Source organism: Nonomuraea cypriaca (assembly GCF_015645445.1).
GTDB classification, from domain to species: Bacteria; Actinomycetota; Actinomycetes; order Streptosporangiales; family Streptosporangiaceae; genus Nonomuraea; species Nonomuraea cypriaca.
Map to the genome: position 1 here is coordinate 1 of NZ_JADOGI010000008.1, position 57,162 is coordinate 57,162.

The 57,162-nt window shown below is 70.9% G+C and carries 49 protein-coding genes and 1 pseudogene (1 of these 50 only partly in view); 19 read left to right on the forward strand and 31 right to left on the reverse strand.

Annotation, left to right across the window (positions count from 1 at the left end):
* Positions 1-605 (forward strand): lysozyme family protein (locus ITP53_RS04325; protein ID WP_207755519.1); only part of this gene is annotated, 605 nt, incomplete at its 5' end.
* 13 nt (positions 606-618) lie between these two features.
* Here the strand turns inward: ITP53_RS04325 and ITP53_RS04330 are convergent.
* Entirely contained in the window at positions 619-2,049 is a 1,431-nt protein-coding gene (locus ITP53_RS04330) for an FAD-dependent oxidoreductase (protein WP_195893964.1), read from the reverse strand.
* Positions 2,050-2,176: 127 nt separating this feature from the next.
* The gene (locus tag ITP53_RS04335; protein WP_195893965.1) at positions 2,177-3,088 is read right to left on the reverse strand and encodes a LysR family transcriptional regulator; all 912 of its coding nucleotides are present in this window, start codon (positions 3,086-3,088) and stop codon (positions 2,177-2,179) included.
* A gap of 130 nt (positions 3,089-3,218) precedes the next feature.
* Between ITP53_RS04335 and ITP53_RS04340 the strand changes: the two genes are divergently transcribed.
* Entirely contained in the window at positions 3,219-4,832 is a 1,614-nt protein-coding gene (locus ITP53_RS04340; protein ID WP_195893966.1) for an FAD-dependent oxidoreductase, read from the forward strand.
* Positions 4,833-4,907: 75 nt separating this feature from the next.
* On the opposite strand, the gene ITP53_RS04345 is transcribed toward ITP53_RS04340, so the two are convergent.
* The 4 genes from ITP53_RS04345 to ITP53_RS04360 are packed head-to-tail and all read right to left on the reverse strand — an operon-like array spanning position 4,908 to position 9,096.
* On the reverse strand, positions 4,908-6,479 hold the full coding sequence (locus ITP53_RS04345) for a tripartite tricarboxylate transporter permease (protein ID WP_195893967.1): 1,572 nt from the start codon (positions 6,477-6,479) through the stop codon (positions 4,908-4,910).
* On the reverse strand, positions 6,479-7,063 hold the full coding sequence (locus tag ITP53_RS04350; protein ID WP_195893968.1) for a tripartite tricarboxylate transporter TctB family protein: 585 nt from the start codon (positions 7,061-7,063) through the stop codon (positions 6,479-6,481). The genes ITP53_RS04345 and ITP53_RS04350 overlap by 1 nt, the downstream gene beginning before the upstream one ends.
* Entirely contained in the window at positions 7,060-8,043 is a 984-nt protein-coding gene (locus ITP53_RS04355; protein ID WP_195893969.1) for a Bug family tripartite tricarboxylate transporter substrate binding protein, read from the reverse strand. Before ITP53_RS04355 ends, ITP53_RS04350 begins: the two co-directional genes overlap by 4 nt.
* Positions 8,044-8,061: 18 nt before the next feature.
* On the reverse strand, positions 8,062-9,096 hold the full coding sequence (locus ITP53_RS04360) for an Ldh family oxidoreductase (protein WP_195893970.1): 1,035 nt from the start codon (positions 9,094-9,096) through the stop codon (positions 8,062-8,064).
* Positions 9,097-9,325: 229 nt separating this feature from the next.
* On the opposite strand from ITP53_RS04360, the gene ITP53_RS04365 reads away from it, so the two are divergent.
* Entirely contained in the window at positions 9,326-10,537 is a 1,212-nt protein-coding gene (locus ITP53_RS04365; RefSeq protein WP_195893971.1) for a citrate synthase, read from the forward strand.
* A 109-nt stretch (positions 10,538-10,646) separates the two neighbouring features.
* Here ITP53_RS04365 and ITP53_RS04370 read toward each other — a convergent pair whose 3' ends face one another.
* Positions 10,647-11,255: a dihydrofolate reductase family protein gene (locus ITP53_RS04370; protein ID WP_195893972.1), complete on the reverse strand. Its 609-nt coding sequence runs from the start codon at positions 11,253-11,255 to the stop codon at positions 10,647-10,649.
* A 504-nt stretch (positions 11,256-11,759) separates the two neighbouring features.
* Here ITP53_RS04370 and ITP53_RS04375 point away from each other — a divergent pair.
* Together ITP53_RS04375 and ITP53_RS04380 are read left to right on the forward strand one after the other, a co-directional pair.
* The gene (locus ITP53_RS04375; protein ID WP_195893973.1) at positions 11,760-12,596 is read left to right on the forward strand and encodes an SAM-dependent methyltransferase; all 837 of its coding nucleotides are present in this window, start codon (positions 11,760-11,762) and stop codon (positions 12,594-12,596) included.
* Between the two features lie 145 nt (positions 12,597-12,741).
* A complete protein-coding gene (locus ITP53_RS04380; RefSeq protein ID WP_195893974.1) occupies positions 12,742-13,125 on the forward strand; it encodes an ATP-binding protein in 384 nt (127 codons plus the stop codon).
* 45 nt (positions 13,126-13,170) lie between these two features.
* Here the strand turns inward: ITP53_RS04380 and ITP53_RS04385 are convergent, their stop codons facing one another.
* Positions 13,171-14,556 (reverse strand): sensor histidine kinase, encoded by a 1,386-nt coding sequence (locus ITP53_RS04385; RefSeq protein WP_328813928.1) that lies wholly within the window; start codon positions 14,554-14,556, stop codon positions 13,171-13,173.
* 224 nt (positions 14,557-14,780) lie between these two features.
* On the opposite strand from ITP53_RS04385, the gene ITP53_RS04390 reads away from it, so the two are divergent.
* Entirely contained in the window at positions 14,781-15,167 is a 387-nt protein-coding gene (locus tag ITP53_RS04390; RefSeq protein WP_195893976.1) for a VOC family protein, read from the forward strand.
* Positions 15,168-15,204: 37 nt separating this feature from the next.
* The gene (locus tag ITP53_RS04395; protein WP_195893977.1) at positions 15,205-15,618 is read left to right on the forward strand and encodes a YciI family protein; all 414 of its coding nucleotides are present in this window, start codon (positions 15,205-15,207) and stop codon (positions 15,616-15,618) included.
* Between the two features lie 9 nt (positions 15,619-15,627).
* Here ITP53_RS04395 and ITP53_RS04400 read toward each other — a convergent pair whose 3' ends face one another.
* Entirely contained in the window at positions 15,628-16,761 is a 1,134-nt protein-coding gene (locus ITP53_RS04400) for a HupE/UreJ family protein (protein ID WP_195893978.1), read from the reverse strand.
* Positions 16,762-16,828: 67 nt separating this feature from the next.
* A complete protein-coding gene (locus ITP53_RS04405) occupies positions 16,829-20,704 on the reverse strand; it encodes a metallophosphoesterase (protein ID WP_195893979.1) in 3,876 nt (1,291 codons plus the stop codon).
* Between the two features lie 256 nt (positions 20,705-20,960).
* On the opposite strand from ITP53_RS04405, the gene ITP53_RS04410 reads away from it, so the two are divergent.
* The 8 genes from ITP53_RS04410 to ITP53_RS04445 all read left to right on the forward strand — a co-directional run bounded on the left by ITP53_RS04410 (position 20,961) and on the right by ITP53_RS04445 (position 28,300).
* Entirely contained in the window at positions 20,961-21,746 is a 786-nt protein-coding gene (locus tag ITP53_RS04410) for a FadR/GntR family transcriptional regulator (protein ID WP_195893980.1), read from the forward strand.
* A 108-nt stretch (positions 21,747-21,854) separates the two neighbouring features.
* Complete coding sequence (locus ITP53_RS04415) at positions 21,855-23,168, forward strand: extracellular solute-binding protein (RefSeq protein ID WP_207755520.1); 1,314 nt, start codon at positions 21,855-21,857, stop codon at positions 23,166-23,168.
* Positions 23,168-24,106, forward strand: coding sequence for a carbohydrate ABC transporter permease (locus ITP53_RS04420; RefSeq protein WP_195893981.1), 939 nt, complete (start codon positions 23,168-23,170; stop codon positions 24,104-24,106). The genes ITP53_RS04415 and ITP53_RS04420 overlap by 1 nt, the downstream gene beginning before the upstream one ends.
* Entirely contained in the window at positions 24,103-24,933 is an 831-nt protein-coding gene (locus tag ITP53_RS04425) for a carbohydrate ABC transporter permease (protein ID WP_195893982.1), read from the forward strand. The genes ITP53_RS04420 and ITP53_RS04425 overlap by 4 nt, the downstream gene beginning before the upstream one ends.
* 26 nt (positions 24,934-24,959) lie before the next feature.
* Positions 24,960-26,150: a D-mannonate dehydratase ManD gene (gene manD, locus ITP53_RS04430; protein WP_195893983.1), complete on the forward strand. Its 1,191-nt coding sequence runs from the start codon at positions 24,960-24,962 to the stop codon at positions 26,148-26,150.
* A gap of 74 nt (positions 26,151-26,224) precedes the next feature.
* Positions 26,225-27,433, forward strand: coding sequence for a cytochrome P450 (locus tag ITP53_RS04435; RefSeq protein WP_207755521.1), 1,209 nt, complete (start codon positions 26,225-26,227; stop codon positions 27,431-27,433).
* Positions 27,434-27,435: 2 nt separating this feature from the next.
* Positions 27,436-28,071 (forward strand): TetR/AcrR family transcriptional regulator, encoded by a 636-nt coding sequence (locus ITP53_RS04440; protein WP_328813934.1) that lies wholly within the window; start codon positions 27,436-27,438, stop codon positions 28,069-28,071.
* Positions 28,072-28,105: 34 nt separating this feature from the next.
* Complete coding sequence (locus ITP53_RS04445; RefSeq protein ID WP_195893985.1) at positions 28,106-28,300, forward strand: ferredoxin; 195 nt, start codon at positions 28,106-28,108, stop codon at positions 28,298-28,300.
* Between the two features lie 9 nt (positions 28,301-28,309).
* Here ITP53_RS04445 and ITP53_RS04450 read toward each other — a convergent pair whose 3' ends face one another.
* The 3 genes from ITP53_RS04450 to ITP53_RS04460 all read right to left on the reverse strand — a co-directional run bounded on the left by ITP53_RS04450 (position 28,310) and on the right by ITP53_RS04460 (position 30,483).
* The gene (locus tag ITP53_RS04450) at positions 28,310-29,764 is read right to left on the reverse strand and encodes a PucR family transcriptional regulator (protein WP_328813937.1); all 1,455 of its coding nucleotides are present in this window, start codon (positions 29,762-29,764) and stop codon (positions 28,310-28,312) included.
* A 72-nt stretch (positions 29,765-29,836) separates the two neighbouring features.
* Positions 29,837-30,025: a hypothetical protein gene (locus ITP53_RS04455; protein ID WP_195893986.1), complete on the reverse strand. Its 189-nt coding sequence runs from the start codon at positions 30,023-30,025 to the stop codon at positions 29,837-29,839.
* Between the two features lie 110 nt (positions 30,026-30,135).
* Entirely contained in the window at positions 30,136-30,483 is a 348-nt protein-coding gene (locus tag ITP53_RS04460) for a histone-like nucleoid-structuring protein Lsr2 (protein ID WP_195893987.1), read from the reverse strand.
* 452 nt (positions 30,484-30,935) lie between these two features.
* On the opposite strand from ITP53_RS04460, the gene ITP53_RS04465 reads away from it, so the two are divergent.
* Positions 30,936-31,175, forward strand: a complete 240-nt coding sequence (locus tag ITP53_RS04465) for a GMC oxidoreductase (RefSeq protein WP_195893988.1) — start codon at positions 30,936-30,938, stop codon at positions 31,173-31,175.
* Positions 31,176-31,249: 74 nt separating this feature from the next.
* Here the strand turns inward: ITP53_RS04465 and ITP53_RS04470 are convergent, their stop codons facing one another.
* Complete coding sequence (locus tag ITP53_RS04470; RefSeq protein ID WP_195893989.1) at positions 31,250-31,609, reverse strand: SPW repeat protein; 360 nt, start codon at positions 31,607-31,609, stop codon at positions 31,250-31,252.
* A gap of 341 nt (positions 31,610-31,950) precedes the next feature.
* Between ITP53_RS04470 and ITP53_RS04475 the strand changes: the two genes are divergently transcribed.
* The gene (locus tag ITP53_RS04475; RefSeq protein ID WP_195893990.1) at positions 31,951-32,751 is read left to right on the forward strand and encodes an IclR family transcriptional regulator domain-containing protein; all 801 of its coding nucleotides are present in this window, start codon (positions 31,951-31,953) and stop codon (positions 32,749-32,751) included.
* 1 nt (position 32,752) lies between these two features.
* Here ITP53_RS04475 and ITP53_RS04480 read toward each other — a convergent pair whose 3' ends face one another.
* Genes ITP53_RS04480 through ITP53_RS04530 form a run of 11 tightly spaced genes read right to left on the reverse strand, consistent with a single transcriptional unit; the run spans position 32,753 to position 44,357 of the window.
* Positions 32,753-33,757 (reverse strand): TIGR03617 family F420-dependent LLM class oxidoreductase, encoded by a 1,005-nt coding sequence (locus ITP53_RS04480; RefSeq protein WP_195893991.1) that lies wholly within the window; start codon positions 33,755-33,757, stop codon positions 32,753-32,755.
* Complete coding sequence (locus ITP53_RS04485) at positions 33,754-34,986, reverse strand: acyl-CoA dehydrogenase family protein (protein ID WP_195893992.1); 1,233 nt, start codon at positions 34,984-34,986, stop codon at positions 33,754-33,756. The genes ITP53_RS04480 and ITP53_RS04485 overlap by 4 nt, the downstream gene beginning before the upstream one ends.
* A gap of 24 nt (positions 34,987-35,010) precedes the next feature.
* Positions 35,011-36,354 carry an MmgE/PrpD family protein gene (locus ITP53_RS04490; protein ID WP_195893993.1) on the reverse strand — a complete coding sequence of 448 codons (1,344 nt, stop codon included), beginning with the start codon at positions 36,352-36,354 and terminating at the stop codon, positions 35,011-35,013.
* The gene (locus ITP53_RS04495) at positions 36,351-37,763 is read right to left on the reverse strand and encodes a CoA transferase (RefSeq protein WP_195893994.1); all 1,413 of its coding nucleotides are present in this window, start codon (positions 37,761-37,763) and stop codon (positions 36,351-36,353) included. The genes ITP53_RS04490 and ITP53_RS04495 overlap by 4 nt, the downstream gene beginning before the upstream one ends.
* Entirely contained in the window at positions 37,760-38,956 is a 1,197-nt protein-coding gene (locus tag ITP53_RS04500) for a CaiB/BaiF CoA transferase family protein (RefSeq protein ID WP_207755523.1), read from the reverse strand. Before ITP53_RS04500 ends, ITP53_RS04495 begins: the two co-directional genes overlap by 4 nt.
* Positions 38,953-39,369 carry a Zn-ribbon domain-containing OB-fold protein gene (locus tag ITP53_RS04505; protein ID WP_195893995.1) on the reverse strand — a complete coding sequence of 139 codons (417 nt, stop codon included), beginning with the start codon at positions 39,367-39,369 and terminating at the stop codon, positions 38,953-38,955. The genes ITP53_RS04500 and ITP53_RS04505 overlap by 4 nt, the downstream gene beginning before the upstream one ends.
* Positions 39,366-40,532 carry a thiolase C-terminal domain-containing protein gene (locus ITP53_RS04510; protein WP_207755524.1) on the reverse strand — a complete coding sequence of 389 codons (1,167 nt, stop codon included), beginning with the start codon at positions 40,530-40,532 and terminating at the stop codon, positions 39,366-39,368. The genes ITP53_RS04505 and ITP53_RS04510 overlap by 4 nt, the downstream gene beginning before the upstream one ends.
* Positions 40,533-40,553: 21 nt before the next feature.
* Complete coding sequence (locus ITP53_RS04515; RefSeq protein WP_195893997.1) at positions 40,554-41,327, reverse strand: enoyl-CoA hydratase/isomerase family protein; 774 nt, start codon at positions 41,325-41,327, stop codon at positions 40,554-40,556.
* A 25-nt stretch (positions 41,328-41,352) separates the two neighbouring features.
* Positions 41,353-42,858 (reverse strand): tripartite tricarboxylate transporter permease, encoded by a 1,506-nt coding sequence (locus ITP53_RS04520; protein WP_195893998.1) that lies wholly within the window; start codon positions 42,856-42,858, stop codon positions 41,353-41,355.
* Between the two features lie 3 nt (positions 42,859-42,861).
* A complete protein-coding gene (locus ITP53_RS04525) occupies positions 42,862-43,371 on the reverse strand; it encodes a tripartite tricarboxylate transporter TctB family protein (protein ID WP_195893999.1) in 510 nt (169 codons plus the stop codon).
* Complete coding sequence (locus ITP53_RS04530) at positions 43,368-44,357, reverse strand: Bug family tripartite tricarboxylate transporter substrate binding protein (protein WP_195894000.1); 990 nt, start codon at positions 44,355-44,357, stop codon at positions 43,368-43,370. Before ITP53_RS04530 ends, ITP53_RS04525 begins: the two co-directional genes overlap by 4 nt.
* A gap of 268 nt (positions 44,358-44,625) precedes the next feature.
* On the opposite strand from ITP53_RS04530, the gene ITP53_RS04535 reads away from it, so the two are divergent.
* A complete protein-coding gene (locus ITP53_RS04535; RefSeq protein WP_195894001.1) occupies positions 44,626-46,098 on the forward strand; it encodes a CoA transferase in 1,473 nt (490 codons plus the stop codon).
* Positions 46,099-46,195: 97 nt separating this feature from the next.
* Here the strand turns inward: ITP53_RS04535 and polX are convergent, their stop codons facing one another.
* Positions 46,196-47,932, reverse strand: a complete 1,737-nt coding sequence (gene polX, locus ITP53_RS04540; protein WP_195894002.1) for a DNA polymerase/3'-5' exonuclease PolX — start codon at positions 47,930-47,932, stop codon at positions 46,196-46,198.
* Positions 47,933-47,983: 51 nt separating this feature from the next.
* Positions 47,984-49,399, reverse strand: coding sequence for an amidase (locus ITP53_RS04545; RefSeq protein WP_195894003.1), 1,416 nt, complete (start codon positions 49,397-49,399; stop codon positions 47,984-47,986).
* A 351-nt stretch (positions 49,400-49,750) separates the two neighbouring features.
* Between ITP53_RS04545 and ITP53_RS04550 the strand changes: the two genes are divergently transcribed.
* A complete protein-coding gene (locus tag ITP53_RS04550; protein WP_195894004.1) occupies positions 49,751-50,278 on the forward strand; it encodes a DUF7134 domain-containing protein in 528 nt (175 codons plus the stop codon).
* A gap of 150 nt (positions 50,279-50,428) precedes the next feature.
* Here the strand turns inward: ITP53_RS04550 and ITP53_RS04555 are convergent, their stop codons facing one another.
* The 4 genes and pseudogenes from ITP53_RS04555 to ITP53_RS04570 all read right to left on the reverse strand — a co-directional run.
* Positions 50,429-53,254 carry an ATP-binding protein gene (locus ITP53_RS04555; protein WP_328813950.1) on the reverse strand — a complete coding sequence of 942 codons (2,826 nt, stop codon included), beginning with the start codon at positions 53,252-53,254 and terminating at the stop codon, positions 50,429-50,431.
* A 4-nt stretch (positions 53,255-53,258) separates the two neighbouring features.
* Positions 53,259-54,131 (reverse strand): annotated as a pseudogene (locus tag ITP53_RS04560) (cytochrome P450); the annotation flags it as partial.
* A 279-nt stretch (positions 54,132-54,410) separates the two neighbouring features.
* Positions 54,411-56,051 carry a sulfatase family protein gene (locus tag ITP53_RS55805; protein WP_207755525.1) on the reverse strand — a complete coding sequence of 547 codons (1,641 nt, stop codon included), beginning with the start codon at positions 56,049-56,051 and terminating at the stop codon, positions 54,411-54,413.
* A gap of 52 nt (positions 56,052-56,103) precedes the next feature.
* A protein-coding gene (locus tag ITP53_RS04570) for an alpha/beta hydrolase (protein ID WP_195894005.1) crosses the window boundary here: on the reverse strand, positions 56,104-57,162 show its 3' portion. The gene runs 42 nt beyond the window's last position; 1,059 of the gene's 1,101 nt are visible here — the last part of the coding sequence; its start codon lies off the right edge, out of view; its stop codon occupies positions 56,104-56,106.

Here is a 57,162-nt window from a genome sequence, read left to right on the forward strand (position 1 = left end):
GGCGGGGGGTGATCGCCGGTGGGACGGCGGCCGTTGTGGCCGCCGCTGCCGTCACCGCCGTGGTCGTCAGCACGTCCCAGCCCCCCGACCCGCCGGGCGGCACCGGCACGACGACGAACCCGGCGCCCACGGACGGCGACACGAGCCGCTGGCTGCGCGAGGACTCCGACATCCCAGAGGAGTACCGCGGGCTGATCGTGCAGGCGGGCACGTACTGCGAGCAGCCCGGCCTGAGCCCCGCGCTGATCGCCGCGATGCTCAAGGCGGAGTCGGGCTACAACCCGCGCCTCTCCGATCCGCAACAGGACGAGTACGGCATCGCCAGGTGGACTCCGGACGTGCTGTGGCACTGGCAGCCGGGCGGTCTGAAGCGCCCGGAACCCACGCCGCCGTTCAGCGCCGAGTTGTCGATCCTGTCCATGGGCCGGTTCATGTGCGGGCTCGGCCCGCGGGTGAACGACCTGCCCGGCCAGCCCGCGCTGAAGCTCGCCGCCCTCTACCGCAGCGGCGTCGACCCGCTGAAGCGGGCAGGCGGCATCCCCGCACGATGGCGTGACTACACCACCAAGGTCTCCCGCTACATCCGCGACTACCAGCCTGCCTGAGGCACAACCCGGCCTAGCGGCCCGCCCGGGGGGCGGCCGGTTCGGCGATGCGTGTGGGCTCGTCGGATCGCACGATCGTGCCGAGGATGTCGTTCAGCGCCTCGGTCGAGCTTGGATGGGTGTAGACGGCCTCGCGGAGTTCGGCCGCCGTGACGCCGTGCCGCATGGCCAGCGCCACCACGTTGATGATCTCCTGCGCGTCGACGCTCAGCAGCGCGGCGCCGAGGATCTCGTCGGTCTCCACGTCGATCACGAACTTCATCACCCCGCGCGTCTCCTCCACGACGTACGCGCGCGGCATCGCCGCGATGTCCGCCACCCGCTGCCACGCGATCTTGATCCGGCATCCGGCCGCGCGGGCCTCCCTCTCGGTGAGGCCGACGGTGGCCAGCGGCGGGGTCATGAACAGGGTGGCCGGGATCGCGACCCGGTCCGTGATCGACCGGCCGTCGTCGCCCAGGAGCTGGTCGAGCACGATCCTGCTGTCGTCCAGCGACATGTAGGTGAACTGCGGCCCGCCGTTGACGTCGCCGAGCGCGAAGATGTGCGGCCGGCTGGTCCGCAGGTGCTCGTCGACCTCGACCGCCCCGTACCGGGTCGTCCTGACGCCCGCCGCCTCCAGCCCGAGGTCGTGGGTGACGGCCGCCCGGCCGGTGGCGACGAGGACCGCGTCCGCGTCCACGGTGTGCCGCGCGCCGTCCTTGCCGTAGACGACGGTGGCGTGGTCGCCGCCGTCGCGGAGCTCGGTGACCTCGGCACTCGTGACGAAGTCCGTGCCCTCGCCGGTGAGGATGTCCAGGGCCGCGCCGGCGACGTCGCCGTCCAGCCGGCCGAGGATCTCCGGAGCCTCTTCGAGCACGGTGACCTCGGAGCCGAAGCGGTTGTAGATGGAGGCGAACTCGATGCCGAGGTAGCCGGCGCCGATGATGGTGAGTCGTCGGGGCAGGACGGTGGCGTGGATGAGGTCGGTGCTGGTGACGACGCGCTTGTTGCCGCGCAGGCCGGGAATGTCCGGGATGATCGGCTCGGAGCCGGTGTTGATCAGGATGTGGCCGGCGGTCACGGTGACGCGATCGTCGCCGGTCACGACCTCGGCGGTGTGCGGATCGGTGAACGTGGCCCGGCCGGTGAGGACCGTGACCGTGTCGGCGCCGTTGAGCGAGTCGTAGTTGGCGCCGCGCATGAAGCCGGTGATCGCCTGCACCTGCCTGATGGAGCGTTCGTACCATTCCTGTGGCGGGTCGTCCGGCCGGCGTTGGCCGGAGTGGTGGACGAGCGCCTTCGACGGCACGCATCCGACGTTGGGACACGTGCCGCCGTACATCTGGTCGGACTGCTCCACCATCACGACGCGCTTGCCGCGCCGGCCCATCGCGGCGGCCACCGTCTTGCCGCCCTTCCCGAAGCCGATGACGAGCAGATCGGCGTGGATCTCGTTACTCATGGCTCTCCCCCGTATCGGTACGATCGACGCCCCCCTGGTCATCGACCCCCTCGTACTGCATTCCACCCGTACGGGGTTATAAAGCCGTCACCGCTAAAGCCGCTTCCAGCCGGTTCATAGCGATGCCTTATGACCCCGATAAGGCGTCGTCCGGATCCCTGAAGCCGCCGACGAACCTGGCCAGATCGCGGCGGCGCGAACCGGCCGGCCACACCACCCACGTACGGCGGACCAACGGGTGCCCCACCAGCGGCGACCAGGTGATGCTCTCGGGAAGGGGCTGCGACCAGTTCGGCGGCGCCAGCGCGAAGGCCCGCCCGGAGCCCACGGCGGCCAGTTTCACCTCCGCGATCAGCTCCTGGCCCTCGGGGGCGGCCGGGCCGAGATCGAGGCCGTGGCCGCGCAGGATGGCGGTGAGCTCGTCGTACCAGGCCGGGCTGCCGGAGCGGGGGAAGGAGACCCACTCGAGCCCGCCGAGCGCGTCCAGCCGTACGCCCTCAGGGCCGGCCAGCTCGGCGGCCTGCTCGGCGGCGAGCAGCACGCCGAGGTGCTCCCTGACCACCAGCATCGCGTCGAACTCCGGCCCGGCGGGACGCTCACGCAACAGGCCGGCGTCGAGCTCACCGGCCCGCAACGCGGCCAGCTGGGCGGCCGTCGAGAGGTGACGTACCTGCACCCGGGTCGCGGGAGAGGTCAGGGAGAGCTGCTCCAGCGGTGGCCCGAGCAGGCCGGACGGCAGTTCCAGGGGGATCCCCAGCCGCAGCACCCCGCCCCCGTCGCCGGTGTGGGCGGCCATCGTCCGCAGCGCCTGGTCGTAGCGGGCCAGCACGGCACGCGCCTCGGCCAGCAGCGTCCTGCCCTCCTCCGTGGGCGTCACTCCGGTGCTGCTGCGGACCAGCAGCCTGACCCCGAGCTCGCGCTCCAGCGCGTTGATCGTCTGTGACAGCGCGGGCTGGCTGATGTGCAGCACGCGCGCGGCCGCCGACATACCGCCTTTCTCGGCCACCGTGACGAACATCCGCAGCTCACGCAGCTCCATGCGCCCATGTCACCACATGGCGGGTGCAGCTACCTCCACCCAGGCGTGCATCTGGCTGCATTCTCCGGCGATGACCGCGCTCCTAGTGTCAAAGTCAGCCGTTCCGGGCGGGCGGCAGAAGGAGTAGATCATGGACAAGGTCACACGCCGTGGATTGCTCGGCGGTACGGCGGCGCTCGGCTGCGCGGCGATGACGGCGGGAGTCGCCCCGAGCGCGGCGGCCTCCGCCGAGCCGCGGTTCGGCCCCATCGTCGTACGCCCCGCCGACCCCCGCTACGAGGACCTGGCGGAACATCGGGCGAACCACCGCTTCCGTCCGCGACCCGACTACTTCCACGTGGTCGGCTCCACCGAGCAGGTGGTCGCGGCGGTCAACGCGGCGGTCCGGGAGAACCGCCGCGTCACCGTACGCAGCGGCGGCCACTGCTACGAGAACTTCGTCGGCGACGGCGCGCAGGTCGTGATCGACATGTGTGGGATGTCGGAGGTCTCCTTCGACCGGCGGCGCGGTGCGTTCTGCGTCGAGGCCGGCGCCACGCTGCTGCAGGCGTACCGCAGGCTCTACCTGGGCTGGGGCGTCACCATTCCCGGCGGCCAATGCGGGGGCGTGGCCGCCGGGGGTCACATCGCCGGCGGCGGGTACGGCCCGCTGTCGCGCCGCCACGGCCTCACGGTGGACTACCTGCACGCCGTGGAGGTCGTGGTGGCCGACCGCTCCGGCCGGGCCCGCGCGGTGGTGGCGACCAGGGACCCGGACGACCCGAACCACGACCTGTGGTGGGCGCACACGGGCGGCGGTGGCGGCAACTTCGGCATCGTCACGCGCTACTGGATGCGCGACCCGGACGTCAGGGGAGGCGACCCGGCCGAGCTGCTGCCCAGACCGCCCGCCACCATGCTGTCCGGCGTGGGTCTCTGGTCGTGGGACGGCATGACGAAGGAGTCGTTCCGCAGACTGCTGCGCAACTACGCGGAATGGCACCAGCGCCACAACTCCCCGGGAGGTCCCGAGGCGTCGCTGTTCGGCTCCCTGCTCGTCGGCGGCCGCCAGCCTGCCGCCGACCCCGGCGGCATCGTCCTGCCCGCCGAGATCGACGCCGCCGTCCCCGGCGCCGAGACGCTTCTGCGCGACCACTTCGCCGCCGTGGGCGAGGGTGTCACCCCCGACGTGTTCGTCACTCCGTTCCAGCGCGCTCCCTGGTACCAGCACATGCATACGGCCTCGACCGGCGGGGTGTCGGAGGCGGGCCGTTACAAGGGCAAGTCCGCCTACCTGCGCGAGCCGTTCACCGACGCGCAGGCGGACGTGGCCTTCGACCACCTCGGCACCGCCGGGGACGTCTCGAAGAGCGGCCTGCTCTGGCTCCTGGGGTACGGCGGCCAGGTCAACACGGTCCCGCCGGCGGCCACCGCCACGGTGGAACGCGAGTCGATCATGAAGATGATCCACCTGGTCACCTGGGAGGAGGGCCAGGACGGCGCGGCACATCTGGAGTGGGTGCGCCGGCTCCACCAGGGGACGTTCGAGGCGACCGGAGGCGTGCCCGTGCCAGGGGGCAACTGCGGCGGCGCCTACATCAACTACCCGGACACCGACCACGCCGACCCCGCGTGGAACACCTCCGGCGTGCCGTGGTCCACGATCTACTACGGCGCCAACTACGCCCGCCTGCAGCGGGTCAAGGCCCGCTGGGACCCGCGCGACGTCTTCCACCACGCCCTGTCGGTGCGCCTGCCGACGTGACGGGCGCCGCCGCCTCCCGCCCTGCCGCGTGCCGTCTCCCGCGGCACGCGGCACGCGGCGGGGCGTCCGGGCGGGTCAGGAGCCGTTACGGGCGTTGACGGGGGACTCCCGCGTCGCCGCCGCGGAAGGCGGCGAGCCGTCGCCGCCCGGCGGCTCCGACGTGCGCCTGATCAGCCGGAGGCCGAGGCGGATGAGCGGCCAGAGCACGACGATCGCCACGACGGCGTAGATCAGCACCGCCAGGGCGCTGGACGTGAGCACACTGAGACTGCCGTCGCTGATCTGCAGCGCCCTGCGCAGTTGCGTCTCCGCGCGCGGTCCGAGCACCACGCCCACGATGAGCGGGAGCACCGGCAGGTCGTAGCGGCGCATGGCGAGCCCGAGGCCGCCGAGGACCAGCAGCGTGACCAGGTCGAACGGCTGGGCGTTCAGCGAGTACGCCCCCAGCACGGCGAAGAAGAGAATCCCGCTGTACAGGTACGGACGCGGAATGCGCAGCAACTTCGCCCAGGCCGGCGCCAGCGGCAGGTTGATGACCAGCAGGAGCGCGTTGCCGATGAAGAGGCTGGCGATCAGGGCCCACACGAGTTCGGGCTCGTTGGACATGAGCTGGGGGCCTGGCTGGATGCCGTACGTGGTGAAGGCGGCCAGCATGACCGCGGTCGTCGCGCTCGCCGGCAGGCCGAGCGTGAGCAGGGAGGTCATCGACCCCGCGGCGGAGGCGTTGTTGGCCGCCTCAGGCCCGGCGACCCCTTCGATCGCCCCGCGCCCGAACTCCTCCGGCCTCTTCGTCAGCCGCTTCTCGACCGTGTAGGACAGGATCGTCGGGATCTCCGCACCGCCGGCGGGCAGGGCGCCGAAGGGGTAACCCAGGGCGGTGCCGCGCAGCCAGGGCTTCCATGACCGCCGCCAGTCGGACCGGCTCATCCAGGGCCGGCCGGGCGCCATGGGCCGGTCCGCGCCGCCGTCCCGGTGGATGGCGATCCACAGCGCCTCCCCCACCGCGAACACCGCCACGGCGACGAGCACGATGTCGATCCCGTCGATGAGCTGCGGGACGCCGAAGGTGAGGCGTTGCTGGCCGGTCTGCGGATCGAGGCCGACCAGTCCGATCGTGAGTCCGAGCGCCAGGGAGGCGAACCCGCGTACGCGCGACGCGCCGAGGGTCGCGGTCACGGCCACGAACGCCAGCACCATGATGGCGAAGTACTCCGGCGCGCCGAGTTCGACCGCGAGGCGGGCGATCGGCGTGGCCAGGAACACCAGCAGCGCGGAGCCGATGGTGCCCGCGATGAAGGAGCCGATGGCGGCCGTGGCCAGCGCCTGCGCGGCCCTGCCCGTCCTGGCCATCAGGTGGCCTTCGATGGCGGTCACCACCGTGGAGCTCTCCCCCGGGGTGTTGAGCAGGATCGAGGTGGTCGACCCGCCGTACGCGCCGCCGTAGAAGATGCCGGCGAACATGATGAACGCGCTCGTCGGCTCCAGCGCGTACGTCAGCGGCAGCAGCAACGCGATGCTCATCGACGTGCCGAGCCCAGGCAGGACGCCCACGGCGGTGCCGAGGATGACGCCGATCGCCGCGTAGAGCAGGTTCATCGGGGTGAGCGCGGTGCCGAACCCCGCGGCGAGTTGTGCCAGCGTGTCCATCACAGGATCCCCTGCAGGACTCCCGCGGGCAGGTGGATGCCGAGTCCCGCGTCGAACAGGTAGAACGAGCCGAGCGCCAGTCCGGCTGCCACGGCGAGGTCACGCAGTTGGTGGCGGCTGCCCAGCGCGTAGCAGGACAACCAGAACAGCAGCCCGCCGGCGATCACCCAGCCGGCCGGCTCGATCAGCGCGATCGTGAGGACCAGTGCGCCGGCCAGCACGACCGCGGTCTTCCAGCCGCCGCTCCTGTCGCGCTCCTCGTCGTCGCTCTCGTGGGTCCCGCTACCGTCACCGTCGTGGGTCCCACCGTCCTGCGTCCCGCTCTCGCCACCGTCCTGCGTCCCGCTCTCGCCGCCTTCCCCGGCCCGGCTCTGGGCTCGTCCGCGGATGATCTCCACGGTGAGCAGCGCCGCGCAGAGGACCAGGAGGCCGACCACGACGCTGGGGATGGCGGCCGGGCCGACGGGTCCCCGTTGCGCGTAGGCGCCGGACAGGTGGGTGAGGTCCCAGGCGACGAGGGCGGCCACGCCGAGCAGCAGGGCCACCACGCCGATGTCGGTCAGCGGCTTGCCCGGCCCGCTCACAGGGCACCCGCCTCCTTGAGTATCTGGCCGATGCGGTCCTGCTCGGTCGCCATGAACGTGCCGAACTCGGGTCCGGCCAGGAACGCGTCGTACTGCCCGTTCTTCTGCAGCGTCTGCTTCCACTCCGGCTTGTCGCGCAGCCGGCGGAACACGTCGATCAGCTTGTTCTTGTCGTCCTCGCTGATCCCCGGCGGCGCGATGAAGCCGCGCCAGTTGGAGAAGACCAGGTCGACGCCCTGCTCCTTCAGCGTCGGCGCGTTCACCTCGGCCAGGCGCTCGGCGCTGGAGACCGCGAGCACCCGCAGCTCTCCGGACTCGATCTGGTCGGCCCACTCGGCGTATCCGGAGGCCGCGAACGCCACCTTGTTCCCCAGGACCGCGGGCAGCAGTTCGCCGCCGCCGTCGTACTGGACGAAGTTGACCTCCTTGGGATCGATCCCGGCGGCCTTGGCGAGAAGCATGATGTACGTGTAGTCGGGCCCGCCGACCGCGCCCCCGCCGCCGGGCACCTTGCCCGGGTTCTCCTTCCACGCCTCGAGCAGCTGGTCCAGCGTCTTGTACGGCGATGAGGCGGACACCGCGATGATGCTCGGCTCCTCCAGCACCCGGGCGATCGGCGTGACGTCCTTCAGTGTCACGGGCGCCTTGTTGGCCAGCACGGCTCCGGTGACGGCCAGGCCGGTGGTCATCAGCGTGTCCGCCTGGCCCTTCTGGTTCACCAGTTGCTGGAGCGCCACAGTGCCGTCCGCGCCCGGTTTGTTGATGACGTCCGTACGGTTCACGATCTTGGTGTCGGACAGGGTCTTGGCGATCTGGCGGGCCATCGTGTCGTAGCCGCCGCCGGGCGAGTTCCCGACCACGACGTGCATGTTGCGGGCGGGGGATGCCGTGTCCTCGCCCGCGGTCGTACCGCACGCGGTGATCGACAGCAGCAGGGCGAAGGCGCCGGCGAGGGCTCGGGAACGGGTTGTGTGCTTCATGTGAGGGGTGCTCCTTGGCTAGGAGTGTTCGCTGAGTGAGGCCAGGGTCCGCAGGGCGTGCAGGTCCTCGTCGGGGACCTCGACGCCGTCGCGTACCTGGCGGTGGTAGGCGGCCATCTCGCTCTCGCCGGGGACGCGTACCGGGACGGCTGGGTCGGTGGCGGGGGTGTCGTGCAGGATGCGGACGAAGTCGGTCATCCGCTCGGTGAGCTCGGACCCGCCCATGAGAGGGGCGGTGTCGACCAGGATGAACAGGTGGCCGAGGTCCTGCGCCCGCTCGGGATCGGTGCTCCAGGAGCTCACCCGGTCCAGGTAGGCGGCTCCCGACAGAAGGCCCGCGAACAGGTCGATCATGAGGGAGAGGCCGTAGCCCTTGTGGCCGCCGATCGGCTGGAGGAAGCCCTCCAGGGCCTCGGCGGGGTCCGTGGTCGGGCGCCCGTCCCGGTCGGTCGCCCAGGTGCCGGGGATCTCCGTACCGGCTTTGGCGGCGCCGCGGATCTTGGCGCGGGCCACCACGCTCATCGCGATGTCCAGCAGCAGCGGATCGCCGCCGGGGCGGGGCACGCCCAGGCCGATGGGGTTGTTCCCGAGCCTGGCCTCCTGGCCGCCCCAGGGCGCGATGGTGGTCGTGGCGTTGCTGGCGATGATCGTCGCGAACCCCTCCTGGGCGGCCAGGAACAGGTACGGCATGATCGGGCCGAAGTGGTTGCTGTGGCGGGCGAAGGCCGCGCCGATCCCGGTGGCCCGCGCTCCCGCCATGGCGGCCCGCAGGGCCCGGGCTCCGATGAGCGGGCCGATCCCGTTCGCGCCGTCGACCCTGGCCATTGCCGGGGCCACCATGTCCGTGGTGATCTCGGCGGTCAGGTCGATGCCGCCGAGATGGGCCCGTTCCAGGTACTGGGGGATGCGCTGGACGCCGTGGGTCCTGATCCCGAACAGCTCGGCGAGCACCAGCACGTCGGCCACCTGGCCGGCGTCGTCCGCCGGTAGCCCGGCCGTGCACAGCGCGGCGGCCGCGAGGTCGTGCAGCTGCTGCCGGGTGATCGTGGTCATGCGGTTCCTCTCGGTGGGGTGAGGGGTTGGCGGGTACGCCGGCACCGTCGTCCCTCGTCTCTCCGACCCCGAAATATTGATTAACCTGCCATCAATATTGACGACATATTGATAGTGTGTTGACACTAGGCGGGTCCGATCGCGGGTGTCAACACTCGATTTGCGGCGCGCCGCAGGGGGAATGCACTACAGTTGACGAATCAACATAGAAATCAACATAGAAACCAATATGGAGGGTGACGGACTGGTGCCAGGTGAGAGCGCACAAGCCGACACCCTGTCGGTGGCGGAGGCCGCACGGATCCTCCAGGTGAAGCCCAGCACCGTGTACGCCTACATCAGCCGCGGCCTGCTCCAGAGCGAGCGGTCCCGGGGCCGCAGCTGGTTGTCCCGCGCCGCCGTGGAGCGGTTCAGCCTGCGCAAGGGCACCCCGCCTGAGCCGTCGCCCGGCGGCTCGGGGCCTGGCGACGTCACCACCCGCGTCGCGCACATCGTCGACGACCAGCTCTTCTACCGGGGACGACCGGCCACGGAGCTGGCGCGCACGCATTCGTTCGAGTCGGTGGCCGAGCTGTTGTGGGGCGGGCGCGCGAACGCGACCGCATGGGTGATCGACGCCAAGACCGTCGAGGCCGTACGCCGGCTGCAGGCGGCGATGCCCGCCTCTAGCCTGCCGCTGGACCGGATCAAGGCCACGACCATGGTGCTCGGCGCGCTCGACCCGTTCCGCTACGACCTGTCCACGCCGTCGGTCACCTCGGTGGCGCGCACGCTGGCCCCCGCGTTCATCGAGTCGCTCCCCCCGGCCGCCGCGCCCGCGCCGTCCGGACGGTCGACGGCCGAACGGCTCTGGTCGGCCCTGTCGCCCGGCCCGCCGCTGCCCGCCGACCTCGAACTCATGTCGGCCGCGCTGGTCCTGTGCGCCGACCACGGCCTCGGGCCGTCGACGCGGGCGGCGCGCGACGCCGCGGCCACCGCCGCCGACCCTTACTCCGTGGTGCTGGCGGGCACGAGCATGGCCAGCGGGCTGCTGCACGGGGGCGGCTCCTCGCTGGCGGTGCAGGCCTGGCTGGCGGAGATCGACTCCCCGGACCAGGTCGCCAGGGTGCTGGGACAACGGCTGCAACGCGGTGACGGCCTGTCGGGATTCGGGCAGCCCCGTTACCGAGGCCCCGATCCGCGCGGCGCGATGCTGCTGGCCATGCTCCCCGCGTCGTCGGCCAGGCCGGAGCGGCTGGAGATCGTCAGGGCCGCCGTGGACCTCGTGATCGAGCGACGGCAGTTGCAGCCGAACGTGGAGTTCGCGCTCGGGGCGCTGTGCTTCGCCCACGGCATGGCCAACGGCGCAGGCGAGGCCGTCTTCGTGCTGGCCCGCAGCGCCGGCTGGATCGCCCACGCCCTTGAGGAGTACACGCTCTCGCAGGTGAGGGGCGTGCGTTAGAACCACGACGGCTCCGCGGCCCGTACGGGCGGCGGAGCCGATCGCGTGCCTTATTGGTCAGACGCAGTCGCGTGCCTGGACGGTCAGACGCAGTCGCGTGCCTGGTTGGTCAGACGACGGAGCCGTAGGACGGCTTGCCCGCCCACTCGTAGGTGACGTACACGACGCCGGCGTCGGTCGTGGTGGTGCTGGTGAGCTTCAGGCCGGCCGGCGTGGTGCCCTCCGCGAAGAGCCGCTTACCCTTGCCGAGGACGACGGGGAAGACCAGCAGGCGATACTCGTCGACCAGTTCGGCCAACTGCAGCGTACGGATGAGGTCGCTGCTGCCCTGGACCAGGATCTCGCCGTCGGTACGCCGCTTGACATCGGCGACCGTCTGGGCGGCCTCGCCCACCAGGACCTCGGTGTTGCGCCACTCGGCCTTCATCGGCGACCTCGTGGCCACGTACTTCGCCATGCTGTTGATCTTGGCGCCGCCGTCCTCGTCGGACACGTTGGGCCAGTGTGACGCGAGGATGTCGTACGACCTGCGGCCCAGCAGCATGCCGTCCGCGCGCTCGAACTGCGGGCCCATGATGCGGTTGAACCCCTCGTCCACGTGCGGCGGCAGCCAGCCGCCGTGCTCGAAGCCGTTGGACTCGTCCTCGCCTGGCCCGCCGGGAGCCTGCATGACGCCGTCCAACGACACGAAGGTCGAAACCACCAGCTTGCTCGCCATCCGACGCTCCTTCTCTCACTGGCGGGGTCCGTACGGTCCCGCTCCTGCCGATGTGCCTTCAGCCTGGCGGATCCCGTTTACGGATCTCTTAAGGCCTCCCTACGGTCAGACCGGCGGCGCACTCAAAAGTGAGCGGCCGACGCGCCGGCATCATTCTGTACCGGCACTCCCGAATCGGACACCCGCCGAGCACAACCGCAGTGCCGCCGTGTTGATACCGAGGGTCAGGCCAAGATTCATCGGCCCGCCGGTGGAGGGCCTTCACACAGTCGGTTTCCGACGTTGAGAACGCGGCCTCCGCACTGCGGAGACCCATCCGGACCCGCACGGATGCGATCATGGGCGCCGGATCACCGCATTCTGGTAACAAACATTTCCCGAAATAACCGGTCTATCGTATTGCCATTGACTGGAATTGTTGGAACATATGGTCTGAGTCATCGAGTGAGGTCCATAGATCGCTTACCGCAAGAAGGTAGCGGCGAGGGGAAAGGGGCAACGCTCATGCACCAACGAGCTGTCCGAAACCTGGCCAAGCTCGATACGACGCAAGCCAGGATCACGCGAATATTCGACGCCGCGGCCGGCGGGAAGAACAACTTCCTCGCAGACCAGGACACGGTTCGCCATTTCGATCAAGTGACCCCCGCCATGACGACCGCGGCCCGCGCCGTGCTCCAGTTCCTGTCCCGGGTGGTACGCCACCTGGCCGCCGTCGAAGGCGTCAACCAGTTCATGATCGTGGGAAGCGGCGTCTCCAGCGGCCTTTCCGCCGGGCACCGGTTGCATGACATCGCCGGCCGCGCCTCCACCGACCCGGACCTGCGCGTCGTGTACGTGGAGAGCGACCCGATGACCGTGACCATGGCGCAGGCCACCATCGAGCCGTTCAACGACCTCATCCGCGTGGTCGACGGTGACGTGCGGGAGATCGACGAGCTGCTCAGGGATCAGGTCGTCCAGACGTTCCTCGACTGGGACCGGCCCCTCGCCATCCTGCTGCTGTCGACGCACAGCCTCGACGACGACGAGTACGCCCACTACGTCATCAAGCGACTCCGGCACACCGCGCCGCCGGGCAGCTTCCTCACCCTGTTGCACACGACGTTCGACGCCGTACCGCCGGAACTGCTGCCGTCCATCCGCGACCTGCTCGCCATGACTCTGCCCCGGCTGGCGATCCGTACCCGGGACGAGGTCGAAGCCCTGCTGGAGGGGCTCGACCTGGTGGAGCCAGGACTGGTGTGGGTGCCGCGGTGGCGTCCAGGCGCGGGCGACCTCGCCTGCGCCGACCAGCCGAGCGCGTCGGGCAACTACGGCGCCGTGGCCCATCTCCCCTGAGGGGGTCTCTGAACGAGCCCGCGACATGGAATCACAACAATCTTGTCCGCGCCGGATTCCCAAAAGTGAGCACAAGCGCTTATCGTGGGATTGGGAGCGCTCCCAAAACGAGAGACGTGATGACATGGCCCCCCACCCCGGATCCTTGACCTCCACACCGATCCGCACGGTGGAGTGCCTGCTGCCGTCAGTGGCGGCCGGCGTCGGCGAGGCCCGCTCCCTGGTCCGGGCCGAGCTGACCAAGTGGGGCCTCGATGAGGCGATCGACGACTGCCTGATCATCGTGAGCGAACTCGTCACCAACGCCGTCCGCTACGGCGGGTCGGCGTACGCGCTCCGCCTGGAAGACCGCGAGGGCCACCTGTACGGCGAGGTCTTCGATCCCGGCGAAGGCGTGCCCCGCCCGTGCTCACCCGACGTCAACGCGCTGTCGGGCCGGGGCCTGCAGATCGTCGCGGCGATCGCCGACGACTGGGGAGTGAGCCCCGCCACCGGCGGCAAGATCGTCTGGTTCTCGATCCTCCGATAACCGGCTACGCGCGCGCCTCGCCCGGGGCTACCAGGTTCGGGATCCTCAGCACTCCGGGGAGGGGTTCTCAGTGCTGTGGGTTCGGATTCGGAGGACGAAGCGGGCGCCGGTGCCGGAGTCCTCGATGGTCAGCGTGCCGCCGTGGGCTCTCGCGATCTCGCGGGCTATGGGCAGGCCGAGGCCGGTGCCGCCGGCGTCGCGGTTGCGGGCGGCGTCCAGGCGGGTGAACCGCTGGAAGACGATTTCGCGCTGGTCGGGCGCGATGCCCGCGCCGTCGTCCAGGACTTCGAGCACGGCCTGCCCGTCCTCCCGCCGTACGGTCACCGCGATCCGGGTCTCGGCGTGCCGCTCGGCGTTGTCCAGCAGGTTCGTCAGCAGGCGGGCCAGTTGCAGGCGGTCGCCCGTGACGACCACGCCCTCTCGCACGTCGGTGACGACCCGCTTGGCGCGCGGCCTGCCGGTCTCCGTGGTGACCAGTTCGCTCAGGTCGACGGGCGCGTGGCGGACCGGGGCGCCCGCGTCCAGCTTGGTCAGTGTGAGCAGGTCGGTGACGATGGCCTGGAGCCGGTCCAGGTTGGCGAGCACCACGTCGCCCACCTGCCCCCAGTCGGCGTCCTCGGGGTGGAGCGTGGCGTCCTCGACCTCGGTTCGCATGGCGGTGATCGGGCTGCGCAGGTCGTGTGAGGCGTCGGCGGCGAACCTGCGCTGCTGCTCCATCGCGGCCCTCTGCTGCTCCATCGCCGCCTCCAGCCGCTCCAGCGTCTTGTTGCCGGTCTCGGCCAGGGCCTTGATCTCGTTGTCGCTCTCGGGCACGGGGACGCGCATCCCGCCGCCCCCCGCGGAGATCTCGGCCAGCCTCCTGGTGATGCCGTCGACGGGCGCGAGCGTCCTGGCCACGACGCGTGACACCCCGAACCAGGCCACCGTGGCGAGTATCGCCGATATGCAGAGCTGGAAGATGATCACGCCTGCGCTGACGTACCAGGGCACCGCCGGATCGAAGGCGTAGACGATCCACTCGCCGTCCGGCTCGAACGCGGTCAGGGCGACCACGATCTGGCACCGGCCGGGAAACCCGGGCAGGTCGCAGAGCTCCGCGACGCCGTTCGGCTGGTCCCGGTGGGGGATCGCGGTCGTCAGCCTGGGCAGGCCGGCCAGGTTCGGTGTCGAGGACACCACGCGCCCGGCCGGGTCGACCACCTGGATGCCGTCGAGCTCGTTGAAGCGCACCACCGGGGACAACCGGTTCCGCTTGACCATGAGGAGCACCTTCATTGCCATGCCGGTCACGTCGTGCGCCCGGATGTCGACGACCTCGCCCCGGATGCCGTACAGCACGAACGCGCTGACCACCGTGTTGAGGAGCACCATGGCGATGCCGGCGAACAGCGCCAGCCGCGTCCGCAGCGATCGGCCCGACCGTATGCTCACTCGCCTCTCCCCGTCGATCAGGAGACCACAAGCGGCGGGTTCGCCGCTAACACAGGGAGATTCATCGACAAATGCGGTTAAGTGAGGACGCACTGCCCTGGACATCCCGCGCCTGCCTCGGCGGGGGAACTGTTCGGGGTGGGATGTCGAGAACCCGGCCTGCCGCTCCGACCTCTGTGGTGAAAGCCCTGCTCGGGTACATCAGCACAGAGAGAGGACTGATCATGGGACAGCCTGTGGTGCACTTCGAGATCATCGGAAACGACCCCGCGAAGCTCCGCGGCTACTACGGGGGGCTGTTCGGCTGGGAGTTCCACACCGGCGACGCGACCAGCGAGAAGGTCTCGCAGCCGGGCATGTACGGATTCGTGGACGGAAGCACGACCGGCGACGGTGACGGCATCAACGGCGGCGTCGGCGGCGGCCCGGGGCGCCAGGCCCAGGTCCTGTTCTACGTGGCCGTTCCCGACGTGGAGGCCGCGCTCAGAGAGGCCGAGAGCCTCGGCGGGAGGCGCCTGATGGGCCCGGAGCCGGAGTCCGGCGACTTCGCCGTCGGCCGGTTCGCCGACCCCGAGGGCAACGTCGTCGGCGTCGCCGGTCCATCGGCGTAGCGGACGCCCTCCGGCTCGTCTCGAGGAGGAGGCCGAGATGAAGTATCTGCTGCTGATCTACGGCAATCCGAAGAACTGGGAGCACCCGCTGTTCCTGCGCGATCCGCGGTTCCTGGCACTGCCGGCGGCCGAGCGGGACGAGCTGACCAGGCGGGCCGACGCCCTGCACCGGGAGATCATCGAGTCAGGTGAGCTGGTCGTGGGTGTGGCGCTGGCCGATCCGGCACGTGCCAGGACCGTACGGGTGCGGGGCGGGACCCCGGTCACCACCGACGGCCCCTACGTCGAGGCCAAGGAGCAGTTGGCCGGCTACCTCGTGGTGGACTGCGACGACCCGCGACGGGCGGCGGAGATCGCGGCGAGCATCCCCGACGCCCGGTTCGCCGCAGTCGAGGTACGCCCGATCGTGGACGTGCCCGGCGAGGACCAGCGGGGAACGCGTGGGAGGTGAGCGGGGAGCTCAGAGCGGCAGCGGGACGCGGTCGAAGAACCAGTAGAGGCTGACCGCCACGATGGGGACCGTGATCGCGGCCGGCGCCCAGCGGGCCGCAGGCGTCCGGCGCAGTAGCACCAGCAGGGGGAACAGCACGGCGACGATCGCGAGTTGCGCCGCCTCGATGCCCACGTTGAAGCTCAGCAGCGACAGGAGCAGCTCCCACGACCCGCTCTCGTCGATGTCCAGCGCGCCCGCGAAGCCCAGCCCGTGCATCAGGCCGAACGCGAAGACGATCGGCAGCCGCCAGCGGCCCAGCCGGTCGTCCTCGCGGCCCAGGAGGTTCGCGACCGCCACGACCACGATCGACGCCGCGATGACCGGCTCGACGATCTCCCCTGGAACGTCCACGACGCCCATCGCCGCCAGCAGGAACGTGATGCTGTGGGCGGCCGTGAAGGCGGAGGCCGTGACGACGACGTCGCGCAGCCGGCGCGCGCCGATGAGCAGGGCGAGCAGGAAGAGGACGTGGTCGAGCCCGAACACCAGGTGCTCGGCGCCGAGAAGGAAGAACTCCCCGATCTGCTGCGAAGCCTGGCGCTCGCCGACACGCAGCGTCGGGCTTCCCGCGACCAGGACCGCGGAGCCCTGCCTGCCGTCGAGGGTGTACCTGACGATCGTCTCGGTGCTGTGGACGAAGGTCTCCGCGTCGGGGAACAGCGCGCTCGAGATCGCGTGGCCGCCCCCGGGCCCGCCCGCGCACGCGTAGGCGAAGGTCAGCACCGCGAAGGCCGCCTTGCCGCGCGGGCGCACGTCCGCGTCGCCCGCCATCGTGGGCGCGCACGGCCGGTCGTCGTACGCGACGGCGAAGCGGCGCGTGACGTACTCGATCACGGCCGCGCGGTTGATCTTCAGTTGGCGGAGCTGCTCGGCCCGGCCCTTCGCCTCGTACGCCTCCGCGTAGAGCCAGGCCGACTTCATGAGGAGGTCGTATTCGAGTTCGAGCACGACCTTGACGTCCGTGCCCGTGCCGGTCACCTCGGCGTGGGCGGTGGTGGTGGCCTCGTGCGCCATCGCGGGTGCGGGACGCGCCAGGCCGGCGAGCACGCCGCCGAGGAGGACGGCGAGGACGGCCGCGGACAGCCGGCGCCTGCGGGACATGTCGGGTCTCTCCAGATCAGGGGGAATGCCGCCCCGGACCGGGGGCCCGGGGCGGCGGGTGATCGTTCTAGCGGTTGAACCAGCGGTACATGGGCGAGTCCGGTCCCCACTTGCCTGGGCGGCCGTGCTCGTCCCTGGTGACGAAGACGCTCGGCTCGGAGGCCGTCACGCCGCCGCCCGCGGAGCGGGCCGTGACGAACCACGCGTACGCCGTGTCGTCCTTGAGCCGGTCCCAGGTCACCGAGGCGACCTCACCCGACGCGACCGTCCCCTTGCCGATGGTCCTGGTCGGGTCGTAGAGCGCCAGCGAGTCGGTCTGGAAGGTCGTCGTGCGTGAGGTGAGGTCCACCGGCAGCACCATGTTGTCCTCCAGGCCGTTGTAGCGGCGCAGCGGGTCGAACTCGGCGGCGCCGAAGTCGTCGAGCAGCGGCGAGTAGGTGTCCACGCTCAGCTCGGCCCGCTTGACGTCGAACTGCAGCAGCCGGAAGAAGCTCGCGCCGAACTGGAGCTGGTCCTCCGGGTTGTAGCCGCCGATCTCGGTGAGCCCGAGCCGGTCGGCGGACACCGTGTAGAACTGGTAGTCCGCCAGCAGCTCGACGACGCCGTTGCCGACCTGGCCCACCTTCGGCTTCACGTTGGTGCCCACGCCGTGCTCGTGGCCGGCGAGGATGAGGAAGACGTTCTGGTTCTTCTCGACCACGGTCTTGTACAGCATCGAGCCGTCGGGAGCGGAGAATCCGGCGCCGCGCCCGTCGGGGTTGGTGCTCGGCACGAGGTAGTCGTGCGAGAGCAGGATGCCGTTGCGGTTCGGGAACTTCTTGAAGACGGAGTCGGCCCATTCGGCCTCGTCCCTCGTCACGCCGTAGGACAGGCCGACCACGACGAAGTCCAGCCCGCCCGCGGAGAACAGGTCGTAGTGGTTCTGGTTGTCGCCTTCCTTCCACGGCCCGCCGTACTCGGCGTGCTGCCAGCCCTGCGACGCCTCCTGGTAGCGGCCTGGGCCGTAGTACTTGTTGTAGATCGCCTCCGGGCCGTTCTCGGTGCCCGACTGGTTGTCGTGGTTGCCGGCGATCACGCCGTTCGGGATGTCCGCGTCGTCCAGCACGCGCTGCTGCTTGGACGACACCTCGAACTCGCCGACGACCTGCCGCCGCATGGCCTCGTCCGCGGGCTTGCGGATGTTGTTCTCGATGATGTCGCCGGTGTGGGCGACGTACGAGATCTTGCGCTGGTCCCTGTTCGCCTTGATCCAGTCGACGACGCCGGCGTAGGCGGACTCCCACACCGCGCGTTCCTCGGGGGTCTCCTGCTCCACCGCGCCCTCGGAGATGTACTGGGTGTCGGTGAAGTGGACGATCGAGAAGTCGTACGACGCGGGGTCGGCGAAGCCGTTCTGGTCACCGGGGTCGATGTCGTCGGCGAACGGGTCCTCACCCGTCACCATGACGTGGACCTGCTGCTTGTCGACGTACTTGCGGTCGGTGACGGCCGTGAGCACCGTCTTGCCCTCTGCGGCGCCGCGGGCGCTCGTCAGCAGGTCCCACGCCTCGGTCTCGGTGTTCCACACCCGCAGCGACGCCAGCCGCTCGGGGTCGATGACGCCCTCCCAGCGCAGGACCGGGGCGTCCACGTGCCCCTTCACCCGCACGTCGTAGCGCTGGTAGGTGAGCTCCTGAGCGGCGGGCGCGTCGAGCGTCCTGCCGTCGGCGGGTTCGAGCGCGTCCGTCTTGACGCGCCGCTCGCCCGGCACCCGCAGGGTCGTGGGGACGGACTCGGCCGTGCCCTGGAACACCTGGTCCGGGGTCAGGATCTCGGCGGCGGAGAACGTCGCCGTCACCCGGCCGCCGTCGGGTTCTGCCACCTTCGCCGAGAGCCTGGCCGGATCGGAGACGTCGACGGTCCCCATCGCCGGGGTCAATTCGGCGGGGACGTCCGGGATGCCGGCCGACTCGAACACGATCTCGCGGGTCGTGGTGTTGCCGAGCCCGTCGGCGCCGGTCACGGCCAGGGTGTGCGGACCTGCCCGCAGGCCGGGGCCCACCTGGGCGCCCAGTGCGATCTGCTGACCGTCGAGCTTGACGTCGGGCCCGGACACGACGCCGGAGGCGTCCTCCAGCTTGACGTCCAGCACCACCGCGGCGGTGATCTTCTCGCCCCCGGCGGGGACGCTGGCCGCGACCGCAGGCGCCGAGTTGTCGGTGATCAGGACGCGGGTGGCGACCTCGCCCGTGGCGGACGTCGCGGCGAGGGTGTGCCTGCCATCCTTGATCGCGGTGGTGTCGAGGTCCGCGCGCAGGCCCCGGGCCGGGGCGTCCACCAGGAACTGCAGGTCGATCTCGGTCAGCGGGTTCACGTTGTCGCCGCAGTTGCCGTCGCCCATGCCGTACGAGGTCTTGAGCGACTGGCCGGCCGCCGTGCCCCCGACCGGGGTGAGGACGATGTTCGAGATCACGAAGTCGTCGCGGTTGTTGCCGCACGACGTGGGATAGGTGCCGGTCACGAAGTCGATCGTGTTCCAGCCGGGCACGAGGTACTCGTTCGGGATCGGCAGGTCCACCCGCCGGCTCACGAAGTCGCCGTCGAGCACCACCTTCTGGCCGTTGACCAGCACGAAGTTCTGGTAGCGCGCCTCGATCGAGTTGCTGCCCACGGTGAAGGCGAGGGTCGCGTCGCCCGAGCCGAGCGTCTCGACGACGTGCACCGCCGGGGCGTCGATCGTGTAGCGCAACTCGACGTCCCTGAGGGCGGTCTGGCTGCTGCCGCAGGTGCCGTCGCCCATCTCGTACGACGGCTTGACGTCCTGGCCTGTCACCTTGGCGCCGTCGAGGGCGAGGTCCAGGTTCGCCATCGTGAAGTCGTCGCGGCCGTTGCCGCAGGACTCCTTGTAGTCGCCGGTGACGACCTTGATCACGTTGTCGCCCGGCACGAGGTACCTGGCCGGGACCGCGACGGTCACCCGCCGGCTCACCCAGGTGCCGCCCAGGTCGATGCGCTTGCCGTTGACGAGCAGGAAGTCGTCGTACCTGTCGTCGATCGAGTCCGCGCCCACGTCGAACGCGAACGTCGCGGCGCCGTTCCCGAGCGTGGCCTTCGTGGCGGGCTCGCCGTCGTCGACGGTGAGGGACGCGACGCCGCCCGAGCCGGCCGCGGGGACCGTCGCGAAGACCGGCTTGGTGCCGGCCACGAGCGTGCCGTCCGTGGGCAGCAGCCGCGGCGCCCCGGCCGGGGCGTTGTTCACGGTCACGGTGTGCTTGACGGTCACCCCTGCCGCGGTCGTGGCGGTGATGGCGTGCTCGCCGTTGGCCAGCGTCGTCGTGTCCAGGTCCGCGGCCAGGCCCGTGGTCCCCTGCGGGTCGGACAGGACGAAGAACTTCAGCGTGGCCCGCGTGAGGAGCGAGGTGTTCGAGCCGCAGTTGCCGTCGCCGAAGGAGAACGTGTAGGGGTTGTCCTCGCCGTCCGCGACCTCGCCGAGGAGTTCGAGGCCCACGTCGGAGAGCACGAAGTCGTCGTGGTTGACGCCGCAGGAGGATGTGATCGTCCCGACGACGATCTCGACGGTGTTCTCTCCCTTGACGAGGTGCTCGTTCGGGATCTCGACGGTGGCCCGCTCGTTGACGTGGTCGCCGATGTCGCTGCGGTACGCGCCGTTGACGAGCACGTAGTTGTGGTAGCGCGCCTCCGTCGAGTTCGAGCCGACGTCGAAGCCGAGCCTGGAGACGCCCACGGTCCTGGTGGCGTCGAGCGCGGTGCCGTCGACGTCGAGTTTCGTGACGCTGTCACCGGCCGCGGCCGGGACCGCCGCGACCTTCGTGCTGCCCTCCAGGTACGAACCGTCGGCGGGGGTGAGCGCCGGAGGGCTCGGGGAGCCGGTCGGCGCCGGGCTGGGCCGTCCCCGCTCCGCCGTTCCCGGGTCCGCGTACGCCGCCGTCACCAGGCTGCTCAAGAGCAGTGCCGCGAGCGCGGCGGCCGTGGCGAGGCGTCCCCGGCTCCGTAAGGCACCCAGTAACCTTCGTGCTGCCCATGGTTGCATCGGGTGCTGTCCCTTCTCTTTCTTGCACAAGCACAGATGGCCTGCCTTCGGCGGGTCACGATGGAGTGCACGAGTGAACGAAGTGCGTGGAGAGACTGACGAGAAAGGGAATGATCAGCCTCATTCTGGACGCCAGGCGCCGCTGACCCCCTCCTGTATCCTCTTGGGCATGCCCACCGACCCCCCAGCACCGATGGGCCTTGATCTGTCGCGATCCCACCGAGGGCTGCTGACCGAGCGCATCGCGCGTCAGCTGGAGCTCGACATCCGTTCCGGGGACATTCGGGCGGGGTCCAAACTGCCTTCTGAGCGTGAGCTCGCCGCCCAGTTCGGGGCGAGCAGGAATGTGGTGCGTGAGGTGCTGCGGCGGCTGGAGGCGCAGCACCTGATCGAGGTGGCGCCGGGCCGGGGGTCGTTCGTCAGGGAGCAGTCCTCCGTGCAGGCCCGCAGCTATGACGCCCTCTACCGGGCCGGACGGCCGACGGTGCGGCAGCTCATCGAGGCGCGTGTCTCGCTGGAGGTGGAGATCGTCGGGCTGGCGGCCGAGCGGGCCACCGAGGCCCACCTCGCCACGATGCGGGCGGCCAACGACGTGTTGCTCAGGGCGACCGACGTGGTCGGCAAGTCCTACGCCGACATCGACTTCCACGACGCGGTCGCGCAGGCGAGCGGCAATCCGGTGCTGCGGATCATGCTGTCGTCGATCAGCGGCATGATGTTCGAGATGATGCTCCGCTCGCATTCCGATCCGTCCATCGGGGAGCCCGGCGTGGCCCACCACCCCGAGATCCTCGAGGCGATCGTGGCCAGGGACGCCGTGCTGGCCAGGGAGCGCATGCGCGAGCACCTCATGCTCGGGCTGCGCACGTACGGCAGGGATCTCGACCTCAGCGTGGACGTGATGGCGCGCCAGCACATCGAGACGCTGCTGAGCCAGTCGAAAGGCCGTGGCTGACTCCGCGCAGTCAAGGGCTGGTCAGGGTGAAAGTCGGCCTGCTAGGGTCCCACTGGTCCTACCAGTTGGACCAGTGCGTGAGGGGACGCGCCGAGCAGAAAGCCGAACATGAGCATGCCCATCGACAGCCACCACCTGAGCCGACGCTCCTTCGTCCAGCTGGCGGCCGGCGCCGCCCTCGGCGGCACGGCGCTCGGAGGCTGCGCGGCCGGCGGCGGCAGGCCCTCGCGCGACACCCCGCTGCGGATCCTCGCCTGCAACCACGTCTGGTCGCAGGCCATCTCGAAGCACCTCGCCGAGTTCGAGGAGCTGGCCGGCCGCCGCGTCTCGATGTCGCTGCTCACCGCGGACCAGCTCGCCAACAGCTTCAACGTCAAGCTCAACGCCTCCGCCACGGACGTCGACGTCATGATGCTCAGGGCGCTGCAGGAGCAGCTGCTCTTCGCGCACAACGGCTGGCTCGCCGACCTCACCGACCTGGTGTCGGGCGACGCGGCCTTCGGCTGGAACGACTTCCTGCCGGCCTCGCGTGAGCGCTCCGTCACCACGCGCAAGGTCCTGACCGTGCCGGTGGTGACCGAGCGGCCGGTCCTGTACTACCGCAAGGACCTGGTCGAAGGCGGTGCGCCGAAGACGCTCGACGACCTGATGGCGCTGTCGCAGCAGCTCGCGAGGCCGCGTGAGAACTTCTTCGGGTTCGTCGGCCGGGGACAACGCAGCGGCGCCGTGACGCAGTGGTCGAGCTTCCTCTACTCGCTGGGCGGCGACTTCACCGTCCAGGGGCGATCCGCCATCGCGCGGCCCGAGGCGATCCGCGCGTACGAGTTCTACGGCAGGCTGCTGGATCGGACCGGCCCGCCTGGCGTCACCAACATGACCCTGGAGCAGGCCATGCCGATCTTCGCCCAGGGCAAGGCGGCCTTCTACGTCGACGCCGACGCGATCTACACCAACTTCCTGGACCCGAAGATCTCGACCGTGCGCGACACCGTCGCCTTCGCGCCGTTCCCCGCCGGTCCCGCCGGGTCCCGGCCGTACAACATCCCGTCGTGGAGCCTCGGCATCAGCGAGTTCTCCCGCCTGCCCGACGAGTCGTGGCAGTTCATCCGCTGGGCCACCAGCCAGGACATGGTCAAGCGGCTCCAGGCGGACGGGATTCCCGGAGCGCGGCAGTCGGCGTGGTCGGACCGGGCGACGCTGGCGGCGTTCCCGCCCGACCTGGCCACCGCGATGCAGACCAGCTCGCGAATCGGGGTGAGCATCGACCGGCCGGACGTCCTGCAGGTCGGTCGCGCCCGCGACATCATCGGCCGGCCCCTCGTGGCGGCCATCCTCGGCGAGCCGGTGGCGCCGGTCGCCCGCGAGGCCGACGCCGAGTTCGCCGACTTCCTCGTCCGCGACAACCGTCACAGGGAGGGCTGATGACCGCCACCGCCACGAGGGCGACGCCGGTGCGCCAGGCCAACGGCCGGTCGCGGACGTTCGAGCAGGCCAACCGGCGGCTGAAGTGGGCGATGCTCGCGCCGGCCCTCACGTTCGTCGGCCTGATGATCGTCTTTCCGCTGGTCTTCACGCTCAACCTCAGCTTCACCGACGCCTTCGGCGCGGTGAACGCCGGCAAGGGCTACGTCGGCCTGCTGAACTTCGGCGACGCGCTACTCGACTTCCGCCGCTTCTGGCCCGCCGTCGAGCGCACGGCCCTGTTCACGATCGGCGCGGTGGTCGTCGAGACCGTGCTGGGGATGGCGCTGGCCATGCTCATGCGGCGGCCGTTCCTCGGGATCCGCTGGGTGCGTACGGTGCTCGTCATCCCGTTGCTGACCACGCCCGTCGCGGTCGGGATCCTCTGGCTGCTCATCCTCGACCCGACCAACGGCATCGCCAACCACCTGCTCATGTCCGTGGGGATCCCCCCGCAGGAGTTCCTCGGCTCGGTCAGCCAGTCGCTGCCCCTCCTCATGCTCATCGACGTGTGGCAGTGGACCCCCATGATGACGCTGCTGCTGCTCGCCGGGCTGGCCACCCTGCCTGGGGAGCCGGAGGAGGCCGCCCACGTCGACGGGGCCGGCCTGTGGCAGCGCTTCAGGTACGTCGTCCTGCCCATGCTCGGCCCGACCCTGACCACGGCCGTCGTGCTGCGCTCCGTCGACGCGCTCAAGACCTTCGACATCCTGTACGCCACCAAGGGCCCGGGCGGCGGATCCGACTTCGAGGCCGAGACCCTCAACGTCTACGCCTACGGCCTCACCTTCGACTACCAGGAATACGGTCTGGCCTCGGCCGTCCTCGTCCTGTTCACCCTGGCCATCATCGGCGTCGTGATCCTGCTGCGGCGCCGCCCGGGAAGGAAGTCCGCATGAGCTCCGCCGCCCCCTCCCAGCGGCGCGTCGTGTCCTGGTTGCGCGGCGCCGCCATCACGGTCGTGTGCCTGGGCTTCGTCCTGCCGCTCGTCTGGATGTTCGCCGCCGCCTTCAAGACGAACGTGCAGGTCACCGACCCCAGCGTGGGGCTCGTCTTCTCCCCCACCCTGGAGAACTTCTCGAACGTCCTCGCCGACGGCGAGATCCTCCGGTCGCTCGTCAACTCGCTGATCGTCGGAGCCGTGTCCACGGTCCTGTCCGCGATCATCGCCGTGCCCGCCGCCTGGGCGGTCGGGCGGTTCCGGATGTACCGCACCGGCTCCCTCGTCCTCGTGGCGCGCATCGTCCCCGGGATCTCCCTACTCGTGCCCTGGTACTACCTGTTCGCCCAGGCCGGGCTGGTGGGCAGCTACACCGTGCTGGTCCTCAGCCACATGTTCGTCTCGGTGCCGCTGATCATGTGGATCATGATCGGTTTCTTCGAGGGGCTGCCGATCGAGCTGGAGGAGGCCGCGCGTACCGACGGGCTGAGCGCCTTCGGCGCGTTCTTGCGCATCGCGCTGCCGCTGGCCGCGCCAGGCACCACGACCGCGTCGGTCCTGGCGTTCGTGGCGAGCTGGAACAACTTCATGTTCGCGCTGATCTTCTCGGACGAGAACACGCAGACCGCGCCGGTGACGCTGTTCAACTTCATCTCCTACGCCAGCACCGACTGGGGCGGCCTGATGGCCGCCGCCTCCCTCATGACGGTGCCGGTCGTCATCGTCGCGGTGCTCGGGCAGAAGTACCTCGTCGCGGGGCTGACGGCCGGAGCCACCAAGGGCTGACCGAGCCCGCAGCAGAAAGGCAGCACATGAAGATCGTCGACGCCGCCGTGGTCCTGACCAGTCCTGGCCGCAACTTCGTCACTCTGAAGGTGGAGACCGACGAGGGCGTCACCGGCCTCGGCGACGCGACACTCAACGGACGCGAGGTCGCCGTGGCCGGCTACCTGCGGGAGCACGTGGTCCCGCTGCTCCTGGGTACCGACCCGCACCGCATCGAGGACACCTGGCAGTCCCTCTACCGTGGCGCCTACTGGCGGCGCGGGCCGGTGACGATGGCCGCGATCGCCGCCGTCGACATCGCGCTGTGGGACATCAAGGCGAAGGTGGCGGGCCTGCCGCTGTACCAGTTGCTGGGCGGCGCGAGCCGGGACCGCGTACGCGCCTACGGCCACGCCTCCGGGCGCGACCTCCCCGAGCTGTTCGACTCCGTCCGCGCCCTGCTCGCCGACGGCTACCAGGCGATCCGCGTGCAGACGGGCGTCCCGGGACTCGACCGCGTGTACGGCGTCCGCTCCTCCCCCGGCGGCGCCCGGCCCGTGGTGGAGGACTGGGACACCGCCGCCTACCTGCGTCACCTCCCCAAGGTCTTCGACGCGGTACGCCAGGAGTTCGGCCCCGATCTGCCCCTGCTCCACGACGCACACCACCGCCTCACGCCGAGCCAGGCCGCCCGCCTGGGCAAGGACCTGGAGCCGTACGACCTGTTCTGGCTGGAGGACTGCACGCCCGCCGAGAACCAGGAGGGGCTGCGCCTCGTCCGCGGGCACACGACCACACCCCTGGCCATCGGCGAGGTCTTCAACACCGTCTTCGACTACCAGACGCTGGTGACCGAGCAGCTCATCGACTACGTACGCTCCGCCGTCACGCATTTCGGCGGCGTGTCCCCCATGAGGAAGCTGTTCGACTTCGCCGCCCAATACCAGATCAAGAGCGCCATCCACGGGCCCGAGGACATCTCCCCCATCGGCATGGCCGCCGCCGTCCACCTGGACCTCGCGATCCACAACTTCGGCATCCAGGAGTACTCCGGGCACACCGAGCTGACCAACGCGGTGTTCCCGCACGCCTACACCTTCACCGACGGGCACCTGCATCCGGGAGAGGCGCCTGGGCTGGGGATCGAGCTCGACGAGGAGCTGGCGGCGGCGCACCCGTACGAACGGGCCTACCTGCCGATCAACCGGCTCCACGACGGCACCGTCCACGACTGGTGAGGGATTGAGTCGATTGACTTAAACAGGTGAAGTGACTTGAATGAGCGTCACCATCGCCTCTCACGGGAGTGATCTTGAGCGAGCTCAGCGCCCAGGCGCCTGACTACCCCTTCCGCAATCCCACCCCGCTTGAGCCGCCGCGGGAGTGGGCCGAGCTGCGGCAGGGCTGCCCGATCGCGCCGATCCGGCTGGCCAGCGGCGACCAGGCGCTGCTGCTCACCAGGTACGCCGACGTCAAGCAGGTCCTGTCCGACCCCCGCTTCACCCGTCAGCTCGACGCCGAGGACGCCGCCCGTGTCACCGCCAACGAGTCAGGCGGCGTGTTCGGCAGCGGCGGCAGCGCCATGACCGGCGAGAACCACCGGGCCTGGCGCCAGCTCATCGGCAAGGCGTTCACCGCCAAGCGCGTCACCGCGATGCAGCCCAGGATCGAGGCGATGGCCGGGCGCCTGGTCGAAGAGCTGGTCGCCCAGGGAGCGCCGGGCGACCTGGTGAGCACGGTCGGTTTCCCGTTGCCTGTGTGGGCGATCTGCGATCTGCTGGGCGTGCCGGACTCCGACCGCGACCGGTTCGCGTACTGGTCGGACACCATGCTCAGCATGACCAGGTTCAGCCAGGAGGAGATCGACGCGGCGCAGGCCGAGTTCAACGCGTACCTCGTCGCGCACGTCGAGACCAAGCGCGCCGAGCCGGGCGACGACCTGATCAGCGAGCTGCTCGCGATCGTCGAGGGGCTGGATGGGCGGCTGACCGAGCGACTCCTGCTCGGCACGGCCAAGGGCCTGCTGGTGGCCGGGCACGAGACCACCGCGAACATGATCGGCAAGATGGTGTCGATGCTGCTGGCCGACCGTACGCGCTGGGAGGCGCTGCTGGCCGACCGCGCGCTGATCCGCCCGGCGGTGGAGGAGACGCTGCGCTTCGACGCCAACCCGGGCTTCGGCATGCCGCGCTACCTCGGCGAGGAGGTCGAGGTGGCGGACGAGACCCTGCCGAAGGGCACCACGGTCGTGTGCAGCATGGCCGCGGCCAACCGGGACGAGGAGCAGTTCGAGCGGGCCGCCGAGCTGCGTCTTGATCGCTCGCCGAACCCGCATCTGGCCTTCGGCGCGGGTCCGCACTCCTGCCTGGGCCAGGCGCTGGCCCGCACCGAGTTGCAGACCGTGCTCAAGGTCCTGCTCGAGCGCCTGCCCACGCTGGAGCTGGCCGTCCCCGCCGAGGAGCTCCCGCGCCGCGAGGGCCTGATCATCGGCGGGCTTGAGCGGGTGCCGGTGCGGTGGTGAAGGTGGCCGTCAGGTCCGAGCGCGCCCAGGAGACCCGCGTGGCCATCCTGGACGCCGCCGAGCGACTGTTCGCCGAGCACGGCGTCGGCGAGGTCTCCAACCGCCAGATCAGCGAGGCCGCCGGGCAGGCGAACAACTTCGCGGTCGGCTACCACTTCGGCTCCAAGACCGAGCTGGTGCGGGCCATCGTGCACCGCTACGCCACGGAGACGGAGCAGCGGCGCCTGCGGATGCTGGCCGCGTTACCCGACTCCGCGGACCTGCGCGAGTGGATCTCCTGCCTGGTACGCCCCGTCACCGATCACCTCGACGGCCTGGGTGTGCCGAGCTGGCGGGCCCGGTGCCTGGCCCAGGCCAACACCGTGCCCGCCCTGCGCAGGATCGTCATCGAGGAGTCCGTGGCGACGCCTTCCATGCGGCGCACCCTGGAGGGCATGTCCCGCCTGCTGCCCGGCCTGCCCGAGGAGGTGCACAGGGAGCGCGGCGACATGAGCCGGCTGCTCGTGCTGCACACGCTGGCCGAGCGTGAGCGGGCCCTGCACGAGGGCGGGACGACGGCGCGTACGAGCTGGGAGGCCACCGCCGTCGGACTCATCGACGCGCTGGGCGGCCTGTGGTTCGCCCCGGTCACCACATGATGAGCTGGAGGCCGGCACGACTGAGGGGAAGAACGTGAAAGTCACCGTTGACCGGGACAAGTGCTGCGGCGCGGGGCAGTGCGTGCTGCTCGCGCCCGACGTGTTCGACCAGGATGAGGACGACGGCATCGTGCTCCTGCTCGACCCGTCACCCGCCCAGGAGCGCCACGCGATCGTCCGCGAGGCCGCGAGCGTCTGCCCGACCGGCGCGATCTCCCTGGAGGAGTGACACCCGGCCTCAGTCCATGAGACCGAGCTGGCGGCCGGCCCGCAGGGCCAGCCAGACCTCGGCGAACGCGGCGGTGGACGACAGGTCGCGGCCCGTCAGCTCGGCGAACCTGCGCAGCCGGTACGCCAGGGTGTTGGGATGGATGTGCAGCGCGGCGGCGGCGTCCTCGGCACGCCGGTCGCGCTCCATCCAGGTCCGCACGGACGTCAGGAGATGGGAGCCGTGCGCCGCGTCGTAGGCCAGCGCCTGGCCGAGCACGTTCTCGACGAGCGCGGTGAGCGCCCACGGGTCGTCGGGCAGCCATCTGCCGGTGGTGTCGTCGCCGTACCTGATCAGGGCGTGCCCCGACTCCGACGCCGTGGACGCCGCCCATACCGCCTCCCGCTTGGCGACCTGCATGGGCTCCCCTGGCGGGAACGGCCTGCTCATGCCCGCCGCGACGCCAGGCAGCACGGCGAGCGCCGCGCCGAGTGCGGGTGAGCCGAGCACGTAGCGGTCGTCGCCCCTGCGCAGCATGAGGTGCGGCTGGTCGTCGAGCGCGCGGTGGATGGCCTCGTCGGACACGTCCCTGACCACGAGCAGGACCAGCTCGCCGTCCGCCGGCAGGCCCGCCCTGACCAGGCGCCGCCGGGCCGTGGCCGGTTCGAGTACGTCCTGGAGCAGCTCGGACAGGGTCTCCGCGCCCTCGCGGCGCAGCGTCTCGCGCTCGTGGCGGGCCATGGCCACCTGCAGCGCGGCCACCGTGGCGATGTGCTGCACCACGGCCAGGCCGGCGGGCCTCGCCCCCTGACGCTCGAACGCGACGAGGAAGCCCGCGGGACCACCAGGCGCCGGCACGGGCAGCACGAAGCCGCCCGGAATCGTGGGCGGCGCCTCCGGCTCGGACGGGAGCACGGCGACGTCGGGCACCGGCACGCCGGGGAGCAACGGCCGGCCCTGCGGGGTGCACAGGTAGACCTCGTAGCCGGACAGCCGTTCCAGCCGTCTGAACAGCGTCGCCGTGTCGAGGTCCTCGGCCGCCAGCCAGCGCAGCGCGCCGAACACCTGGAGTTGCGCGCCGAGGCGCTGGCTCGCGTCCTCCCGCGCGGCGGCGGCCACCTCCTGGGAGATCGCGATGAACGGCACCGCCAGCGGCACCTCCAGCACTGGCATCCCCCGCTCCTCGGCGGCCTGGAAGAACGCCTCGTGCAGCGGCGGCACGTGCAGCTGCGCCGACAGGGCGAGCGCGGACACGCCCGCGTCGTCGAGCCGTTCCAGATAGGCGCGCTGTTCGGCGGCTCCGCGCGGGATCGCGATCCCCGCGGTCATGATGACCTCCGCGCCGAGCAGCCAGGGCGTGGGGTCGTCGAGCTCGCTGACGTGCGCCCACGACACCGAACGTGCCAGCCCGGCCGCACCGGCCAGCAGCCGCAGCTGCAGGGCCGGCGAGCGCAGCAGGTCCTCCACGGACACGTTCGTGTTCACACACAAAGGGTATGGCGTGTTTTCGGCGCTGCCCCAACCGAAGGTCCGTGGTCGGGCCCACCCGACGCCAGGCTAGTTGCCGCGGGAGCGGGCGGCGGCCTGGGCGACGAGCAGGGCGACGCAGACCAGCACGGCGACGCCGAGCACGGCCATGAGGACGATCTGAACGGTCCCCGTCAGGTCGCTGGCCATGACCATGGCCAAAGCCAGAACGAGCACACCCGCCACGTTGATCAGCAGCACCGGCGAACCTTTGATCAAGACGCCACCCCTCTCATCACGGCAAGAGTCTGGGCGTGCCGGACCGTGGCGGGCAAGACCCTGATGTCATCGGTGTGAGATGACATGTGTCAATCGATGGCACGTGTCCCTTAGTGGGCGGCTTCGTACTTCTCGACCACGCTGGCCGCGATGCGCCCGCGCTCGCTCACCGGCAGCCCGTGGGTCTTGGCCCACTTGCGGATCACGGCGGACTTCTCGCGGCTCATGGCCCGAGCGGCGCCACCGGCCGCGCGCCGTCCACGGGCGCCCCGCTCGGCCTTGACCGGGCGGGCCTTGAGGAGGAACGGCCGCAGCGCGTCACGCAAGGCCTGCTCGTTCTTGTCGCCGAGGTCGATCTCATATGCGACGCCGTCGATTCCGAACTTGACGGTGTTCTCCGAGTCCATCGGGCTTCCGTCGAGGTCGTCTATGAAAATCTCTTGAATCTGCTTAGCCATGCCGGCGCTCCAAACTCGATACGGTTATTGGGTACTATAGCGCTCTTCAGTAGGTCCGGCGCGTCTACCACCTTCTGACCTGTTCAGTGGCCTGGCCTGGAAGTACGCGGCCATTCACCCCGACATCAGGCCGACCGCCCGCAGTCGGCCGGCAACCATCCTGGTCGTACGGTCGTGGCTAATGCGGGGCGCGACACACATGATCATTAGTTGGAGAACATCCGGTGGTGCGGTTGTGCTCCCGGGAGAATATCCCCTCCAGGCCGGCGTGCGATGGCGCCCACACTATCGGGGTTAAATTCAAATTCGCCGCAGTATCAGTACGGAAGGGTCACGAGAGCGTCCTTGTCTTTGCCGGCAATCGCCCGGCGACCTGGCGCGCCCCCGGTGGTCCTGCACCCGGTCAGATTTATCCAAGAGTTCCCGCCGGGTCGCGCCTACGGTGGGGTTCCATGGACATCGATCATCTGATCGTCGGAGCAGGGACCGCGGGGTGCGTGCTGGCCGCCCGGCTCTCGGCGGATCCCCTGCGGCGGGTGGCCGTCCTCGTGGGCGAGGACTGCCGCGTCCACGGCGTCGACGGCCTCAGGATCGCCGACCTGTCCATCGTCCCCGTCCCGCTCCGCGCGACGACCGCACTCGACGCCATGATGGTCGGCGAACACGCCGCCACCCTGATCCTGGGAACGTGACACGGTAGCCTGCCGGAACACAGCAAAAGCCGTGATCCCGCCCCTGGCGGAGCGGGATCACGGCCCTCCTGTTGTCAGGCTGTCGCGGACTTCCTGCCGCTCCGAGTCTGAGGTACGGCGACCCACAGGCCCGCGACGACGGCCAGCACGCCCGCGATCCAGGCGGTCCACGCCGCGCCGGGCACGTCCTGGAAGCCGAGCGCCCAGGGTGCGATGAACAGCAGCACACCGAGGACGACGTGCGTCCATTCGCTGGCGACCGCCTCAGGCACGGCGAGCGACCACAGCGCGCCGACGGCGAGCAGGACACCGAGGATGATCAGCGCCCAGGTGCCGCCGGTGCTGTCTGGCATGAACCACAGCGGGGTGAGCGCGGTCACCACGCCGACGACGAGCGCCACCCAGTCCTGCCAGCGAACCCACTTCCTGTTCATGTGAACACCTCCCAAGAGGCCGGTCACCTGCCGGTCTCCGCTTCCTTCTTCTCCTCTTCGGAGTCATCGGGGAGCGCCGCTTCGGTCGTGCGGAACGGTCCTGCGGCCGGGCCTGTCGCGGCGGTGGCGTGAGGACCGACCGCGCGATCGAAGGTGTTGGCACTCTCCAACGAAGAGTGCTAATTCCTATGTAACACCGAGCGCACCGGGCAGGCAACTCCCCCTGCCCAACGGGCGGCGGGGCAGCCGGAACAGGGGCTTCGCTAGGCTGAGGTCATGGTTAACGTACGCCGTCGAGTCATGTGCCCCGCCGCGCGTGTTCAGCGACCCGCCGAGGACCGGTGAGCGGGCAGGAGCGGCCGGCGGAGTTCGTTCAGTCACTCGAACGCGGCCTGTTGATCATCAGGAGCTTCACCCCCCGGCATTCCCGGATGACGTTGACGGAGGTCGCCGAGCGGACGCACATGCCCAGGTCGGCCGCGCGGCGCTTCCTGCTCACCCTGGAGAGCCTCGGCTACGTCCGGCAGGACGGGCGGTATTTCTCGTTGAGTCCTTCCGTGCTGGAGCTCGGTTACAGCTATCTGTCCTCGGTTCATCCTTGGGACGCGGCGCATCCGCTGCTTGAGCACCTCAGCGACGACATCGACGAGAACGTCCTGGCGGGGGTCCTGGACGGCACCGACGTCGTGTGCGTGGACAGGACCAGCCGGCGGCTGGTGACGTTCGCGGTGTTCGTGGGCGGCCGGGTCCCCGCGCACGCCTCCTCGATGGGCCGCGCCATCCTCGCCCACCTCGAACCGGAGGAGCTGGACCGCTATTTCGCCACCGCCGAGCTCGTCGCGGTGACCGAGGCGACCACCACGGACGAGCAGCGGTTGCGCGCCGAGCTCGCCCAGGTCAGGAAGCAGGGATGGGCGACGACCGAACACGAGCTGGAGCGCGGCCTGATGTCGGTCTCCGCCCCGGTCTTCGGCCCGAACGGCCAGGTGGTCGCGGCCATCAACGTGTCCGCGCACGGAGGCCGGCTGAGCCAGGCCGACGTCGAGGCGCGCATCAGCCCGCCGCTGCTCGACTGCGCCCGCAACGTGAGCATCCTGTTCGGCGCCCGGTCGGCGTTCAACGGATCCGAGCGCCGGAGATAGGTCAGCCGAGGGCCTGGATGTCCGCGACCGCCCTGGCGAAGGACCGCCAGTCGGTGTCCCCACGCGGCGCCGGCAGCTGAACGGCGTCGACCAGGCCGCCGAAGCGTTCGCCGACCGCCGCGCCGATCCCCTCGTACGGCGCCACGGCGCAGAAGAGTTCGAGCACCTCGTCATCGACCTTCGAGGCGAGCTCGTCCCACCGTCCCTCGCGTACCGTCCGCTGCAGCTCCTCCCCCAGGTCGTCCAGCCCATGGTGGGCGAGAACGGGCAGGTAGGAACGGGTGGACCCGTAGAACCCGACCCTCCTCCTGACGTGTTCGCGGGCCGCGCGCACGTCCTCCGCCGTCGCGCCGGTGGCCACGAAGCCGCCGCCGGTGACGCGCACTTCTCCGCTCGTGCGAGCCGCGCCGGTGATCGTGGGGAGGGCGACGTCGGACACGTACGCGCGGGTGCTGAACGGATGCAGCCGCACGCCGTCGCACAGGGACGCGGCGGTCGTGAGGTTGTAGCGGTTCACCGCGGCCAGGTCGACGGGAATCGGCGCATGGTCAGACGCGGGCCGGAACTCCGGGGTCATCAGGGTGTGCCGGTAGAACGGCCCCTCGTGGCGCAGCTCGCCGCCGGTTTCCCACGCCCGCCAGATGGCCCGCAGCGCGGAGACGTAGTCACGCATCCGTGGTCCAGGCGAGTCCCACGCAGTCGAGAAGCGTTCCTCGATGTGCCGTCTGACCTGGGTGCCGAGCCCGAGCCTGAACCGGCCCCCGCTGTGGTCGGCGAGCATCCGCGCCTGCGTGGCCAGCACCATCGGGCTGCGCGGGAACGCGATCGTGACCGCCGTGGCGAGCTCCACGCGGGAGGTGGCCGACGCGACGGCCATCAGCGTGAGCAGCGGATCGCGGGTGACCTCCGCGTCGCAGACTGTGTCGACCCCGGCCTGCTCCAGACGGGCGGCCAGCTCGGGCACGTCGCCCAGCGGAACGTCGCGCAGGCTCACTTCGACCCTCATCGGGCATGCACCTCCGCGCCGGGGATTCCGTGCCGCAAGAGGTTCCTGGCGATGGTCACCCGGTGGATCTCCGACGCGCCCTCGACGATGCGCCAGACGCGGACGAGACGGTAGTAGTACTCGATCGGCAGTTCCTTGCCCAGCCCCATGCCGCCGTGCGCCTGCAGGCAGCGGTCGGCCACCTGCTGCAGCAGCTCGGTGCCGAGCACCTTGGCCGTGGACGCCTCGAATCTGATGTCGCCTACGCCCGCGTCCAGCTTGGCCGCGGCGTCCCGGTTGACCAGCCGGCTGGTGTGCAGGCCGATGCCGGCGTCGGCGATCCAGTTCTGGATGGTCTGCCGGGCCGCGAGCGGCTCGCCGAAGGTCACCCGCTCCTTCGCGTACGCCATCATCATGCCGAGCAGCCGCTCGGTGGCGCCCACGCAGCGGGCGGCGATCTCCAGGCGGCGCACGGACAACCGGTTCTGCATGGGCACGAACGCGTCGCCGACGTCGCCGAGCACCTGCTCGTCCCCGAGTTCGACGTCGTCGAAGCGGATCTCGCACGGCCGGTAGTTGGAGATCGTCGGCAGCCGCCGCTCGACCACCACCCCTGGCGTGCCACGGTCGACGAGAAAGGCGGTCATGCCGCCCCGGCTGCCCTTCTCGCGATCGGTCACGGCCACCACGATCAGGAAGTCGGCCCAGTCCGCCTTGCCGATCCACTTCTTGCGCCCGTTGAGCACCCACCGGCCGCCGGCGCGCCTGGCCGTCGTTTCGATGCCCGACACGTCCGAGCCCGCGCCGGGCTCGGTGATCGCCACGCCTGAGGTGATCTCCCCCCGCGCGTACGGGTCCAGATAGCGCGCCCGCTGCCCGGCGTCGCAGGCGGCCGACAGCCAGTGCAGGTTCGGCGAGTCCGGCGGCAGCACGAACGGCACGATGGTCTTGGCCATCTCCTCCACGGCCGCCATCTTGTCTAGGTTCGTCAGCCCGAGGCCGCCGTACTCCGCGGGAACGTCGATCCCCCACAGGCCACGCTCGCGGGCCGCGGCCAGCAGCCGCTCATAGACCTCGGGCGGCAGGTCGCCGACGGGGTCGAACAGATAGCTCTTGCCGGGCTCGGCGGCGAACGGCTCGGTGCGGCTCGACGCTTCGAGCTCCCATCTGATGACGTCCGGCTCCAGCGGCAGGAGCTCGTCGTCGACGAACGCGCGTACCCGCTGCCTGAGGTCTTCCGCGGCCTTCATGGTCAGTTCCTCCTGGGTCATGGGTCAGGTGAGCACGGCGAGCACATCGCGGACCGGGCGGTCCGCCCAGCGGCGCAGGGCGGCGGCGAAGGGCCGGGCGAGCGGGGCGCGACCGCCGTGCTCGAAGCAGTCCACGGCTTTCGCGGTGAGCTCCTCCAGGGTCAGGGGGGCGGCCGCGCTGCCCCGCAGGGTCTCGGCCCGGCCCCGGAGCACCCGTCCATCGGTGAGGTGGAGGCTCACCTCGGCCCAGCGGGGCGCCATCGGGGTGTCGCTCTCAGCCGCCTGTACGCGGGCGAGCAGCCGCTGCGCCTGCGGTCGCTTCACGGCCTCGTCGGTGAAGCTGCCGAGGCGGGGCCGGCCGTCGAGCAGGGCCGCGGCCATGCCGTACTCCATGCTGAACTTGGCCTCCAGCCCGGTGGCCGGACGGTGGTGGATCAGCGGGGTGAGCGCCGCGCCGCTGGTTCGCACGTCCACGCGGACGACGTCCTCGGCGTTCACGTCCTGCTCGGTGCGCAGGTCGAGCACCGCGTCCAGAGCGCGGTGGGCGGCGTAGCACATGGGGTACTTCTTGACGTCCAGGCCGCTGGTACGCAGCTCTCCTGGGGCGGCGCCGAGTTCGTCGAGCAGATCGTGGAGCCGGCGGGTGATGCCGTCGTCGCCGCCGTACAGGCGGGTGAAGCCTGCGGGGCCGTCCAGCGCGCCGTGGCCCGCCGTGACGCCGGCCCTGGCCGCGAGCGCGGAACGTACGGCGCTCGCGCATGCGGCGCCGACCTGGAAGGACTTCGCCGGCGTGCCGAAGTTCTCCCGGGTGCCCGAGCACTGCCCGGCGAACAGCCCGATGGCGTCGGCGATCTGCTCGGCGTCCAGCCGCAGCAGCCGGGCGGCGGCCACGGTCGCGCCGATGCCGCCGATCGTCGTGGTGCTGTGCCAGCCGGCCGCGTAGTGCGGGACGGCCATCGCCTTCGCCAGCTTGAGCATCACCTCAAAGCCGACGGCGTAGGCGCCGGCCACGGCGGACCCGTCGGCGTCCTCGGCCCCGGCGAGGGCGAGCAGTCCCGGGATGATCGCGATGCTCGGGTGGCCGCGCAGCGGCGAGGTGACGTCGTCGTAGTCGAGCACGTGTCCGGCCGCCCCGTTGACCAGGGCTGCCTGCTCGGGAGACACGGGCGGCCCGCCCGTCCACAGCCGCGCGGCTCCGCCCTGGGAGACGGTGGAGGTCAGCGCGTGGACGACCGGGTCGGCACGGGCGGCGACGGCGACGGCGACGGTGTCGAGCACCGCCCGGCCGACGGCGTCGACGACGTCCGGGGACGCCTCCGGCGCCGAGGCGGCGTACCGGCCGACGCGTAGCGCCGCGGGGGCGGTCATCGGAGTGCTCCCGCTGCTCGGTAGGCCGCGATCTGCTCGTCGTCCAGTCCGAGCACCTCCCTGCACACCTCGTCGGTGTGCTCGCCCAGCAACGGCGCGGAGCGGGTGGGCCGCACGGGCGTGCCGGTGAGACGGAACGGCGGCGCGTTGTAGAGGCTGGGCCCCATCTCCGGGTGGTCCAGGCGCAGCCAGTGCTCGCGGGCCGCGAGTTGCGGATCGCGGTCGACCAGGTCGGCGGTGTTCTGGACGACCCCGGCGGGCACCCCGGCCGCGCGCAGCTCCCCGGCCAGCGCGACGGCGTCACGGCCGGCCACGGCGGCGCCGATCAGCCGGTTCAGCCGGTCGCGGTCACGGTGCCTGGCCGCCTCGTGCCGCCATTCCGGCTTGTGATCCGGCCTGCCGTCGGGCTCGTGGTCAGGCCTGTGGCCGGGCTCGTGGTCAGGCCTGTGGCTGGGCTCGTCGTCGGCCTTGTCGTGGGGCTCGTCGTGGGGCTCGTCGTGGGGCTCGTCGTGGGGCTCGTCGTGGGGCTCGTCGTGGGGCTCGTCGTGGGGCTCGTCGTGGGGCTCGTCGTGGGGCTTGTCGTCGGGCTCGTCGTCGAGGCCGAGTATCCGGACGAGCGACTCCCACTGCTCGTCGCGGAGCACCGAGATCGCGATCCACCGGTCATCTCCGGCGCAGCGGTACACGCCGTGCGGCGCCCGCCGTGGGTGGTCGTTGCCGAGCGGGCCTGCGTCCCTGCGGTTGACGGTCCAGTCCATCAGCAGCGGTCCGAGCACGGCGATGGTCGGCTCGGTCTGCGCGATGTCGATGTACTGGCCGCGTCCCGTACGCCGCCGATGGCGCAGGGCGGCGAGCACGGCGAAGGCGGCGTGGCACGGGTTCGGGACGTGGTCGGGATAATTGGTGCCGGTCCCGACCGGCTCACGGCCGGGCAGGCCGGTGAAATGGTGCAGGCCGATCAGCGCGCTGATCGTGATCCCGTAACCGAGGTAGTCGCGTTCAGGGCCGCTGTCGCCCTGCATCGACATGGCCAGGTAGACGGCTCGCGGGTTGATCCGGCGCACGTCCTCCCAGCCGAGGCCGAAGCGTTCCATGGTGCCTGGCGTGAAGTTGTTGGTGACCACGTCGCTCTCTGCGACCAGCCGGCGGGCCAGCTCGCGGCCGCCCTCGGACTTCAGGTCGAGGGCGAGGCTGCGCTTGCTGGTGTTGCGGTCGGCGAAGTAGCCGCTGCGGTTGACGCCCTTCCGCCCGCCGGCGAACGGCGGGCTGAGCCTGATCCCGTCGATCTTCGCCCGGCTCTCCACCTTGATCACGTCCGCGCCGTGGTCGGCGAGCAGCTTGGTGGTGAACGAGCCCGCCCCGACCCAGCAGAAGTCGGCGACCCGGATGCCGGAAAGCGGCGGCGTCATGCGCTCACCCCCGGACGTCCGATCTCGCTCAGCACCTGCTCGGTGTGCTCGCCGAGCCGCGGCGCACGGCCGTTCGTCCGCCAGGGCGTCTCACTCAGCAGGTACGGCGCCCCCGGCATCAGCGTGCCGAGCCCCGTGTTCTCCACGAAGAAACCCCGGTGCGCGAGCTGCCGGTTGTCCACGATGTCGGCCGCGGTGCTGACCGGGCACAACGGCACCCGCCTCCGCTGCGCCGCGGCGTACAGCTCGGCCTTCGTCCGCCGTGCGGCGAAGGGGCCGAACACCCTGTTGAAGATCCCCTTGGCCTCGTCCCCGGTGACGAACTCCCGCTCACCCCACCGGTCGCCGCGCAGCGCCGCCGCTTCGGGGACGTCCTCGGATTCGAGCCAGTCGACGAGGTTGGGCCAGAACCGGTTGCCGCCGATCCCGCCGGCCAGGATGTAGATCTCGCCGTCCGCGCAGGCGAAGACCCCGGCCCCGGCCCGGTCGCCGACGCCGCTGCCCCTCCCCCGTACCGTGCCTTCCAGGTCGTAGAACTGCACGGCGTTCTCCAGCGCGAGCACCACGCACTCCTGGACGGAGACGTCCACGTGCTGGCCGGCCCCGGTGAGCTCCGCCGAGGTGAGCGCCAGCATCGAGGCGACGGCCCCGAACAGGCCGCCCATCGCCATCGCCTGGTCCCCGGCGGCGCGTACCGGCGGGCCGTCCCGGTACCCGCCCAGCGCCAGCAGTCCGCCGAGCGCCAGCAGGACCAGGTCGTCCGCCTCGTCCTGGCCGTACGGGCCGTCCTGCCCGAACGGCGTGATGCTGGTCATCACCAGAGCCGGATTGCCCTCGCTGAGATCGGCCCAGGCCAGGCCACGCGCCGCGGCCACCCCGGGGCGTTCCGTCTCGATGACGAGGTCTGCCGTACGGGCCAGGTCGCGCAGGGTGCGAGCGCCCTCGGCGCGGTCGAGGTCCAGGACGACGCTGCGCTTGCCGGTGTTGGCGTACGCGAAGGCGAGCCCGGAGTCGGGACCGGGCACGTCGCCGGCGAACGGCGGCTCGTGCCGGAGCGGGGTGCCGTCCGGCGGTTCGACCAGGATCACGTCGGCGCCCAGTTCGGCGAACAGCTTGCCGCAGTAGTTGCCCATCGGCCCGGACAGGTCGAGCACCCGCAGCCCCTCCAGCGCGGCCGGCGCCGTGGTGGTCACGTCGCCTCCGGGGTGAACCTGGGGATGGTGACGGTCTCGGTGACCGGGTCGCAGGCCAGCCGCACCCGCAGCCCGACCTGGACCTCCTCGTTGGGCACCCCGACGACGTTGCTGAACATCCGCGGGCCCTCGTCGAGCTGCACGAGCACCACGTTGTACGGCACGTCATCGGCGAAGGCCCGGTTGTAGACCTGGTGGAAGACGATCCTGGACATGACCTCGCCCCGGCCGGACAGGGGAACCCAGGTGGTCTCCTTGGCCAGGCACTGCGGGCAGATCCGGCTGATCGGATACCTGATATGTCCGCATTTTTCGCACTTTTGCAGGGTCAGGGTCTCGGTCTCGCGCAACGCGTCCCAGAAGGGCCGTGTCTCGTCGGTCAGCTCCGGCAGCGGCTTGGTGTAGTCGGTCATCTAGTCAGCCCGTCCTTGCTCAGGATCATCGCGTTCGAGCAGTTCAGCGTCATGCCCCGGCCGGTCACCAGGCACACCTCCGCGTCCTCGACCTGCCGGGGCCCGCCCTGGCCGCGCAGCTGCCGCACCCCTTCGACGATGTGCAACCAGCCCTCCATGTACGACTCCGACAGGTTTCCGCCGGCGGTGTTGACCGGCAGGTCCCCGCCGAGCTGGATGCGGCCGCCCTCGACGAAGGAGCCCGCTTCGCCCACGCCGCAGAACCCGGCGTGTTCCAGCCACAGCAGCACGCTGATCGTGAAGTTGTCGTAGAGCTGGGCCACGTCGACGTCCGACGGGCCGATGCCGGCCATCTTCCAGGCCCGGTCCAGCGCCTGCTTCTGGTGGGGCACGTACCACCAGTCCTCGCGTTCCAGCGTGCGGGTCGTGTAGCCCTGCCCCATCCCGGAGATGAACACCGGCGGCTGCCTGGTGTCGCGCGCGCGGGCGCGTTCCGCGGACGTGACGATGACGCACACGCCGCCGTCGCTGATCAGGCAGCAGTCGAGCAGCCGCAGCGGCTCCACGATCCAGCGCGACGCCTGGTGGTCGGCGATCGTGATCGGCTTGCGCATGACGGCGTCGGGGTTCATCGACGCGTGCCTGCGGCAGGCGACGGCGACCTCGGCGAGCTGCTCACTGGTCGTGCCGTAGAGGGCCATGTGACGGCTGGCCGCGACCGCGCTGTTGGCGGCGGCGCCCATCATGCCCCAGATGTCCCACGAATCCCCCCAGCCGGAGGCCCTGGAGAACCGGGACCCGCCGGTCTTGGCCGCGTCGCCGAACACGCAGGCCACGTTCGTGGCCATGCCGGTGCTGACCGCCATCGCGGCCGTCTGCACGAGCGCGCCCGCCGTGCCGCCGCCCATCGACATGCTGCCGGTGAACGCAGGGTCGATGCCGAGCGTCTCACCGAGCCGCAGGTAGTTGAGCGGGCCTTCGGGGGCCGTGGTGCCGGGGAAGGTCAGCAGTCCATCGATGTCCGACTTGTCGAGCCCGCTGTCGTCGAGCGCGGCCACGAACGCGTCGGCGGCCAGCGAGAGCTGGGTGCTGCCCGGCAGTTTGCCCTGGGCGGTCTTACCCACCCCGATGATCGCGGCCTGGTCCTTCAGCGAATCCTTCACAACGCTTCCCCTCATCGTCTGTCATCGGCCCTGGAAACGCGGCGCCCGCTTCTCGGCGAACGCCTTACGGCCCTCGATGCGGTCCTCGGTGTCCCGGAGCAGGCCCCACACGTAGCTCTCCAGGTCCAGGCCGCGCTCCAAAGGCAGGTCGGGGCCCTCGGTGGCGAGCCGCTTGACGGCCCGTACGGCGAGCGGCGCGTTACGGGCGATGCGGTCCGCGACCTCCCTGGCCCGCCGCAGCAGTTCGCCCGCCGGGAGGACCTCGCTGACCAGGCCCACCCGGTGCGCCTCCGCGGCGTCGATCCGATCGCCGGTGAGCAGCATCTGCATCGCCGTCGACCGCCCGATCATCCGGGTGAGCCGCTGGGTGCCGCCCGCTCCTGGAATGCTGCCGATCTGGACCTCGGCCAGACCGAACTGGGCCGTCTCGGAACAGATCCTGATGTCGCAGGCCAGGGCGATCTCCAGGCCGCCGCCGATCGCGTACCCGTTGATCGCCGCGATCACCGGTTTGTCCCTCGGGAACCCCTTGAGCAGATGGTCTCCCCCGTCGCCGAACGCGATCTGCGCGTACGACTCCGCCGGCGGCATCGTCCGCTTCAGGTCCGATCCCGTGCAGAAGGCGCGATCCCCCGCGCCGGTGATCAGCGCGACCCTGATGGACTCGTCGGTGTTCACCCGTTCCCACGCCGCGTGCAGCATGGCCCGGGTCTCGGGGTCGATGGAGTTCATCGCCTCCGGCCGGTTGAGCACGATCTCCGCGACCGTCCCCCGTACCTCTATGTCAACGGACACGTGCCCGTTTCCTCCTCATCGTTGATCATGCGGGCGTGGACGCACGCCTGCTTCTGGTGACCAGCCGCCAGATCCCGCCGCCGAAGAGGACCACCGCGACGAGCAGCCAGAGGGCCGCGGCGATCGGGCGCTGGACGAAGTAGCCGAAGTCGCCCCGGCTCAGGAACAACCCCTCGCGCAGGTGCTTCTCCACCAGCGGTCCCAGCACCAGGCCGAGGACGAACGGGGCGAGGGTGAACGACAGCTTGCGCAGGAGGTAGCCCACGGCTCCCATGGCGGCCAGCGTGTACACGTCGAGCAGGCTGTTGCGCACGCTGTAGCAGCCGATCGCCGCGATCACCACGATGGCGGGGAAGAGCAGCTGTTTGGGGATACGCAGCAGTTGCACCCACACGCTGACCAGGGGCAGGTTGAGCACCAGCAGCATCATGTTGGCCACGAACATCGTGCCGATGAGCGACCAGAAGATCTCCGGGTTGTCCTCGATCAGCAGCGGGCCCGGCTCGATGCCCTGCACCTCCATCGCGGAGATCACCAGGGCGAAGGTGGCCGAGAACGGCATGCCCAGCGACAGCAGCGGCACGAGCCCGCCGACGGCGGCCGCGTTGTTGGCGGCCTCGGGTCCCGCGACCCCTTCGACCGCGCCCGAGCCGAGGTTCGCGCGGTTGCGGGCGACGCTCTTCTCCAGCCGGTACGACGCGAAGCTCGACAGCGTCGCCGAGGGACCTGGCAGCAGGCCGAAGAGGAACCCCACGGCCGAACCCCGTCCCCAGGCGGGCACGGCGTCCCGCCACTCCGCGCGGGTGGGCATCAGTTCCCTGAGCCGGACGCTGGTGGGCCGCGCCGACCTCGACGGGTTCTCGACCAGCAGCAGCAACTCGGCGATGCCGAACAGGCCGATGCCCACGGGCACCAGGTCGATGCCGAGGGCCATCTCCGGCACGTTCAGCGTGTACCTGAACGTGCTGGTGATCGCCTCCTGGCCCAGGGTGCCGAGCATCACGCCGACGATCATCGGCAGGAACCCACTGGCCGGGCTGCCGCCCGAGACGCGGGCCAGGGCGAGCAGGCCGCCGGCCACGAGCGCGAGATATTCGGCGGGGCCGAACAGCAGGCCGACGCCCGACAGCAGCGGGGAGAAGAACGTCACGAGGATGACGCCGATCGCGCCGGCGATGAACGAGCCGATCGCCATGACGCTCAGCGCGGCTCCCGCCCGGCCCTTCTTGGCCATCGCATGGCCGTCGACGGCGGTCATGACCGAGGCCGCCTCGCCTGGCATGTTCAGCAGGACCGCGGTCGTCGATCCGCCGTACATCGAGCCGACGTAGATCGCCGCGATCATGACGATGCCGACGATCGGCGACATGGAGAACGTCAGCGGCAGCACCAGCGCCGCGCCGGCCACCGGGCCGAGCCCGGGGAGCACCCCGATCACCGTGCCGGCCAGGGCGCCGACCAGCGCGGCCAGGAGCAGTTCAGGGGTGAGCGCCGATTCCAGCCCGAAGATCAGGCCCTCGACGGGGTTCACGGGTCAGCCCCCCATCAGCGCGCCGGCGGGCAGCCGCACGCCGAGCAGTTCGAGGAACACGTACGAGATGATCAGGCCGAGCAGGACGCCGTGGAGGACGGCCTTCCACCAGGGGCGGGTGCCGAGCACCCCGACCGCCGCGGCGCCGAACAGCGCCGCCGCGAGGTACTGGCCGATCAGCGGCAGCAGTAAGAGGTACACCACGATGATCCCGCCCAGTCCGAGGACGAACCGGCCCCGTCCCGGCGCGGCGCGCTCGTATTCGCCGGTCACCTTGGTGGTGAACCTCGCCTCGGCCATCGTGAGCACGCTGATCACCAGGCACCCCGCCCCGACGATGATCGGGTACATCGCGGCCCCCGGCTGGGCCGTCGTGCCCATCGGAAGAGTGAACGCGTGGGCGGTGTAGACGGCTCCCACCGCGAACATCACCGCGCCGACGATCATGCGCCCGCGGCGGACCCCGTCCAGGGACGCCTTCGGCGGAGAGACCACGGTCTCGGTCGTTTTCATGCCGGTCGCTCCTCCATGAACGCGTTGATGCGCTCGTACTCTTCGCGGTATTCGTCGAGTTCGGCCTTGAGCTGGTCGGGCGTGAGCGACTCCAGGACGTAGCCCTTGTCCTCGGCGAACGCGCGGAACTCCGCGGAGCGGACGGTGGCGTCGGCCGCACTCTGGAGCCGCTTCAACACCTCGGCGGGGATGCCCTTGGGGGCGATGACGTAGTAGGAGGCCGGCAGGGTCACGTCGTAGCCCGCTTCCACGACGGATTCGGCCTGCGGGAAGATCTTGTAGGGGCCGTCGTGGAAGACGCCGAGCACGCGCAGCTTGCCCGCCCGTACGTGCTCCTTGACCGTGGGGGCGTAACCGGCGGTCGCGTCCACCTCCCCGCTGAGCAGCGCGGTCAGCGCCTCGCCACCGCCGCCGCTGAACGGGACGCCGGTGAACTCGACCCCGCCCGCCTGGCTGAGCCGCTGGATGGTCAGGTCGGGCGCGGTACGCGCACCGGAGTTGGAGATCTTGATCTGCCCCGGCCGGCGCCGCGCGTCGTCCATGAAGTCCTTGAACGTCCGCCAGGGGGCGTCGGCGCGGACCGCCAGGATCGTCGGCAGGTCGGCCAGCTTGACCAGCGGCTGGTAGTCGGCGGTCGAGTGATAGGGCAGGGCGTCGGTCAGGATGGGCTGGTAGGCGACCGCGCTGTTGGAGCTCAGTCCGATCGTGTAGCCGTCCGCCGCGGCCTTGACGATCCGGCTGGTGCCGATCGTCGCCGAGCCGCCCTCTCGGTTCTCCACGACGATCGTGGTGCCGAGGTCCTTCTCGAGCTGACGGGTGAACTGCCTGGCGATCGGGTCGGTGGATCCGCCGGGCGCGTAGGGGACGACGAAGGTCAGCTCATCGGATGGGTAGGGGCCGTCGTCGCCGAATCCCGGGATCGCCGAGCAGCCGCTCAAGATCAATAGTCCGGCCACCGCCGCCGCGCTCCGCCGTTTGAACGTCATCAGCCGTCCGCCTCTGCTTGATCGTACAACCGCATAGCGAACAAAAGTTCGCTCTCTGGATGCGTTACCGTGACGTTAAGGGGAGGTCACATGGGGTGTCAATGCATCATTTGCGACGAATCTCCGCTTTGTGATGGCCTCCCCGCCTGCCTGGGGAGACTAAACCCCGAGGTCCCGGGGTTCCACCCGGATCTGGACAGTGGTCTGTCATACATGACACTGTTCTGTGGATGACAGACGCATTAATTCCGTGCGGCCACCCGCAGACATGACGTCCGACCATTGCCGAACCAGGGAGTTCCTCGCCCAGATCTGGGCCGCGCTCGACGGCCACGCCGGCGACCTCGACCGCGTCACCGTGACCGGCGACAGTGCCCTGCGGTCCGCGTTCGCCGTGACGGATCTCGCCGCGGCCGGTTTCGGGGCCGCCGGGCTGGCGCTCAGCCGGCTCGTGGCGACCGAGGGCGGCACGCCGCCGACCGTACGCGTGGACCGTACGCTGTCCAGCGGCTGGTTCGACCTGCCCGTCGGCCCCTCGCTGCCGCTGACACCGCAGCCGAGCAGGCCGCTGAGCACCACGCATCCGTGGATGACCGAGTTCAGGACGGCCGACGATCGCTGGCTCAGGGTGCAGGGGCTGTTCCCCCGGCTGCGGGCCCGCATCGCCGGCGCGCTGGGCGTCGCGGAGGATCCGGAGGCGGTCGCGGCGAAGGTGGCCGGGCACGACGCCGACGAGATCGAGCAGGTCCTCGTCGACGGGGGCGCGGCCGTGGCGGCGAGCCGCAGCCTGGCGGAGTGGCGGGCGCACCCGCAGGCCCGCGCGGTCGCCGCGGAGCCGCTCGTCGCCGTGGAGCCCGGCGGTGAGTCGCCGGAGTCGTGGCGCCCGACGCCGGGACGGCCGCTGGCCGGCATCCGGGTTCTCGACCTCACCAGGGTGGTCGCCGGGCCGATGGGCACCAGGTTCCTCGCGGCCTGCGGCGCCGAGGTGCTGCGGCTGGACGCGCCCGACGCCGACGAGACCACCTGGCGCGGCGGCGGGACCGACGTCGGGCTGGGGAAGCGGTGGGCGGTGCTCGACCTGCGCACGGCCGAGGGCTGGCGGCGGTTTCTCGACCTGCTGGCCGGCGCCGACGTCCTCGTTCACGGGTACCGTCCCGGCGCGATCGACGGGCTGGTGCCGCCGGACGTCCGCGCGGCCGTGCGGCCCGGACTCGTGGAGGTCGCGCTCAACGCGTACGGCTGGACCGGCCCCTGGCGGGACCGCCGCGGTTTCGACACACTCGTGCAGTTCAGCACCGGACTGGCCGACGAGACGACGAGCTGGGCGCTGGAGGATCCCGGCACGCGGACGCCGATCAACGCGCTGGGCCGCCTCGTGCCTCCCGACCGGCCGCGGCACCTGCCGGTGGAGGCCCTCGACTTCGCGACCGGCTACCAGGTCGCCGCCGCCGCGATCAACGGCCTGACCCGGCGCCTCACCACGGGCCTGGGCTCGGTGTCGCGGCTGTCCCTGGCGCGCACCGCCGCCCTGCTGGCCGATGCCGGGCGGCCCGCCGAGGAGCCGCCGATCGACCTCCCGCTGCTCGGGCCCACCGAGGACCGCGTGTACGCCACCCCGCACGGCCCGGTGCGCCGGCTCCGCTTCCCGGTGGAGATCGACGGCAATCCGCTGTTCTGGGAGCGGCCGTACGAGGCGGTCGGCAGCTCGACCCCGCAGTGGTCCGCGACGCCACCGGCATGAACTCCCAGCGGGCCGCGACACCACCGCGATCGCCCGGCGACCCGCGACGCCGCCGGCACGATCGCCCAGCGACCCGCAATGCCACCGGCACGATTCGTCAGCGGGCCCCCGCGAGGACCTCCTTCTTGCCCAGGAAGGCGGTGAGCCGGTCCAGCGGCCAGGTGTTGATCACGTCGTCGGCCGTGAGCCAGCCACGTTGGGCGGTGCCGATGCCGTAGCGGAGGTTGTCCAGGTGGCCGACGGCGTGGGAGTCGCTGTCGAGGGCGAAATTCACGCCGTGCCGCTTCGCCCGCCTGATGAGCTCGGCGGCCAGATCCAGGCGCTCGGGGAAGGCGTTGATCTCCAGCGCGGTCCCAGAGCGCGCGCACGCCTTGAAGACCTGGTCCCAGTCCGCGTCGATCGGCGGGCGGCGGCCGATCAGCCGGGCGCTGGGATGGCCGATGATGTTGACGCACGGATGCTCGGCGGCGCGTACCAGCCGCCTGGTCGTCCTGTCCTTGGGCAGGTCGAAGAAGGAGTGGACGGAGGCGACGCACAGGTCGAACCCGGCCAGCACGTCGGGCGGCCAGTCCACGTCGCCGTCGGGGTCGATGTTGAGCTCGACGCCGTGCAGCAGCCGGAGCCCGGACGTGCCGTCCAGCTCGCGTACGCGCTCGCGTTGCGCGATGGCCTTCTCCAGCGTCATCTGCTGCATGTAGAGCTTCGGCCCGTGATCGGTCACGGCGTAGTACGCGTACCCGCGCCCGGCCACGGCCTCCACCATCTCCTCCAGCGAGGCGTGGCCGTCGGTGAGCGTGGTGTGGGTGTGCAGGTCGCCGCACACGTCGTCCTCGGTGACCAGTTCGGGCAGCTCTCCGGCCAGCGCCGCCTCGATCTCCCCGATGTCCTCGCGCAGGGTCGGCGGGATCCACGGCAGGCCGAGCCGCCTGTACACCTCCTCCTCGGTCTTGGACACGATCAGCTCTTCTGTGTCGGCGTCGAACAGGCCGTACTCCGACAGCTTGAGCTTGCGGTGCCCGGCGATCTCACGGGTGCGGATGTTGTGCGCCTTCGAGCCGGTGAAGTACTGCATGGCCGCGCCCCACGCGTCCGGCGGCACCACCCGCAGGTCCACCTGGAGCCCCTGACTGGTCCTGACCGAGGTCTTCTTGTCGCCGTGCACGATCACCTCGGTGACCTGGGGCAGATCGATGAAGGCGGACATGAGCACCTTGGGCCGGTTGGAGGTGGCCAGGATGTCGATGTCGCCGATGGTGTCCTTCATCCGGCGCAGCGAGCCGGCGTACCCGCAGCGGCGGCAGCCCTGCACCGACTTCAGCGCCGTCACGATGTCCTCCGCCAGTGGCATGGCCACGCCGAGCTGGACCCGCTCGCCGGCGTCGCGCAGCAGGGCGATGCCGTGCAGCAGGTTCTCCTCGGTCTTGGCGCCGAACCCCGGCAGGTCCCGCAGCGCGCCGGCGTGGATCGCCGACTCCAGGCTCTCCGGGGAGTCCACGCCCAGGCTCTCATGCAGCACCATCGCCCGTTTCGGCCCCAGCGCCGCGATGCGGGTCAGCGCCCGGACCCCTGCGGGTATGCGGCCGCGCAACTCCTCGAGCTGGGCCATGGTGCCGGAACGCAGATATTCGGCCACCTTGTGCGCGATCTTCTCGCCCACGTTGGGGATCTGCCGCAACTCGCCGGCGTCGTAGCCGTCGATGTCTGCCGCGTGGGCACCGATGGAGCGGGCCGCCTTCTGGTAGACGCGGATCTTGAAGTCCTCACCGCCGGTGATGGCCAGCAGGTCGGCGTACTCCTCCAGCACGGCGGCCACGTCGTCGTTCGTGCGTGCCATGTCGCGTCGTCGCCTCCCTCCTGACCATCCCCTATCCCGAAATCCCGGCCTCTATCCCCCGGCGAAGACCGGGGGCGTCCGGTCCTTCCATGGCATGGCCCGTTCGAGGTGGGCGGCGACCCTGAAAAGCAGATCCTCCCGGCCGTAGGGGGCGACGAGCTGCACCCCGATGGGCAGCCCGTCGTCGCTCCTGCCCAGCGGCAGACTGATCGCGGGGTGTCCGGTGACGTTGAACAGCACCGTGAACGGCCCGTAGTCGGCCAGCGACCGCAGCCAGCCGGTCACGCTGTAGCTGGGATCGTCGTAACGCAGGGTGCCGTGCGGCGCCGGGGGATGGCCCAGCGTCGGGGTGACGAGCAGGTCGTACTCCGTGAAGAACGCGCTCACCGAGCGGGTCACCCGGTTCTGCGCGGCGAAGGCGGTCATCATGTCCAGCCCGGTGTACTCCCTCGCCGTCCGCAGGAACCGCCTGGTGACGGCCTCCATCAGGGCCGGGTCGGGTTGCCTCGGCGCCAGGAGCAGGGTGGAGGAGATCGCCACCCCCTCCGCCACCCATGCCTTCATGACGGCCTCCCAGTCGACGGCCGGGCCGGCCTCGCTGACGCCGTGCCCGGCCTCCTCCAGCACGTGGCCGGTCCTGATCGCCCAGGCGGCCACCTGCTCATCCACCGGCGACCCCGACCACGCCTCGGTGGTCACCGCCACCCGTAGCCGGCCGGGCTCGGCCCGGAGCTCGTCGGCGTACCGGCCGTGCGGGGGCGGCGCGGTGTACTTGTCGCCGACGCCGGGCCCATGCACGGCGTCCAGGAGGCAGGCGGCGTCGCGGACGGTGCGCGTCAGCGCGAACTCGTACGCCATGCCGAGCATCGCCTCTCCCATGTCCGGCCCGCACGGGACGCGGCCCCGGCTCGGCTTGAGCCCCACCAGACCGCAGCAGGAGGCCGGGACCCGGATGGACCCGGCTCCGTCGCTGGCGTGCGCGAGCGGCACGGCGCCGGCCGCGACCAGGGCGGCGGCACCACCGCTTGACCCGCCCGCGCCCCTGTCCAGATCCCAGGGGTTGCGGGCCGGCCCGTGCCTGACCGGTTCGGTGGCGAAGCTGAGGCACATCTCCGGCACGGTGGTCAGGCCGAGCGTGACCAGGCCGGCGGCCCGGAAGCGGGCCATCAGGTCGGTGTCGTGCTGGGGGACGACGCCCGGCAGGCTGCGGCTGCCGAGGGAGAACGGCACCCCCTTCGCCACCGGGCCATGATCCTTGATCAGGAACGGCACCCCGGCGAGCGGTCCGTCCTCCGCATGGTCGAGCGCCGGGGTGAACACCGGCAGCGCCAGCCCGTTCACCTCGGCGTTCATCGCGGCCAGTGCCTGCCTGGCGGCGGTCTCGACCTCTCCGGCGGTGACCTCGCCGGTCCGGATCAGCTCGCGGAGGCCGATGGCGTCGTACTGCGCGTACTCATGGAGTTGCATGAAAATCCCTGTCGCCCGTAGCTCGATCGGTGGTCTGTGGGATCGGCGGCGCGGCCGCCGACGGCGAACAGCCGGAACAGAGGGATGGGAGGGGGCCGCCACGCCGGGCGCCCGCTCCAGAGACCATCCCCTGCGGTGATCGAGGTACTTCTAGGCTCGGGACATCACGGCCCATGGTGGCAGGGGCCGCCATGGGCCGTCGACCGGTTTTCCGTTTGCCCGGGTTGCGAGGGTCCAGCGCGGAGTACCCGAATGAGGCGGTCACCTACGACTTGAGTCGTAGGCGGCGGCCCCCAAGGTGCGTCTTGAGGTGGGTGTGGGGGCCGGAACCGACCGGTAGCGTCGATTGTCGTGATCCGTCGGATCCTCGCCTCCGGCGAACGTCACCCGCGAGCAGTGGACGCGGGTCTCGCCGTGCTGGTCGCGGTGGCGGGCGGGTTCGTGGAGGGTTCGGCCGGATGGGGGTGGCTCTGGGCTGTCTGCCTTCCCCTGGTGTGGCGGCGGCGGGCGCCGGTTCCTGTCCTCTATGTGACCGTCGGGCTCGGCCTGGTGGCGTACGCCGCCGGGGTCCAGGCGATTCATCCGGCGGCGGCGATCCTGGTGGCGGCGTACACGGTCGCCCGGCACCGCCCGTGGCGCCGGCTGGTGCCGCCGGTGACGGTGATCGAGGGGGCGTTCCTCTCCGGTGCGTTCCTGGGCGGGTTGCGGTGGGACGACCTGGTGACGCTGACCTTCGCCATGGCCGCGGCAGTGCTGCTCGGGGTGACGGTTCAGACGAGACGGGCCTATCTCGCGGGGCTGCGGGAACGCGCCGAGCGCCTGGAACATGAGCGTGACCAGCGTAACCCCATCAACAGCAGGATCGGCGGCCAGCCCTGACGTAGCGCGTTCATCGCGAGATGTGTTCCTTTCGTCAGGGTCCGACGCTAGAGACGGCCCGCCTCCCGCACGACCACCCGAAGTCGGATCCACGGCACCGGCGGCGTACGCCTCAGGTCGCAGGCGATCCACCGGAGGGTGAGCCGCCGGTCACGTGGTCAGCCGGTGGAGCGCGTCGGCCCTCGGAAGGCAGGCGCCCAGGCGGTAGGCCGCGTCGTAGCCGGCCTGGCCGAGCCGCCGTACGAGCTCCGTGGTCAGCTCGCGCAGCTCGGGGTCGCCGTGGTCGAAGGCGCCGCGGATGACCTGGCTCATCCCCAGCGCGGTGGCCGCGCCCGCCGGATCGCCTTCCAGGCAGAGCAGCCGGGCCAGGAGCTGCGCGGCGGAGGCGACGTCGCGGACGGCGAACGCCCCGCGCACGGCCTCGGGCAGGAGCGCGCGGGCCCGCGCCGCGGCCCCCGTCGCGAGCAGGTTCGCCATCCTGACCGGCGCGACCCGGCTCGCGGTCACCTCGCAGGGCATCGACAGCTCCCCGGCGAGCGCCTCCAGCCGGTCGAGCGCCGCGTCGGCCTGCTCCGGCTCACCCGAGCGGCGGTGCAGGTCGGCGACGCACAGCAGCAGCTCGATCTCCACATGCCGCTGACCACGGTCACTCGCCCGCCGTCGCGCCGCGTCGACGTCTCGCCGGGCGCCCTCCAGGTCGCCCCCGCGCATCCGCACGGTCGCCAGCCAGGCCCGGTGATAGATCTCCTGCTCCAGAGCGAGTTCGGCGGCCAGTGTCACGCTGCGCTCCGCCTCGGCGACGGCCTTGTCGTGCTCGCCCTCGACCGAATGGGCGCGCGCCATGGCGGCCAGCGAGACCGCCTGCCCGTAACGCTCCCCCGTCTGCTCGAACTCCCGCACCGCCCGTTCCCGCGGCGTCGCGCTGCCCTCCCAGTCGCCGCGATCGGCGCGGATGAAGGCCTCCACCAGGAGTGCGCAGGCCCGCGCCCACTGCTCCGGGTGCTGCCTGGCCCGCTGGAGCTCGCGTTCCGCCAGCTCGTCGAACCCATAGAGGTACGCCCCGGCCGGCGCCACCACCACCAGCGCCGGACAGCGCTCCATCGCCCCGGTGCGGGCACAGTCCTCGAGCACCGAACGCACCAGCGCGCTGTCGGCGGGCATCGTGCCGCTGTTGCCGGCCAGCAGGTGCACCGCGGTGAACGCGGCCCGCGCATGGCCGGGCAGCGCGTCGCCGAAGCGCAGCACCTCGGCCACGAAGTCGTCGGACCTGGCGTCGAACCGTACGTTCCAGTACCAATAGAGCGGGCCGAGCAGCCGCCAGGCCGTGTCGGCGTGGCCGCCGTCGATGGCCGATCGCAGCGCGAAGACCAGGTTGTCGTACTCGGCGTCGAACATCGCTATCGACGCCAGCTGGTGCGCACCCGTACGCAGCAGGGGCTCGTACTCCTCGCCGAGCCCCACGAAGTACCGCGCGAAACCGGCCGCGACGATCCCCCGCTCATCGGCCCGCAGCCTGCCGGCCGCGTACGCGCGGATGGTCTCCAGCATCCGGTACCGGTCGCCGGTCTTCGCCACGATGGACTTGTCGACCAGCGAGCTGAGCACGTAGAAGACGTCCTCGCCTGGCAGCCCCGCGTCCGAGCAGACCGCCTCGATCGCGGCGCCGCTCGCCCCGCCGGGGAATATCGACATCCGCCTGGCCAGCACCCGCTCCTGATCGGTCAGCAGGTCCCAGCTCCACTCGATCACCGCCAGCAGCGTCCGCTGGCGCGGCAGCGCCGCCCTGTTGCCCGAGCTGAGCAGCCGGAACCGGTCGTCGAGGCGGTGCGCGATCTGGCTCACGCTCATCGAACGCAACCTGGCCGCCGCCAGCTCCAACGCCAGCGGCAGCCCGTCCAACCGCCGGCAGATGTCCGCCACCGGGCCTGCCGTGGACTCCTCCAGCGCGAAGCCGGGCTGTACGGCGGCGGCCCGATCGACGAACAGCCGCACCGCCGCCGACCCGCCCGCCTCGGCCGGCTCCGCGGTCTCCGCGGGCACGTCCAGCGGCCCGAGCGGGCACAGCGCCTCCCCGATGACCGCCAGGGACTCCCTGCTGGTGGCCAGCACGCGCAACCGCGGCAACAGGTCCAGGAGCTGATCGCCGAACACCGAGACCGCCGCCACCAGGTGCTCGCAGTTGTCCAGCACCAGCACCGCGTCATCGGCGCCGAGCAGCTCGGCCACCCGCTCGATCAGCCGCGTCGCCCCGTGCCCGGTCTCCGGAGGCCGGAACCCCCTGAGCGCGCCGAGCACCGCGTCGGCCAGCCGGTCGGGCGAACTCACCTCGGCCAGCGGGACGAACCACACCCGGCCCCGCCGGTACGCCGGATGCCGGGTCGCCGCCTCCACCGCCAGTCTGGTCTTGCCCACGCCACCAGGGCCGACGACGGTGACCAGCCTGGACGTCTCCATCAGCCCGGCCAGCAGGCTCATCTCCTCCTCCCGGCCGACGAAGCTGGTCAGCTGCGTCAGCAGGCGGCCGGGTGGCGGCTCCGAGTGCGCCCGCGGCCGGTCGAGCTCGCCCCGGAGCACGGCCAGGTGGGTCTGCTGGAGCTCGGCAGAGGGATCCACGCCGAGCTCTTCGGCCAGTCCGCGCCGCATGTCCTCGTACACGTCCAGGGCGTCGGACCGCCGTCCCGCCGCGTACAGGGCGCGCATCCGCAGAACGGCGAACCGCTCGCGCAACGGATGCCTGGCGGCCTCCTCCGCCAGCTCGGACAGCACGTGCGCGTGCCTGCCCAGGCGCAGCTCCGCCTCGAAACGATCCTCCGCCGCCGCCACCCGCAGGTCCTCCAGCCGTACGGCGGGAGTACGGCGCGCCGCGGCGACTCCGGCGTCGAGGCAGGAGCCGGCCGGCAGGTCCGCGGTCGAGCCACCGTGCCCGAGCCACGGGCGGGATCTGGGGTCCGCCGGCGTACTCGATGCGGTTTTCACGTCCTCACCAGCCGACAGGGAGCCGGTGGACGCCGTAGATGTCCGAGTTGGTGCGCAGCGGCACGTCCTCGGCCGGGATGGCCAGGCGCAGCCCAGGGAACCGGGTGACCAGCGCGGGAAAGGCGACCCGCAGCTCGACCCTGGCCAGTTGCTGCCCCAGGCACTGGTGTACGCCGTGGCCGAAGGACACGTGCCCGGTCGCGGGCCGGCGCAGGTCGAGGACGTCGGGGTCGGCGAACCTGGCCGGGTCCCTGTTGGCGGCCTGCCCCGAGATGGCGACGCTGTCACCGGCCTTGATCACCTGACCGGCGAGCTCGACGTCCTCGAGCGCCGTCCTGACCCCCGTGTGCGTGATGGTCAGGTAGCGCAGCAACTCCTCCACGGCCCGGTCGGCGAGGCCCGGGCCGGCACGCAGGGCGGCGAGCTGGGCGGGGTTGCTCAGCAGCGCGAAGGTGCCCAGCGCGAGCATGTTGGCGGTGGTGTCGACTCCGGCGCCCAGCAGCAGCACGCCGACGTTGGTGAGCTCCTCGTCGGTGAGGTCGCCGGTGGTCAGGTCGCTGAGCAGATCATCGGTGGGGTCGCGGCGCTTGGCCCGCACCAGCTCGCCCAGATATCCCTGCAGCCCGGCGAAGGCGGCGTACTTCTCCTCCGGCGTGGCGTCGTTGGAGTTCACGGTCACCGCGTGGCGCTGGAAGAGCTCGCGGTCGGCGAAGGGGACGCCGAGCAGCTCACAGATCATCAGGGCGGGAATCGGCTCCGCGTACGCCTTCACCAGGTCGACCGGCGGGCCCTGCCGCTCCATCGCGTCCAGGTGCTCGGCCGTGACCTGCTCGACGCGCTCCGTGAGCAGCCGCATCCTGCGGACGGTGAAACGGCCCTCGGGACGCGTGGTCGGCAGCTCCACCAGGATGGGGAGGGAGTCGGGCACGGCGTTTCCTTTCGCCTCGTTCGGTGTCGTCCCTCACGATGCGCGGCCGTGCTGACAGGTGGCTGATACCTCTGGCGCGATCTTGTCAGGTCGTCTCAGCGACCGCGCGGGTGACCCGTACCAACGCCCTGACCACCGACGACGGAGGACCGATGTTCACGGGCGAGGGCCGGTTCCTCTCGGTGACCACAGGCTGGACCAACCAGCCTCCCCGGTGCCCGCGCCCGATCACCGGGGATCGGGCGGGGCGGGAACGGCCCGGCCGCAGGCTGTGCCCTTGCAGCCCTGAAGCTGGTCGAGGTGGCGGTCGAGGTGCTCGACGACCTCGGCGTACGCGGGATCCTCGTGGCGCGAGCGCAGTTCGTGGGGGTCGACCGAGTAGTCGTACAGCTCGCGCTCGCCCTTGACGTAGCGGACGTACAGGTAACGCCTGGTCCTGATCGCCTCGTAGGCCACGCTGAGCACCTGGCCCTGACCCGGCGGTCTGCGGCCCTGCGCGACCGTGAAGTCCTGGTCGAGGTCGCCGCGCGCGGCGGCGGCGCCGGACGGGTCGTCCTTCGCCGAGGTCTCGGCCGCGACGGTCGGCAGGGCGCCGTTGCCCGCCTCGTGCAGCACCGGACGCAGGCTCGTCTTTTCCGGGTCGCGGGCGTACGGCAGCAGCGAGCGCCCGTCGACCGCCAGCCCGGGACGCACGCCGGCGGCGTCGGCGATCGTGGCGGCGAGGTCGGTGTTGTTGACCAGTTCCCTCGACGTGCGCCCGGCCGGCAGGCCGGGGCCGCGCACGTAGAGAGGCAGGTGCGAGGACGCCTGATGCGGCAGGTACTTGCCCGTCGGGATGCGGTGCTCGCCGAAGAAGAAGCCGTTGTCGGCGGCGAAGACCAGGTAGGTGTTGTCCAGTTGCCCGGTCTGCCGCAGCGTGCCGACGATCCGCTCGACGGCCTCGTCCACGGCGAGCAGTGCCTCCAGCCGGCCCCGGTAGCTCTTCTCGATCTGGGTCTTGGCCTGCGCGGTCAGCCTCGGGTATGCCCGCATGTACGCAGGCTTGTCGGAGACGTCGGCCTCGTCGAACCAGGGCTTGCGAGGCATGGGCTCGTCGGCGAACTTCCCCTTGTGCCTGGGCGCGGGCCTGGGTGCGGGGCCGACACCCGCGCCGCCCGCCCTGGGCTGACCGGCCGCCGCCAGGTCCTCCCCGTGCGGGGCGAGGAAGGCCGTGCTGAGGAAGAACGGCCGGTCTGCCTTGGCCATGCGGTTGATGAAGTCGACCGACTTGTCGCGGTAGACATCGGTCTGGTAGTAGCGCGGGTCCTCGACCTTCGGGTCGCCGTACGTCGTCAGCTTGCCGTTCTCGTTGAGCGTGTAGCCGTACATGAGGTAGGTCGTGGGGTCGATGGAGCCACGCCATTCCGTCCAGCCCGGTGGGACGTACGTCTTGTCGCCTTTGCCATAGCCGTTCGGATATTTCCCGATATGGGAGGTGGCGTAGCCGGCGTTCTTCAGCCAGACCGGCAGCGTGTTCTTGTCGTTGAGCTTGCCGTAGCCGCCGGCCGGGGGCGCGTTGTGCCTGACGCCGTTGTTGTGGGCGTACTGGCCGGTCAGGTACGTCGCGCGGGACGGGCAGCAGATCGACTCGGAGGCGTAGAAGTTCGCGAAGTCCACGCCGCCCGCACCCAGCAGCTCGCGGGTGCGGGGCATGACCCGCATCGACTCCAGCCACTGGTCGTCCGTCATGATCATGACGATGTTGGGCTTCTTCGGCGCCTCGCGCGCGGACGCGGCCTCGGGGCCGCCGATCGCGATCACGGCCGTCAGCACCATGGTGAGGACCAGCCCGATCCGGACCATCCATCTGACCTTCGTCCGTGCAACCATCGTGGCATCCTCTCCTCTCTCCTTGGTGTCTCCTTGGCGCCCCCCAGGGGAATCAGCCAGGTGATCCGGCGAGGAGGGGGTCGATGGTGTGGCGGGCCCTGATCAGGTCCGCGGCGCTTCTGGGGTCGCGTTCGAGCTGGAAGCGGAGCCAGGCCAGGGCCGCAGGCAGCAGCGTGGCGAGGTGTTCTGAGGCGCAGTGGCCGGCGCCGGGGACGAGCCACGCGGTGGCGTTCGGGTCGCCGTGGAAGACCGCGGTGTCCTCCGCCGGCAGGTACGGGTCGGCCGTCCCGTTGACGGCCAGCAGGGGCACGGGAAGCGGGTCGTCCAGCAGCCCCTGCCGGCGCAGTGAGAAGTCCGCGGCGAAGCGGTCCGCGTCGTCCGCGGTCGGGAGCGCGGCCAGGCCGAGGGCGTGGCCGACGATGCCCGGCATGCCGTTGGGGAGTGTGCTGAGGTCGACGGTGTGCCCCGCGGCGCCGACCGGCCCGCCGATGTCGACGGCGGCGTGCACCCGGCCGGTGAGGGCGAGCTTGGCGGCCCAGTGCCCGCCGAAGCTCAGGCCGACGAACGCGGTACGCCCGGCCCCGACGTGCCCGGCGATCCGCTCAACGGCTCCGGCGAGGATGACGTCGGCGTCGGCGGCCAGGGGGACCTCTGATTCGCCGGTGCCCGGCATGTCGAGCACGGCCACGGTCATGCCGCGGGCCGCCGCCAGCGCGGTACGGTGCACCTCGACCTTCCAGGTGTCCACTCCGCCGCTCATGACCAGCAGCGACCTGCTGTCACCGCGATAGAGGTGGACCGGCACCGGCGTGGTGCCCGAGCGGTAGGGCACCTCGCAGACCCAGCGCTCGAACGCGGCGGCCTTGGGATAGCACGCCAGCTGCCGTTCGTACGCCTGGACCCGCGCGGGGCCGGCCAGGCAGGGGAACCTGGCCGCACCCCAGCACAGCGCGGCCGTCAGCCACTGCTCGCCGGCCTCGGCCGCCAGGGCCTCCGCACGCCAGACGGGGACCCAGCTCGACGGCCCGTCACCCCACATGTCGTCGACGCTCGCGCGGACCCGCGAGATCACCGGCTCGGGGATGCCCCAGCCGGCGAACTGGAGTGCGCG

Excerpts from the sequence above, each read along its gene's own strand:
- ITP53_RS04330 (WP_195893964.1), bottom strand. The coding sequence starts at position 2,049 with ATGAGTAACGAGATCCACGCCGATCTGCTCGTCATCGGCTTCGGGAAG.
- ITP53_RS04335 (WP_195893965.1), bottom strand. The coding sequence starts at position 3,088 with ATGGAGCTGCGTGAGCTGCGGATGTTCGTCACGGTGGCCGAGAAAGGC.
- ITP53_RS04340 (WP_195893966.1), top strand. The coding sequence starts at position 3,219 with ATGGACAAGGTCACACGCCGTGGATTGCTCGGCGGTACGGCGGCGCTC.
- ITP53_RS04345 (WP_195893967.1), bottom strand. The coding sequence starts at position 6,479 with ATGGACACGCTGGCACAACTCGCCGCGGGGTTCGGCACCGCGCTCACC.
- ITP53_RS04355 (WP_195893969.1), bottom strand. The coding sequence starts at position 8,043 with ATGAAGCACACAACCCGTTCCCGAGCCCTCGCCGGCGCCTTCGCCCTG.
- ITP53_RS04360 (WP_195893970.1), bottom strand. The coding sequence starts at position 9,096 with ATGACCACGATCACCCGGCAGCAGCTGCACGACCTCGCGGCCGCCGCG.
- ITP53_RS04365 (WP_195893971.1), top strand. The coding sequence starts at position 9,326 with ATGGAGGGTGACGGACTGGTGCCAGGTGAGAGCGCACAAGCCGACACC.
- ITP53_RS04370 (WP_195893972.1), bottom strand. The coding sequence starts at position 11,255 with ATGGCGAGCAAGCTGGTGGTTTCGACCTTCGTGTCGTTGGACGGCGTC.
- ITP53_RS04375 (WP_195893973.1), top strand. The coding sequence starts at position 11,760 with ATGCACCAACGAGCTGTCCGAAACCTGGCCAAGCTCGATACGACGCAA.
- ITP53_RS04390 (WP_195893976.1), top strand. The coding sequence starts at position 14,781 with ATGGGACAGCCTGTGGTGCACTTCGAGATCATCGGAAACGACCCCGCG.
- ITP53_RS04395 (WP_195893977.1), top strand. The coding sequence starts at position 15,205 with ATGAAGTATCTGCTGCTGATCTACGGCAATCCGAAGAACTGGGAGCAC.
- ITP53_RS04400 (WP_195893978.1), bottom strand. The coding sequence starts at position 16,761 with ATGTCCCGCAGGCGCCGGCTGTCCGCGGCCGTCCTCGCCGTCCTCCTC.
- ITP53_RS04410 (WP_195893980.1), top strand. The coding sequence starts at position 20,961 with ATGCCCACCGACCCCCCAGCACCGATGGGCCTTGATCTGTCGCGATCC.
- ITP53_RS04415 (WP_207755520.1), top strand. The coding sequence starts at position 21,855 with ATGAGCATGCCCATCGACAGCCACCACCTGAGCCGACGCTCCTTCGTC.
- ITP53_RS04420 (WP_195893981.1), top strand. The coding sequence starts at position 23,168 with ATGACCGCCACCGCCACGAGGGCGACGCCGGTGCGCCAGGCCAACGGC.
- ITP53_RS04425 (WP_195893982.1), top strand. The coding sequence starts at position 24,103 with ATGAGCTCCGCCGCCCCCTCCCAGCGGCGCGTCGTGTCCTGGTTGCGC.
- manD (WP_195893983.1), top strand. The coding sequence starts at position 24,960 with ATGAAGATCGTCGACGCCGCCGTGGTCCTGACCAGTCCTGGCCGCAAC.
- ITP53_RS04460 (WP_195893987.1), bottom strand. The coding sequence starts at position 30,483 with ATGGCTAAGCAGATTCAAGAGATTTTCATAGACGACCTCGACGGAAGC.
- ITP53_RS04465 (WP_195893988.1), top strand. The coding sequence starts at position 30,936 with ATGGACATCGATCATCTGATCGTCGGAGCAGGGACCGCGGGGTGCGTG.
- ITP53_RS04470 (WP_195893989.1), bottom strand. The coding sequence starts at position 31,609 with ATGAACAGGAAGTGGGTTCGCTGGCAGGACTGGGTGGCGCTCGTCGTC.
- ITP53_RS04480 (WP_195893991.1), bottom strand. The coding sequence starts at position 33,757 with ATGAGGGTCGAAGTGAGCCTGCGCGACGTTCCGCTGGGCGACGTGCCC.
- ITP53_RS04485 (WP_195893992.1), bottom strand. The coding sequence starts at position 34,986 with ATGAAGGCCGCGGAAGACCTCAGGCAGCGGGTACGCGCGTTCGTCGAC.
- ITP53_RS04490 (WP_195893993.1), bottom strand. The coding sequence starts at position 36,354 with ATGACCGCCCCCGCGGCGCTACGCGTCGGCCGGTACGCCGCCTCGGCG.
- ITP53_RS04495 (WP_195893994.1), bottom strand. The coding sequence starts at position 37,763 with ATGACGCCGCCGCTTTCCGGCATCCGGGTCGCCGACTTCTGCTGGGTC.
- ITP53_RS04505 (WP_195893995.1), bottom strand. The coding sequence starts at position 39,369 with ATGACCGACTACACCAAGCCGCTGCCGGAGCTGACCGACGAGACACGG.
- ITP53_RS04525 (WP_195893999.1), bottom strand. The coding sequence starts at position 43,371 with ATGAAAACGACCGAGACCGTGGTCTCTCCGCCGAAGGCGTCCCTGGAC.
- ITP53_RS04530 (WP_195894000.1), bottom strand. The coding sequence starts at position 44,357 with ATGACGTTCAAACGGCGGAGCGCGGCGGCGGTGGCCGGACTATTGATC.
- ITP53_RS04535 (WP_195894001.1), top strand. The coding sequence starts at position 44,626 with ATGACGTCCGACCATTGCCGAACCAGGGAGTTCCTCGCCCAGATCTGG.
- polX (WP_195894002.1), bottom strand. The coding sequence starts at position 47,932 with ATGGCACGCACGAACGACGACGTGGCCGCCGTGCTGGAGGAGTACGCC.
- ITP53_RS04545 (WP_195894003.1), bottom strand. The coding sequence starts at position 49,399 with ATGCAACTCCATGAGTACGCGCAGTACGACGCCATCGGCCTCCGCGAG.
- ITP53_RS55805 (WP_207755525.1), bottom strand. The coding sequence starts at position 56,051 with ATGGTTGCACGGACGAAGGTCAGATGGATGGTCCGGATCGGGCTGGTC.